Annotated in this window: 48 protein-coding genes and 1 tRNA gene (1 of these 49 cut by a window edge); 27 read left to right on the forward strand and 22 right to left on the reverse strand. The window is 65.0% G+C overall.

Annotated features, from left to right (window positions below; all coding sequences use genetic code 11):
* A protein-coding gene (hemN, locus tag ACFQXB_RS16600; RefSeq protein ID WP_377406076.1) for an oxygen-independent coproporphyrinogen III oxidase crosses the window boundary here: on the reverse strand, positions 1–499 show its 5' portion. It extends 857 nt beyond the left edge of the window; 499 of the gene's 1,356 nt are visible here — the first part of the coding sequence; its start codon is at positions 497–499; its stop codon lies off the left edge, out of view.
* A gap of 76 nt (positions 500–575) precedes the next feature.
* Here hemN and fnrL point away from each other — a divergent pair, with 76 nt between their 5' ends.
* Positions 576–1,307 (forward strand): transcriptional regulator FnrL, encoded by a 732-nt coding sequence (gene fnrL, locus ACFQXB_RS16605; protein ID WP_377406163.1) that lies wholly within the window; start codon positions 576–578, stop codon positions 1,305–1,307.
* Between the two features lie 102 nt (positions 1,308–1,409).
* On the opposite strand, the gene ACFQXB_RS16610 is transcribed toward fnrL, so the two are convergent.
* The gene (locus ACFQXB_RS16610) at positions 1,410–2,249 is read right to left on the reverse strand and encodes a universal stress protein (RefSeq protein ID WP_377406078.1); all 840 of its coding nucleotides are present in this window, start codon (positions 2,247–2,249) and stop codon (positions 1,410–1,412) included.
* A gap of 200 nt (positions 2,250–2,449) precedes the next feature.
* Here ACFQXB_RS16610 and ccoN point away from each other — a divergent pair, with 200 nt between their 5' ends.
* From ccoN to ccoS, 8 genes are all read left to right on the forward strand, one after another.
* Positions 2,450–4,051: a cytochrome-c oxidase, cbb3-type subunit I gene (gene ccoN, locus ACFQXB_RS16615; RefSeq protein ID WP_377406080.1), complete on the forward strand. Its 1,602-nt coding sequence runs from the start codon at positions 2,450–2,452 to the stop codon at positions 4,049–4,051.
* Positions 4,052–4,062: 11 nt separating this feature from the next.
* Positions 4,063–4,788 carry a cytochrome-c oxidase, cbb3-type subunit II gene (gene ccoO, locus ACFQXB_RS16620; protein WP_377406082.1) on the forward strand — a complete coding sequence of 242 codons (726 nt, stop codon included), beginning with the start codon at positions 4,063–4,065 and terminating at the stop codon, positions 4,786–4,788.
* Between the two features lie 7 nt (positions 4,789–4,795).
* Positions 4,796–5,020, forward strand: coding sequence for a cbb3-type cytochrome c oxidase subunit 3 (locus tag ACFQXB_RS16625; protein WP_377406084.1), 225 nt, complete (start codon positions 4,796–4,798; stop codon positions 5,018–5,020).
* Positions 5,020–5,958: a cytochrome-c oxidase, cbb3-type subunit III gene (gene ccoP, locus ACFQXB_RS16630; protein ID WP_377406085.1), complete on the forward strand. Its 939-nt coding sequence runs from the start codon at positions 5,020–5,022 to the stop codon at positions 5,956–5,958. The genes ACFQXB_RS16625 and ccoP overlap by 1 nt, the downstream gene beginning before the upstream one ends.
* A 185-nt stretch (positions 5,959–6,143) precedes the next feature.
* Positions 6,144–7,577, forward strand: coding sequence for a cytochrome c oxidase accessory protein CcoG (gene ccoG, locus ACFQXB_RS16635; protein ID WP_377406087.1), 1,434 nt, complete (start codon positions 6,144–6,146; stop codon positions 7,575–7,577).
* A complete protein-coding gene (locus tag ACFQXB_RS16640) occupies positions 7,574–8,047 on the forward strand; it encodes a FixH family protein (RefSeq protein WP_377406088.1) in 474 nt (157 codons plus the stop codon). The genes ccoG and ACFQXB_RS16640 overlap by 4 nt, the downstream gene beginning before the upstream one ends.
* A gap of 4 nt (positions 8,048–8,051) precedes the next feature.
* Positions 8,052–10,238 carry a heavy metal translocating P-type ATPase gene (locus ACFQXB_RS16645; RefSeq protein WP_377406090.1) on the forward strand — a complete coding sequence of 729 codons (2,187 nt, stop codon included), beginning with the start codon at positions 8,052–8,054 and terminating at the stop codon, positions 10,236–10,238.
* Between the two features lie 18 nt (positions 10,239–10,256).
* Entirely contained in the window at positions 10,257–10,415 is a 159-nt protein-coding gene (gene ccoS / locus ACFQXB_RS16650) for a cbb3-type cytochrome oxidase assembly protein CcoS (protein ID WP_377406092.1), read from the forward strand.
* A gap of 68 nt (positions 10,416–10,483) precedes the next feature.
* Here the strand turns inward: ccoS and ACFQXB_RS16655 are convergent, their stop codons facing one another.
* Both ACFQXB_RS16655 and ACFQXB_RS16660 read right to left on the reverse strand, forming a co-directional pair.
* Positions 10,484–11,998: a D-alanyl-D-alanine carboxypeptidase family protein gene (locus ACFQXB_RS16655; RefSeq protein ID WP_377406165.1), complete on the reverse strand. Its 1,515-nt coding sequence runs from the start codon at positions 11,996–11,998 to the stop codon at positions 10,484–10,486.
* A gap of 232 nt (positions 11,999–12,230) precedes the next feature.
* Complete coding sequence (locus ACFQXB_RS16660) at positions 12,231–12,929, reverse strand: HAD family hydrolase (RefSeq protein WP_377406094.1); 699 nt, start codon at positions 12,927–12,929, stop codon at positions 12,231–12,233.
* Between the two features lie 144 nt (positions 12,930–13,073).
* Between ACFQXB_RS16660 and clpS the strand changes: the two genes are divergently transcribed.
* Genes clpS through ACFQXB_RS16675 form a run of 3 tightly spaced genes read left to right on the forward strand, consistent with a single transcriptional unit; the run spans position 13,074 to position 15,251 of the window.
* Complete coding sequence (gene clpS, locus ACFQXB_RS16665; protein WP_377406167.1) at positions 13,074–13,394, forward strand: ATP-dependent Clp protease adapter ClpS; 321 nt, start codon at positions 13,074–13,076, stop codon at positions 13,392–13,394.
* 15 nt (positions 13,395–13,409) lie between these two features.
* Positions 13,410–14,420 (forward strand): class I SAM-dependent methyltransferase, encoded by a 1,011-nt coding sequence (locus ACFQXB_RS16670; RefSeq protein WP_377406096.1) that lies wholly within the window; start codon positions 13,410–13,412, stop codon positions 14,418–14,420.
* A gap of 24 nt (positions 14,421–14,444) precedes the next feature.
* Positions 14,445–15,251, forward strand: coding sequence for an SDR family NAD(P)-dependent oxidoreductase (locus ACFQXB_RS16675; protein ID WP_377406098.1), 807 nt, complete (start codon positions 14,445–14,447; stop codon positions 15,249–15,251).
* A gap of 126 nt (positions 15,252–15,377) precedes the next feature.
* On the opposite strand, the gene ACFQXB_RS16680 is transcribed toward ACFQXB_RS16675, so the two are convergent.
* Together ACFQXB_RS16680 and ACFQXB_RS16685 are read right to left on the reverse strand one after the other, a co-directional pair.
* Entirely contained in the window at positions 15,378–16,787 is a 1,410-nt protein-coding gene (locus tag ACFQXB_RS16680; RefSeq protein WP_377406100.1) for an FAD-binding oxidoreductase, read from the reverse strand.
* Positions 16,788–16,845: 58 nt separating this feature from the next.
* The gene (locus tag ACFQXB_RS16685) at positions 16,846–17,568 is read right to left on the reverse strand and encodes an arylesterase (RefSeq protein ID WP_377406102.1); all 723 of its coding nucleotides are present in this window, start codon (positions 17,566–17,568) and stop codon (positions 16,846–16,848) included.
* Between ACFQXB_RS16685 and ACFQXB_RS16690 the strand changes: the two genes are divergently transcribed.
* Positions 17,567–18,268, forward strand: a complete 702-nt coding sequence (locus ACFQXB_RS16690) for an ABC transporter ATP-binding protein (RefSeq protein WP_377406104.1) — start codon at positions 17,567–17,569, stop codon at positions 18,266–18,268. The genes ACFQXB_RS16685 and ACFQXB_RS16690 overlap by 2 nt on opposite strands.
* Complete coding sequence (locus tag ACFQXB_RS16695; protein WP_377406106.1) at positions 18,265–20,796, forward strand: ABC transporter permease; 2,532 nt, start codon at positions 18,265–18,267, stop codon at positions 20,794–20,796. The genes ACFQXB_RS16690 and ACFQXB_RS16695 overlap by 4 nt, the downstream gene beginning before the upstream one ends.
* Positions 20,797–20,801: 5 nt before the next feature.
* On the opposite strand, the gene ACFQXB_RS16700 is transcribed toward ACFQXB_RS16695, so the two are convergent.
* Entirely contained in the window at positions 20,802–21,911 is a 1,110-nt protein-coding gene (locus ACFQXB_RS16700) for an FAD-dependent oxidoreductase (protein WP_377406108.1), read from the reverse strand.
* A gap of 106 nt (positions 21,912–22,017) precedes the next feature.
* On the opposite strand from ACFQXB_RS16700, the gene ACFQXB_RS16705 reads away from it, so the two are divergent.
* Positions 22,018–22,094: transfer RNA gene (locus ACFQXB_RS16705), tRNA-Met, on the forward strand.
* Positions 22,095–22,892: 798 nt separating this feature from the next.
* Here the strand turns inward: ACFQXB_RS16705 and hemC are convergent.
* A complete protein-coding gene (gene hemC / locus ACFQXB_RS16710; protein WP_377406110.1) occupies positions 22,893–23,840 on the reverse strand; it encodes a hydroxymethylbilane synthase in 948 nt (315 codons plus the stop codon).
* A 96-nt stretch (positions 23,841–23,936) separates the two neighbouring features.
* Here hemC and hemE point away from each other — a divergent pair, with 96 nt between their 5' ends.
* Entirely contained in the window at positions 23,937–24,983 is a 1,047-nt protein-coding gene (hemE, locus tag ACFQXB_RS16715; RefSeq protein WP_377406112.1) for a uroporphyrinogen decarboxylase, read from the forward strand.
* Between the two features lie 56 nt (positions 24,984–25,039).
* On the opposite strand, the gene hemF is transcribed toward hemE, so the two are convergent.
* Positions 25,040–25,921, reverse strand: coding sequence for an oxygen-dependent coproporphyrinogen oxidase (gene hemF / locus ACFQXB_RS16720; protein ID WP_377406114.1), 882 nt, complete (start codon positions 25,919–25,921; stop codon positions 25,040–25,042).
* 101 nt (positions 25,922–26,022) lie between these two features.
* On the opposite strand from hemF, the gene ACFQXB_RS16725 reads away from it, so the two are divergent.
* Positions 26,023–26,406: a hypothetical protein gene (locus ACFQXB_RS16725; RefSeq protein WP_377406116.1), complete on the forward strand. Its 384-nt coding sequence runs from the start codon at positions 26,023–26,025 to the stop codon at positions 26,404–26,406.
* Between the two features lie 292 nt (positions 26,407–26,698).
* A complete protein-coding gene (locus tag ACFQXB_RS16730) occupies positions 26,699–27,784 on the forward strand; it encodes a YihY/virulence factor BrkB family protein (protein WP_377406118.1) in 1,086 nt (361 codons plus the stop codon).
* Here ACFQXB_RS16730 and ACFQXB_RS16735 read toward each other — a convergent pair.
* The 6 genes from ACFQXB_RS16735 to ACFQXB_RS16760 all read right to left on the reverse strand — a co-directional run bounded on the left by ACFQXB_RS16735 (position 27,691) and on the right by ACFQXB_RS16760 (position 34,189).
* Complete coding sequence (locus ACFQXB_RS16735; protein ID WP_377406120.1) at positions 27,691–28,401, reverse strand: OB-fold nucleic acid binding domain-containing protein; 711 nt, start codon at positions 28,399–28,401, stop codon at positions 27,691–27,693. The genes ACFQXB_RS16730 and ACFQXB_RS16735 overlap by 94 nt on opposite strands.
* Positions 28,311–28,781: an ImuA family protein gene (locus ACFQXB_RS16740; RefSeq protein ID WP_377406122.1), complete on the reverse strand. Its 471-nt coding sequence runs from the start codon at positions 28,779–28,781 to the stop codon at positions 28,311–28,313. The genes ACFQXB_RS16735 and ACFQXB_RS16740 overlap by 91 nt, the downstream gene beginning before the upstream one ends.
* A 176-nt stretch (positions 28,782–28,957) precedes the next feature.
* Positions 28,958–29,374, reverse strand: coding sequence for a hypothetical protein (locus tag ACFQXB_RS16745; protein ID WP_377406124.1), 417 nt, complete (start codon positions 29,372–29,374; stop codon positions 28,958–28,960).
* A 70-nt stretch (positions 29,375–29,444) separates the two neighbouring features.
* Positions 29,445–30,818 carry a TolC family outer membrane protein gene (locus tag ACFQXB_RS16750; protein ID WP_377406126.1) on the reverse strand — a complete coding sequence of 458 codons (1,374 nt, stop codon included), beginning with the start codon at positions 30,816–30,818 and terminating at the stop codon, positions 29,445–29,447.
* A gap of 59 nt (positions 30,819–30,877) precedes the next feature.
* Entirely contained in the window at positions 30,878–31,531 is a 654-nt protein-coding gene (locus ACFQXB_RS16755; RefSeq protein WP_377406128.1) for a protein-L-isoaspartate O-methyltransferase family protein, read from the reverse strand.
* Positions 31,532–31,639: 108 nt separating this feature from the next.
* A complete protein-coding gene (locus ACFQXB_RS16760; RefSeq protein WP_377406130.1) occupies positions 31,640–34,189 on the reverse strand; it encodes a calcium-binding protein in 2,550 nt (849 codons plus the stop codon).
* Positions 34,190–34,589: 400 nt separating this feature from the next.
* On the opposite strand from ACFQXB_RS16760, the gene ACFQXB_RS16765 reads away from it, so the two are divergent.
* The 3 genes from ACFQXB_RS16765 to ACFQXB_RS16775 all read left to right on the forward strand — a co-directional run bounded on the left by ACFQXB_RS16765 (position 34,590) and on the right by ACFQXB_RS16775 (position 37,003).
* A complete protein-coding gene (locus ACFQXB_RS16765) occupies positions 34,590–35,321 on the forward strand; it encodes a competence/damage-inducible protein A (protein WP_377406132.1) in 732 nt (243 codons plus the stop codon).
* Complete coding sequence (locus ACFQXB_RS16770; RefSeq protein ID WP_377406134.1) at positions 35,318–36,034, forward strand: GNAT family N-acetyltransferase; 717 nt, start codon at positions 35,318–35,320, stop codon at positions 36,032–36,034. The genes ACFQXB_RS16765 and ACFQXB_RS16770 overlap by 4 nt, the downstream gene beginning before the upstream one ends.
* A 69-nt stretch (positions 36,035–36,103) precedes the next feature.
* Positions 36,104–37,003 carry an OmpA family protein gene (locus ACFQXB_RS16775; protein WP_377406135.1) on the forward strand — a complete coding sequence of 300 codons (900 nt, stop codon included), beginning with the start codon at positions 36,104–36,106 and terminating at the stop codon, positions 37,001–37,003.
* On the opposite strand, the gene ACFQXB_RS16780 is transcribed toward ACFQXB_RS16775, so the two are convergent.
* From ACFQXB_RS16780 to ilvD, 4 genes are all read right to left on the reverse strand, one after another.
* Entirely contained in the window at positions 37,000–39,027 is a 2,028-nt protein-coding gene (locus tag ACFQXB_RS16780) for an FAD-dependent oxidoreductase (RefSeq protein ID WP_377406137.1), read from the reverse strand. The two genes, ACFQXB_RS16775 and ACFQXB_RS16780, sit on opposite strands and share 4 nt — an antisense overlap.
* A gap of 387 nt (positions 39,028–39,414) precedes the next feature.
* The gene (locus ACFQXB_RS16785) at positions 39,415–40,179 is read right to left on the reverse strand and encodes a DUF6478 family protein (protein WP_377406139.1); all 765 of its coding nucleotides are present in this window, start codon (positions 40,177–40,179) and stop codon (positions 39,415–39,417) included.
* Between the two features lie 460 nt (positions 40,180–40,639).
* Positions 40,640–41,305: a hypothetical protein gene (locus ACFQXB_RS16790; RefSeq protein ID WP_377406141.1), complete on the reverse strand. Its 666-nt coding sequence runs from the start codon at positions 41,303–41,305 to the stop codon at positions 40,640–40,642.
* A 10-nt stretch (positions 41,306–41,315) separates the two neighbouring features.
* The gene (gene ilvD, locus ACFQXB_RS16795; RefSeq protein ID WP_377406142.1) at positions 41,316–43,049 is read right to left on the reverse strand and encodes a dihydroxy-acid dehydratase; all 1,734 of its coding nucleotides are present in this window, start codon (positions 43,047–43,049) and stop codon (positions 41,316–41,318) included.
* A 125-nt stretch (positions 43,050–43,174) separates the two neighbouring features.
* Here ilvD and ACFQXB_RS16800 point away from each other — a divergent pair, with 125 nt between their 5' ends.
* The 3 genes from ACFQXB_RS16800 to ACFQXB_RS16810 all read left to right on the forward strand — a co-directional run bounded on the left by ACFQXB_RS16800 (position 43,175) and on the right by ACFQXB_RS16810 (position 46,369).
* Entirely contained in the window at positions 43,175–44,065 is an 891-nt protein-coding gene (locus ACFQXB_RS16800) for a CPBP family intramembrane glutamic endopeptidase (protein WP_377406144.1), read from the forward strand.
* Between the two features lie 61 nt (positions 44,066–44,126).
* The gene (gene accD, locus ACFQXB_RS16805) at positions 44,127–45,098 is read left to right on the forward strand and encodes an acetyl-CoA carboxylase, carboxyltransferase subunit beta (protein WP_377406146.1); all 972 of its coding nucleotides are present in this window, start codon (positions 44,127–44,129) and stop codon (positions 45,096–45,098) included.
* Complete coding sequence (locus ACFQXB_RS16810) at positions 45,095–46,369, forward strand: bifunctional folylpolyglutamate synthase/dihydrofolate synthase (protein WP_377406148.1); 1,275 nt, start codon at positions 45,095–45,097, stop codon at positions 46,367–46,369. The genes accD and ACFQXB_RS16810 overlap by 4 nt, the downstream gene beginning before the upstream one ends.
* Here ACFQXB_RS16810 and zapE read toward each other — a convergent pair.
* Positions 46,366–47,445 (reverse strand): cell division protein ZapE, encoded by a 1,080-nt coding sequence (gene zapE / locus ACFQXB_RS16815; protein ID WP_377406150.1) that lies wholly within the window; start codon positions 47,443–47,445, stop codon positions 46,366–46,368. The two genes, ACFQXB_RS16810 and zapE, sit on opposite strands and share 4 nt — an antisense overlap.
* 147 nt (positions 47,446–47,592) lie before the next feature.
* Here zapE and ACFQXB_RS16820 point away from each other — a divergent pair, with 147 nt between their 5' ends.
* From ACFQXB_RS16820 to ACFQXB_RS16830, 3 genes are read left to right on the forward strand one after another with little or no spacing between them, the layout of a single operon-like run.
* Positions 47,593–48,858, forward strand: coding sequence for an MFS transporter (locus tag ACFQXB_RS16820; RefSeq protein ID WP_377406152.1), 1,266 nt, complete (start codon positions 47,593–47,595; stop codon positions 48,856–48,858).
* Between the two features lie 30 nt (positions 48,859–48,888).
* Positions 48,889–50,274, forward strand: coding sequence for a leucyl aminopeptidase family protein (locus tag ACFQXB_RS16825; RefSeq protein WP_377406154.1), 1,386 nt, complete (start codon positions 48,889–48,891; stop codon positions 50,272–50,274).
* The gene (locus ACFQXB_RS16830) at positions 50,271–51,152 is read left to right on the forward strand and encodes a C40 family peptidase (RefSeq protein WP_377406156.1); all 882 of its coding nucleotides are present in this window, start codon (positions 50,271–50,273) and stop codon (positions 51,150–51,152) included. Before ACFQXB_RS16825 ends, ACFQXB_RS16830 begins: the two co-directional genes overlap by 4 nt.
* 38 nt (positions 51,153–51,190) lie before the next feature.
* On the opposite strand, the gene ACFQXB_RS16835 is transcribed toward ACFQXB_RS16830, so the two are convergent.
* Positions 51,191–51,535, reverse strand: coding sequence for a DUF2794 domain-containing protein (locus tag ACFQXB_RS16835; protein WP_377406158.1), 345 nt, complete (start codon positions 51,533–51,535; stop codon positions 51,191–51,193).
* A 45-nt stretch (positions 51,536–51,580) separates the two neighbouring features.
* Positions 51,581–51,862: an I78 family peptidase inhibitor gene (locus ACFQXB_RS16840; protein WP_377406160.1), complete on the reverse strand. Its 282-nt coding sequence runs from the start codon at positions 51,860–51,862 to the stop codon at positions 51,581–51,583.
* Positions 51,863–52,074 lie beyond the last annotated feature (212 nt).

Consider the following 52,074-nt stretch of genomic DNA (forward strand, 5'->3'; position numbering starts at 1 on the left):
AGGCGCGGGTCATGCCCGCCTCGGCAAGGGCATCGAGCCGTGCGGCATCGATCTCGTTCGGGTCGATCTCGACCGAGAACTCGGCGTTCTCGGCAAGTGGCGCCGTGTTGCGAATCGCCTGCGCCAGATCGCGCATCAGATCGGGTGTCATGAGCGTCGGCGTGCCGCCGCCCCAGTGCAGCCGGGCCAGCCTGACGCCTTCGGGAAGATGCTCGCGCAGGAGTGACAGCTCCGCCTTCAGCGTCTCCACATAGCTGATGACGGGATCAAGGGTGCTTGTCCCCTGCGTCCGGCAGGCGCAGAACCAGCACAGTCTGCGGCAGAAAGGCACATGCAGATAAAGGGAAATCCCCGTGCCCTCCGGAATGGCGCGCACCCAGCGCGTGAAGTCCTGCGGGCCGACGGCATTGCCGAAATGCGGAGCGGTCGGATAGCTCGTGTACCGCGGTACGCGCGCGTCAAATAACCCCAGGCGTGAAAGTTGCGATTCCGTGTTCATTCGTCTACCTTGCCCATTAACCGCATCGCAGCATTGACGCAGATCAAAATTGTCCAAACTCGCCCTCAAAGATGCCCTGCCATCCGCTCCGCAGGAATGTGGCGACTGCCCCATACGGCACAAGGCCGTCTGCGCCCGCTGTGATGGCGACGAACTCGCCCTGCTCGAAGAGATCAAGTATTACCGTAGCTTCGAGGCAGGCCAGACGGTGGTGTGGTCCGGCGACCGGATGGACTTCGTGGCGTCGGTGGTAACGGGCATTGCGACACTTACGCAGACAATGGAGGACGGACGCCGCCAGATGGTGGGGCTCTTGCTGCCGTCCGATTTCGTTGGACGGCCGGGGCGGGAGTTCGCAGCCTACGACGTGACGGCGACGACCGATCTGGTCATGTGCTGCTTCCGGAAAAAACCGTTTGAAGAGATGATGGGCCGCACGCCCCATATCGGTCAGCGGCTGCTCGAGATGACGCTCGACGAACTTGATGCCGCACGGGAATGGATGCTTCTGCTCGGCCGCAAGACGGCGCGCGAGAAGATCGCAAGCCTCATCGCGATCATTGCCCGCCGAGACGTGTCGCTTGGCCTGCGCAGCAAGAGCCAGCGCCTGAGCCTGGACATTCCCCTCACCCGCGAGGCAATGGCCGATTACCTCGGCCTGACCCTCGAAACCGTGAGCCGGCAGATGTCGGCGCTCAGGAAGGACGGGGTGATCGTGCTGGAGGGCAAACGCCATGTTGTCATCCCCGACTTCGACCGTCTGATCGAAGAAGCCGGCGACGACAGTGATGGCGGCTTCCTCGTCTGAGCCGCAGGTCCAGCGTCTAATCTGGCGAGCGGTCCCCGCAACGGGCGGCAGCGCCGCACGGGCGGGCTCAATGCCCGGCCGCGCGGCTCCTCTCCCCCTCTGTCAATGCGCCATGAAGACGGGCACGTCTGCCAGTTCAAGCATGTGGCGTGTCGTTCCGCCAAGGATCGCCTCGCGGAACCGCGAGTGGCCGTAAGCGCCCATCACCGCCATATCGGCATTCTGGTCGCGGATGTGGCGGCAGATGACATCGGAAATCCGCGGCATCGTGCGCGCCAGCACCGAAACCTCGGTGCGCACCCCGTGGCGGGCCAGCATCTGGCACAGCGCGCCGCCAGGATCCGAGCGTTCGGGCCCGTGCTGCGGCGGATCGATGATGGCGATATTCACCAGATCGGCCGCTTTCAGCAGCGGGAGCGCCCGCCGGATGGCGACAAGCGACTCGTTGCTCTGGTTCCAAGCGGCCACGATCCTGCGTCCGAAGTTCGGGTCGATTCCCTTTTCCGGAACCACAAGCACCGGCGCCTGTCCCGCAAAGAGTGCCGCTTCGATCGCGGCTTCGGCATCAAGTCCCTTGTCCTTGCCATAGGGCTTCGGCAGCACCACCAGGTCGGCGAATCGTGCCCGCAGGCCCACCAGCGGGGTCAGGCTGCCGATCTGCGCGACGGCTGGCTCGACGCTCCAGCGCAGGTTCTGCTTGTTCAGCCAGCTTCGTGCTGCCGTCTGCAGTGCCTCTGCATCCTCTTGCGCCTGCGCCAGCGTTTCCTGATAGATCATGGCCGAGGCGCCGGCATAGTAGTATCCGATCTGGGTCCGATCGAGCCCGAGGCAGAACACGTCAAGATGGGCGTCCATCTTCTGCGCGACAGTCGCCGCCGCGGCGAGCGTGGTTTCCACCTCGCGCGGCTGGGTCAGCACGCTCAGCAGGGTCTTGTAGGCCATGGTCAACTCCTGTCCGGTTACTCTTACATCCTAAGTCAAGTCGATCCGGTGCCGCTTTGACAAGGATCAATCTTCCGGTGCCCGAGGTTTGATGCAGATCAAGGTTTTCTTAGGGCCCGCCGTGCGAAAGCGTCTCTGACAGAAAGTCCCTGGAAGCCCGAGTCGTGCGGTTTCCGGGGCAGGGGACGAGGAAACGCCAAATGTGGGATTACCTGAAACTGATCGCGCTGGGGGTGATTGCGGTGCTTGCCGCCATCGCCGCCAATCACGCGCGCGATCTAGCCTATCTGGTTCACGCTATTCTGATCATGCTCGTTGCCGGAGGCTTGTTTCTCTGGCAGGTCCGCCAGGTGGACGAGCCGAAGCCAGTGCCAACCAACGAGTACATGGACGGCGTGGTGCGCGCCGGGGTCATCGCCACGGCCTTCTGGGGCGTTGTGGGCTTTCTGGGCGGGACGTTCATCGCCTGGCAGCTTGCCTTCCCCGAGCTGAACTTCGCCTGGGCCGAAGGCTATGCGAACTTCGGGCGGTTGCGGCCGCTGCACACCTCGGCCGTGATCTTTGCCTTCGGGGGCAACGCGCTGATCGCAACCTCGTTCTATGTGGTGCAGCGGACCAGCGCGGCCCGGCTTTGGGGCGGGAATGCCGGCTGGTTCGTGTTCTGGGGCTACAACCTGTTCATCGTGCTTGCGGCCACCGGATACCTGCTGGGGGCAACCCAGTCCAAGGAGTATGCCGAGCCCGAGTGGTATGTGGACTGGTGGCTGACGATCGTCTGGCTGGTCTATCTGGCGGTGTTCCTGGGCACGATCATCAAGCGCCGTGAAAAGCATATCTACGTCGCGAACTGGTTCTACCTCTCGTTCATCGTGACCGTGGCGATGCTGCATGTCTTCAACAACCTCAGCCTCCCCGTCTCGATCTTCGGTTCCAAGTCGGTCCAGGTCTTTTCGGGCGTGCAGGATGCGATGGTGCAGTGGTGGTATGGCCATAACGCCGTGGGCTTCTTCCTGACCGCAGGCTTTCTGGGGATGATGTATTACTTCATTCCGAAGCAGGCTGAACGCCCGGTCTACAGCTACAAGTTGTCGATCATCCATTTCTGGGCGTTGATCTTCCTCTACATCTGGGCTGGTCCGCACCATCTGCACTACACGGCGCTGCCCGACTGGGCGCAGACACTGGGCATGACCTTCTCGATCATGCTGTGGATGCCGTCCTGGGGCGGGATGATCAACGGCCTGATGACGCTGTCGGGTGCCTGGGACAAGCTGCGCACCGACCCTGTGATCCGGATGATGGTGGTGGCCGTGGGTTTCTATGGCATGTCGACCTTCGAAGGGCCGATGATGTCGATCAAGACGGTCAACTCGCTGTCGCATTACACCGACTGGACCATCGGCCACGTGCATTCCGGCGCGCTGGGCTGGAACGGCATGATCACCTTCGGCGCGCTCTACTTCCTGGTGCCGCGGCTTTGGCAGCGCGAACGGCTCTACAGCCTCAGCCTTGTCAGCTGGCACTTCTGGCTCGCGACCATCGGCATCGTGCTCTACGCCTCGTCGATGTGGGTGACCGGGATCATGGAGGGCCTGATGTGGCGCGAAGTCGATGCGCAGGGCTTCCTCGTGAACTCGTTCGCTGACACGGTTTCGGCCAAGTTCCCGATGTATGTGGTCCGCTCGCTGGGTGGCGTGCTCTACCTGCTGGGCTCGATCATCATGTGCTACAACCTCTGGAAAACCGTGACGTCGGTGGGTGCAAGACAGTCCACCACCAACACGGCCGTTCCGGCTGAATAAGGGGGTTTGTCATGGGAATTCTCGACAAACACAAGAAGATCGAAACGCATGCAACCCTGCTGCTGGTCCTCAGCTTCCTGGTGGTGACCATCGGCGGCATCGTGCAGATCGTGCCACTGTTTTACCTTGAGAACACGATCGAGAAGGTGGAGGGGATGCGTCCCTATTCGCCGCTCGAACTGGCCGGGCGGGAAATCTACGTGCGCGAAGGCTGCTATGTGTGCCACAGCCAGATGATCCGGCCCATGCGGGACGAGGTGGAGCGCTATGGCCACTACAGCCTTGCCGCCGAGTCGATGTATGACCACCCGTTCCAGTGGGGATCCAAGCGCACCGGCCCGGATCTGGCGCGGGTCGGCGGCCGCTACTCGGATGACTGGCATGTCCAGCACCTCGTGGATCCGCAATCTGTCGTGCCGGAATCGATCATGCCGAAATACGGCTTCCTGCTGAACCGGATGCTGGATGGTCAGTATGTCGATGATCTGATGCGGACGCATCGTCGGGTGGGCGTGCCCTATACGGACGAGATGATCGTCAACGCGCGCGCCGATTTCCTTGCCCAGGCCGATGCAGACAGCGATTTCGATGCCCTCGTCGAGCGCTATCCCGGGGCGCAGGTGCGCAACTTCGATGGCCGCCCGGGTGTGTCCGAAATGGACGCGTTGATTGCCTACATGCAGATGCTGGGCACGCTGGTCGATTTCTCGACCTTCACGCCCGATCCCAGCCGGTAGGCGCGCCATGGAAACTTACACATGGCTGCGCGCCTTTGCCGACAGCTGGATGCTGTTGCTCATGACGCTGTTCTTTGTCGGGGTGGTCATCTTCGCCTTCCGCCCCGGCAGCCGCAAGGTACACGAAGACACCTCCCGGATGATCTTTCGCAATGATGACAAGCCCGCCCCGGGGGGCGGGGAGTCCCCGAACCCCGAGGGTGCCGAGCGCCCGAAGAAGGAGACACGCTGATGGTCGACAAAGAAGACCGGGTGCCCGAAAACAAGGTGCAGCCCGCTGAACGTCAGTATCCCGATCCCAAGCGCGTCCTGAAGCGCAAGAAGGTGGGCGAGGTGCAGACCACCGGCCACACCTGGGACGGGATCGAGGAATATGACAACCCGATGCCGCGCTGGTGGCTCTGGACGTTCTACGCCACGATCATCTGGGCGATCGCCTACATGATCGCCTTCCCTGCCTGGCCGCTCATCCGGCAGGCGACGCCGGGGCTCCTGGGGTATTCGACACGCGCCAATGTCCAGTCGGAACTGGAAAGCTTCGAGGCGCGCAACGCCGAGTGGTTCGAGCGCCTCGTATCCACCGACCTGACCGAGATCCACCTGGACGAGGATCTTAACCGCTTTGCGGTGTCGGCCGGGGCAGCGGTGTTCCGTACCCATTGCTCGCAATGCCATGGCTCGGGTGCAGCCGGGGTCCAGGCTTCGGGCTATCCGAACCTTCTCGATGACGACTGGCTCTGGGGCGGCGATATCGAGGAGATTCACACCACCGTCGCGCATGGTATCCGCAACGAAACCGATCCCGATGCCCGTTGGTCGCAAATGCCGGCCTTCGGCGACATGCTGCCGCGCGAAGAGATCGACGCCGTTGTGCACCACGTGCTTGCCCTGTCGGGGCAGGATCACGACCGCACCCTCGCCCGGGCCGGCGCCGAAGTCTTCTATGACAACTGCGCTTCATGCCATGGTGAAGGCGGCGAAGGCGACCGCTTCCAGGGGGCGCCGCGCCTGAACGATGCGATCTGGCTTTATGGTGGCAGCGAAGACGCGATTCGCCACACCGTCTCCTACAGCCGTTTTGGTGTGATGCCGGCCTTTTCGGAGCGGATCCGCGAGTCCGAAATCCGTGCTGTGGCGCTTTACGTCCACCAGCTTGGCGGTGGCGAATAGAATGCCCTGGCCCCGATGGGGCCATGGTCTGCACCGGCACCCCTCCTGTTCGCGCGTTTCCTCGGGTGCCGGTGCTTTTTTGTCGTCGGAAAGGTGAATCACAGATTCGACTTTTTGACTCAGGTCAATGCACAGGCCGTCCGCGACGCCTAGCCAAGGTGCAGAGAACAGACCGAGGTGGTCCCGTGACCTTCCAGAACGAACAGCCCGCCAGCCTTTATGCCGCCCGCGAGCCCGTCTTTCCCCGTCGTGTGAGCGGACGCTTCCGCGCGCTCAAATGGTGGATCATGGCGGTCACGCTGGGCATCTATTACATCACGCCCTGGATCCGCTGGGACCGGGGCCCGAACCTGCCCGACCAGGCGGTGCTTGTCGATCTGGCCAGCCGCCGTTTCTTCTTCTTCTGGATCGAGATCTGGCCGCACGAATTCTACTTTGTTGCGGGCCTTCTGATCATGGCAGGGCTTGGGTTGTTCCTGTTCACCTCGGCCCTGGGCCGGGTCTGGTGCGGCTATGCCTGCCCGCAGACGGTCTGGACCGATCTCTTCATTCTGGTCGAACGCTGGATCGAAGGTGACCGCAACGCGCGGCTCCGGCTCTGGAACCAGAAGTGGGATCTGCGCAAGCTGCGCCTGCGGCTGACCAAATGGACTGTCTGGCTGGGCATCGCGGTGGCGACCGGTGGCGCCTGGGTGTTCTACTTCACTGACGCACCGACATTGCTGCGTAACCTTCTGCATTTCGAAGCTCACCCCGCCGCCTATATCACAATCGCCATCCTGACCCTGACCACGTTCTTCTTTGGCGGGTTCTTCCGCGAGCAGATCTGCATCTATGCCTGCCCCTGGCCGCGTATTCAGGCCGCGATGATGGACGAGGATACCATCACGGTCGCCTATCGAGACTGGCGCGGCGAACCGCGCGGCAAGCTGAAGAAGGCCCCCGCCGACGCGGTGGGCCAAGGCGATTGCATCGATTGCCTGGCCTGTGTCAACGTCTGCCCGATGGGAATCGACATTCGCGAGGGGCAGCAATTGGCCTGCATCACCTGTGCGCTGTGTATCGATGCCTGCGACGAGACGATGGACAAGATCGGAAAGCCGCGCGGGCTCATCAGCTACCTGGCGCTTTCTGACGAAGTGGCGGAAAAGGCCGGCGCCCAGCCGAAATCCGTCTGGAGCCACGTGTTCCGGCCGCGGACAATGCTTTACACGTTCCTCTGGGCAAGTGTCGGACTTGGTCTGCTGGTCGCCCTGTTCATCCGGTCTGACATCGATGTCTCGGTCTCGCCAATTCGCAACCCGATCTTCGTGACCCTGTCGGATGGCGCGATCCGGAACACCTATGACGTGCGGATCCGCAACATGCATGGCGAAGAACGTGCCTTCGCGCTCTCCTTCACGGCAGACGCCGATTTCGTCATGACGCTCGAGGGGGAAGAGGGGCTGCTGACCACGGTTGCCCCAGATGCGCAGAAACTTCAGCGCGTTTATGTCACTGCGCCCGCCGGCAGCCCTGCCACGCGCGCCCCGCGGACCGATCTGCGCATCTGGGTCGAGGACCTGGAAAGCGGCGATCGCGTCCATGCCGACACGCTTTTCAACGGACGAGGACAATGAATCACAGCTCCGTATCTGCACGCCCACTGACCGGGCGCAAGGTCTTTGCGATCACCGCCACCTTCTTCGGTGTCATCATCGCCGTGAACCTGTTCATGGCACGGCAGGCCATCAGCACCTTTTCGGGTCTCGAGGTGAAGAACAGCTATATCGCGAGTCAGCACTTCAATGCCGATCGCGATGCGCAGGTTGCGCTTGGCTGGCAGGTGAATGCGGATGTGCAGGGCGACATGCTTGTGATCGCCTTTACCGATTCTGCGGGTGCCCCGGTCGAGGTTGCGGATCTGCGTGCCACGCTGGGACGCGCCACCCATGTGCGGGAAGATCAGACCCCGGATTTCGCCTATTACAACGGTATCTTCACCGCCCCTGTCGCCGTTGCTCCGGGGAACTGGAATGTGCGGCTCGTGGCGACGGCACCGGATGGCACCACCTTCCGCCAGCGTGTCGTTCTTTACGTGAAAGGCTAGGCTGATGACCACACACCTGCGCCCGCCGCCTTCGGCTTGCCCTGCCTGCGCTGTCGTGCCCTCGGCCGAAGCGCTGGCCGAAACCGCGGCGGCGCAGGGTCGTATCCTGCTTTCACTGCCCACAATTCACTGCGCGACCTGTATTTCCGCGGTCGAAGGCACGCTGAGCCGGATGCCGGGGGTGCGGTCGGCCCGGGTCAACCTGACGCTGAAACGGGTGAGTGTCGAAGCCGATCCCGACGTGACGGCGGATGCGCTCGTCGCTCGGCTGGAGCGGCTGGGCTACGAGGCGCATGAACTTGACCCCGGGTCGCTTTCGATGACCGAGACTGACCGGCAGGGGCGCGATCTGCTCATGCGGCTTGGCGTGGCCGGCTTTTCGATGATGAACGTGATGTTGCTGTCAGTGGCGGTCTGGTCGGGCGCCGAGGATGCAACGCGCGACCTGTTTCACTGGATTTCAGGCGCAATCGCCCTGCCGACCGTGGTCTTTTCGGGGCAACCCTTCTTCAAATCAGCTTGGGCCGCCCTGAAGGCGGGGCGTCTCGGCATGGATGTCCCGATCTCCCTCGCGCTGATCCTTGCTTCGGCGATATCGGTTTTCGAGACCTTCCACAGCGGCCGCCATGCCTATTTCGATGCGGCCGTGATGCTGACCTTCTTCCTGCTCGCGGGGCGGTATCTTGATTATCGCACAAGGGCCGTGGCGCGTTCCGCCGCGCAAGAGCTTGCGGCGCTCGAAGTTCCCCGCGCGGCGCGCCTGAGGGACGGAATCGAGGAAAGCGTATTGATTGCCGATCTGGTTCCGGGCGATCTTGTGCGGGTGCGGCCCGGTGGGCGCGTGCCCGTGGACGGCGTCGTCGTCGATGGCACAAGCGAGATCGACCGTTCGCTTTTGACTGGCGAGAGCCTTCCCGTTTATGCCGGCCGCGACGTTGTTGTCAGCACCGGCGAGGTGAACCTGACCGGACCGCTGGTGGTGCGGGTTACGGCGGCAGGCAAGGACAGTTCACTGCACCGCATGGCCGACTTGGTGGCCGTGGCGGAGAGCGCGCGCACCAAATACACCTCGCTTGCCGATCAGGCGGCGCGGGCCTATTCGCCGATGGTGCATCTTCTGGCGCTGATGTCGTTCATCGGCTGGATGTATGTCTCGGGCGGGGATGTGCGGCTGGCAATCAACATTGCGGCGGCCGTGCTGATCATTACCTGCCCCTGCGCGCTGGGCCTTGCAGTGCCCGCTGTGGTCACGGCGGCCAGCGGCAAGTTGTTCCGCGCGGGCTTGCTGATCAAGGATGGCACAGCGCTGGAACGGCTGGCCGAGGTAGATACCGTCGTCTTTGACAAGACCGGAACGCTGACGCTGGGCGCGCCCGAACCGACCAACCTTGCCGCCCATCCCGAACGGGATCTGCAGGTGGCCCTGGCGTTGGCTTCGGCATCGTCGCATCCGCTTGCTGCGGCGCTGGTTCATGCAGGGCAGGGCGCGGGGCTTCGGGCGGCGCAGGTTGACGATCTGCGTGAAGTGCCGGGCTTTGGCATCGAGGGGCTGTGGCAGGGGCTTCCCGTGCGGCTGGGGCGGGCTGCCTGGGTCGGCGCCGATCCGCTTGACGTGACTGCAACCTATCTGCGCATCGGCCAGGAAGCCCCGCGCGCCTTTACCTTCGCCGATCGGCTGCGCCCGGGTGCCGAGGCGGCTGTGTCCGCCCTTCTGGCGCAAGGGGCCGAGGTGCATCTGATTTCGGGCGATGTGGCCGGCGCGGTGCGCGAACTTGCCCAGCGGCTCGGCATCCCGAACTGGGAGGCCGGGGCCCTTCCGGCCGAAAAGGCCACCCGCGTCATGGCGCTGACGGCCTCGGGCCGCAAGGTTCTCATGGTGGGCGACGGGTTGAACGATACCGCAGCGCTGACGGCGGCGCATGTATCGATTTCGCCAGCCTCGGCGCTGGATGCGGCGCGGGTTGCCTCGGACATCGTGCTTCTGGGCAAGGATATCGCCCCGATTGCCGAGGCACGCCGCGTGGCCATCAAGGCGACAAAGCGTATCCGCGAGAACTTTGGCATTTCGGCGCTTTACAACGTGGTTGCAGTGCCCATCGCATTGCTGGGCTTTGCCACGCCACTTGCCGCGGCACTGGCGATGTCGCTCTCGTCGATCACCGTATCGCTGAACGCGCTGCGTCTGAAGTAATCGCCCCGGAGAGACATCATGGACATTCTCGCTTTTCTCATCCCCATTTCCCTGTTTCTGGGGGGGGTGGGGCTTGTCGCATTCTTCTGGTCGCTCAAGAACCGCCAGTATGACGATCCCGAAGGGGATTCGCGTCGGATCCTGAATACCGACTACGATGACCATCCCAAGGCATGACCAGGAACCTGCCATGAAGAAGGGCCGGTGCATTGCACCGGCCCTTCTTGCATTCGGTTTGGCGGCTGTCACTGGCCGATGGTGAAGCACAACTGGTTGCGGGCCTGAAGCCTCCTGCAGGCAAGATCGGCCTGCTCCTGGCTGAGGCCCATGAAGGTTGCGTCAAAGCCGCTGTTGGACTGGTTGACCCGGCGCAACGATCCTTCCAGCGCATTCGGTTCGGCCAGTGCGGTCGTAAGAAGCACCCGCTCGGCCTCATGGCGCGAATTGTAGCGTCCGATGTTGATACCCCAGTGCCTGCCGCCGGAAGTGGAAACGCGGGTGACCACCTCGGCCGACGCGGCTGGCGCATCGGGCGCAACGGCAGCCAGCACCTCCCTTGGGCGCTCGACAACTTCCGGCGCGGGCGTTGCCATGACTGTGGTCGCAGTGGGCCGCGGGCGCGGCGCCGTATAGGGGATGGTGGCCGCCGCCGCCGGCGGTGCCGCGGCAAGCACGAGTTCTTCAGCCTCGACCGGAAGATCGGTGACCTCGGCCTCGGCCAGAACGGGCGTCTCCGGTGCCAGGCTGTCGGGCCGTGCCGGCGGGGGCGGGGGTGGCTCGGACGCGGCCCCCTCTTCGACAACTTCGGCAAGGATCGAGCTGATGTCGTCACGCATGGCGACCAGAAGCTCGGCCGGTGGTGGCGCGACGGGACGGGCGGCAGGGCGCGGGCTGCGCTGCACAGCGGCCACGATCGGCGCCGCCGCCGTGCTGGCCGGGGCACTGTAGGCCGGCGGAGCGGGACGATTCACGGCCACCTGTGCCGGGGCACTGCGGAAGCCCAGGTCCAGCAGTTCTGCGACCTTCTGATTGCGCTGGGCGGTCGACGTGCCGCCAAAAACGGTGGCGATGATCCGGGTCTGGCCCCGTTCTGCCGAGGCAACAAGATTGAAGCCAGCCGCGCGGGTGAAGCCGGTCTTGATGCCGTCGGCGCCCTTGTAGGCATCCAGGAAGCGCGCGTTGGTGCTTTGTACCGTGGCGATGCCGGCATCGGCCGAGCGGCGCGAGAAGATGTTGTAGTACTGCGGGTAGTCGTAGAACAGGCGCCGGCCCATGATCGTCATGTCGCGGGCGGTCGAAAGATGGCCGGATGCGGTAAGGCCATGGGCGTTCTTGAAGGTGGTGTTGTTCATGCCAAGCGCGCGGGCGGTCCGCGTCATCCGCTCGGAAAAGGCGGCTTCGGAACCCGAAATCGCCTCGCCAATAGCGGTTGCGGCGTCGTTGGCCGACCGGATGGCTGCGGCGCGAATGAGATAGCGCAACGCGATCGTCTGGCCGGGCTTCAGCCCGAGCTTTGACGGAGGCTCGTTCGCGGCCTTCTGTGAAATGCGCACCTGCGTATCCAGGGTGATCTCGCCGTTGCGGATCGCCTCGAACGCCACATAAAGCGTCATCATCTTGGTCAGCGATGCGGGGTGCAGCCGGGTGTCGGCATTCTGCGCATGCAGAACCTCACCCGAGCGGGCATCCATCACCATCGCTGCATAGGGTGCGGCGAACGCCGCCCCCGGAAGCGCCGCGAGGATGCAGACCAACGACATCGCAACGAAAATACGGACATGCTGCCCCAGAGACGGTTTCACGTCACCTGTCCTTTTCCTGCCTGTGCCCGGTTCTTTGCGGGCTTTTTCTGCCTGTCGAGAAAGGCTAACACAGCACAACCTCCGCGAAAAGCCCGGATTCCCGGGGCTTTTTAACCAAGAAGGACAGGCGCAACATCTTGCGCAGGCATCCTCATCCACCGCAAGTTCATCCGTCACCAACCCTTCGTCGTCACCCGTCCAGCGTGGCGACCAGATCGGGCAATGCGCCAAGATCGGGCAGCTCGCGGAATCGCGCGTGATCTGTCGGCGCGACGGCGTGTTCCAGTTCCCAGGTCAGCGGGTGAGGCACGAAAACGCCCCAGCCACCTGCCTCGAGAGCCGGAATCACGTCCGAGCGCAGAGAGTTTCCGACCATCATCGCACGCGCGGGCCCATCCCCGTGACGAGCAAAAACCGTGCCATACGTGGCTGGCGACTTGTGTGAAACGATCTCGACCGCGTCGAACAGATCCCCCAGCCCCGACTGGGCAAGCTTCCGCTCCTGATCCAGCAGATCGCCCTTTGTGATCAGAACGATCCGATGATGCGGGGCCAGGGCCTCGATTGCGTCGCGCGCATGGGGCAAAAGCTCGATCGGGTGGCGGAGCATCTCGCGACCCGTCGCGATAAGCTCGGCAATCACGCTGGCGGGTACCCGCTCCTCGGTCACCTCGATCGCAGTCTCGATCATCGAGAGGACAAATCCCTTGATGCCGAACCCATAGTGCCCGAGGTTGCGCCGCTCCGCCTCGAGCAGGCGGGCCTGAAGCGCACCGGGCTCGGTATGGTCGGACAGCAGTTCTGCGAAGCGGTCTTGCGTCATGCGGAAGAAACGTTCGTTCTGCCACAATGTGTCGTCGGCGTCGAAGCCGATGGTGCTCAGGGTCATGGGCGCCTCCATTGCCCGCCTTTCTGAGCCGCCTCCGGACCCGGGGCAAGAGCCCTTTTCTTGCGGGGCAGATGGGTTATATTGCGCTTGACGAAACTCAGCCGAACCCCGCCGGAGATACCCGTGACCCCTCTGCACCGCATGATGTCCGATGACAAGGATCAGCGCGACGGCGATGCCTGGATCGTCACCAAGACGCGGCCCAAGACGCAGCGCCCGCCTCTGTACAAGGTCTTGTTGTTGAACGACGATTATACGCCCATGGAATTCGTCGTGCATGTGCTTGAACGCTTCTTTGGCCTGAGCCACGCCCAGGCGTTCGAGATCATGCTGACCGTGCACAAGAAGGGACTTGCGGTGGTCGGGGTCTTTTCCTTCGAGGTGGCCGAAACCAAGGTGGCGCAGGTCATGGATTTCGCGCGTCGTCATCAGCATCCGCTGCAGTGCACGATGGAAAAGGAATAGGCCGGGAGGCCCGCCATGTTATCGTTGCGTCTTCCTCTTGCGCTTGAGGGCGGGGCCTTTGTGCTTCCTGCTGATGGCCGCATCGCCGTTCTTGGCCCTGCTGCCGGCACGGATCTTGGCTGCTTGCCGCAGGAGCGCGTGCATGTGATTCAGGGCTTTCGCCCGGACCGTGATTTCTTTGCGGACCGGGGCTTGGAAACAGGTGTTGCGCCTGAAGGCGACTATTGCGCCGCGATCATCTGTTTGCCCCGGTCCCGATCGGCGGCGCTGGCGATGCTGGCGCTTGCCACGGCACATCTTCCTCTCGGCGCACCAATCGTGGTGGATGGGCAGAAGACCGACGGAGTGGATTCGATGCTGCGTCTGTTGCGCACCCGCACCGACACCGGGCCGGCGCTTTCGAAGGCGCATGGCAAGCTGTTCGTGTTCGCGTCGCCGGGGGCTGATGTGCTGGCGGACTGGGCCGCTGCGCCCATCCATCTGGCTTCGGGGTTCCAGACCTGGCCCGGGGTCTTTTCTGCGGATGGCGTCGATCCGGCCTCGGCGCTTCTTGCCGCGGCACTGCCCGACCGATTGCCGGCGACTGTTGTCGATCTGGGTGCCGGCTGGGGATATCTTTCTGCGGCAATCCTTGCGCGTCAGCGTGTCGAACAACTGCATCTCGTCGAGGCCGATCACGCCGCCCTGTCCTGCGCGAAGGTTAATATCACCGATCCACGCGCGCAGTTCCACTGGGCGGATGCGACGACCTTCACGCTGCCCGTTCCTGTGGAAGCAGTGGTGATGAACCCGCCCTTTCACAGCGGCCGTGCCGCCGATCCGGCGCTGGGCCAGGCCTTCATCGCCGCCGCGGCGCGGCTTCTTCGTCCGCAGGGTGTCCTGTGGCTGGTCGCCAACCGCCATCTGCCGTATGAAGATGTCCTGCGGCAGCGATTCCGCGAAGTCGAGGCCGTGGGCGGAACGCCCGCCTTCAAGCTCTTGCGGGCGTCGAAACCCGCTGCCCCACTGTCTGGTCGCCGCGGCTAGGCCGCGCCACAAGGGTTCTGTTCCATGTCCTTCTCCATCTCGGGCAAGACTGCCATCGTTACGGGTGCCGCCAACGGAATCGGGCTGGCCATCGCCCGGCACCTGATCGACGAGGGCGCGAACGTGATGTTCGCCGACATCGACGAAGAGCGACTTGAGGCCGAAGTGGGCGAAGAGGCCGAGAAAGAGGGCGCGGTTCGTTTCTTTGCCGGAGACCTGCGGCAGAAGTTGACGATCGCCAACCTTGTGTCCGCAACTTTGGACGCCTTTGACCGGATCGACATCCTTGTGAACGCGAGCCGGCAGATGCTGCATTCCGATCCGCTGAGCGTGGATGACGACGGGATGGAAACCCTGTTGCAGCAGAATCTCCTGACTAGCCTGCGGCTGAGCCAGGCTGTCGCCAAGCGCATGATCACTCAGGGCAAGGGTGCGCCCGAAGGTGCGCCGCTTGGGTCGATCATCAACCTGTCCTCGATCGCGGCACACCGCACCCGGCCCGAACTTCTGGCCTATTCGGTCAGCGCGGCGGCACTGGATCAGATGACGCGGTCCCTGGCGGTCGCACTTGCTCCGCACCGGATCCGGGTCAATGCCGTCGGCTTTGGCAGCGTCATGAGCGCGAGCCTGAAAGAAGCCCTGCGCGAGAACGAGAGTTACCGCGCAGCCATTGCCCAGGGGACGCCGATGGGCCGCATCGCCGCCCCGCACGAGGTGGCGGAGGCGGTTCAGTTCCTTGCCTCGGATGGTGCCGGGTTCGTGACAGGTCAGATCCTGACCGTGGACGGGGGGCGCACGCTGCTTGATCCGGTCGGCTGTGCCGCGCATTAGCCGGTTGCATGAGCATGACAGCCGAGGCCTGCATGCCTCTCCGACTCGAAAACCAGGACGCGAGGTGGTTTGACCACGCCCCATATGAGGTTCCGTGGAACTCCTGAACGCCGGTCGCTGGTTGATTCAGTCCGGCAGCACCTTGCCCGGGTTCAGGATCCCCTCGGGATCCAGGGCCTTGCGCAGCGATCGCATGACCTCCAGCACGACCGGATCCTTGCGGCGCGCCATGGTCGGCTTCTTGCTTGTGCCGATGCCGTGCTCGGCCGAGAAGCTGCCGCCAAGCAGTGCCACGACATCTTCCACCGTTTCCCGAAGGCGGTCCTTGAACACCGGGTCACCATCGGTCGGGAAGATGGTGAAATGCAGATTGCCATCGCCCAGATGCGCGATGCTCAGCGTTTCAGCCTGTGGGTCGAGCGCAGCAATGCGAACCCGGACCTCGGTCTCGAACCTCGCCACGAGGTCAAGCGGAACGGCGACGTCCGTATCGACGATCGGTGACTGCCCCAGGGTGATCTCGGCCGCGGCCTCGCGCCGGGCCCACATTTCCGATCGCTGCGCATCGGAGCGCGCGACCACGGCATCCAGCACGGCGCCGCTTTCGGCAAGGTCGAACAATGTCTCCTCGAGCAGCGTGACAAGCGGGATGCTGCCATCTTCGCGGGGATGCGCGTCGCGTGGGCTGGTGGAGGCGATCTCGACCAGGATGTTGACATCGTGTTCCTGCGCAAAGGGCGCACGCATCTCGGGCTTGCGGGCAAGCAGGCGGCGCATATAGGCGCGAGGCATGTATTCGAAGGCCTCGACCAGCCCGGCCGTGGCCTCCTGCAGGCGGTTGAGAAGATCAAGCGCCACCCCCAGATCGGCGGTGGCAACCATCGCGGTTGCATAGGCACGGGGGGCGGGCACAAGTTTCAGGACCGCACCGGTGATGATGCCCAGCGTGCCCTCGGCGCCGATGAACAGATCGCGCAGATCATAGCCGGAATTGTCCTTGTGCAGCGCGCTTTGCAGATCAAGGATCCGTCCGTCGGCAAGAACCACCTCAAGCCCAAGGCACAAGGCACGGGTATTGCCGTAGCGCAGCACGTTTGATCCGCCGGCGTTTGTGGAGAGAGCACCGCCAATCATTGCCGATCCGCGCGCGCCGAACATCAAGGGAAAGCTCAGTCCCAGTTTTCCCACTTCCTCGTGCAGAGTGGCGAGGACCACTCCGGCCTCGACCACGGCAGTCCGCGCCGAGCGGCGGATCTCGCGGATGCGGTTCATGCGTTCGAGCGAGAGCATGAGCGCGCCTTCCGCCACCGTTCCCCCCGTCAGCCCCGTATGGCCCGAAACCGGCACGACAGGCACACGCGCCGCATGGGCAAGGCGCATGACCGCGGAAACTTCAGCGGTCGAGCCGGGCCGCAGGACAGCGAGCGGCGTCCATTCATACTGTCCGGTCCAATCGCGCCCGTAGCGCGCCGCATCCGCCCCGCACAACACCTGGGTCGCCCCCAGAAGGCGGCGCAATTCCTCGATCAGTTCCATGCCTTTTCCCCGCAGCCTCGGCCCCGAACTAGCCACGACCTGCGACGATTGACCAGTGCTATTCAGCCGGTGCGGTGCCCTCGGCGCGATCAAGCAGTTCCAAGACGCGTGGCCCGAGGGCCTCCACGATCAGCTCCACGCCCCGGGCATTGGGATGGATATGGTCGCCCTGCATCAGGTCGGCAAAGCTCTCGCCGGCATCGGCCTTGTCCATCATCGGCTGAAAGATGTTGGGCGCGTGCAAGGCGCCGAATTCCGCCGCAAGCTCTGGATACATTGCATCGAAGGCCCGACGGAACTCGGGGCCGTAATTGCCGGGCGCCGGAAGACCGACCAGAAGCACCGGCACCGCACGGTCGGCGGCGGCCTGCAGGATGGCCTCCAGATTGGCGCGGCTTGTGGCCGGATCGATGCCGCGCAAAAGGTCGTTGCCCCCAAGCGCCACGATCATGGCATCGGGCGCATCGGCGAGGGCCCAGGCAACGCGTGCCCGGCCGCCAGCGGTTGTATCCCCGGATACGCCTGCGTTGATGACGGTCACATCCCGTCCCTGATCCTGCAGCCACCGTTCAAGCTGGGGCACAAGGCCATCCTCGGGGGGCAGCCCATAGCCTTGCGTCAAACTGTCGCCCAGGGCCAGAAGTGTTGTTGCAGTGGCGAAACCGGGGGCAAGGGCGAGTATAGCGGCGACTGATGCCGCGATGCAGCGGTTGCGCAATTGCGCCGCTGCACCATATGGCTTGGCAAAGGCTTTGATCAGCGTGGCGCGGAGGTACTTCATGACGGACCCTGTTCTGAGGCTTCTGGATGTGCGGCTGACGCTGCAGGGCAACGCCGGCCCGGTCGATATCCTCAAGGGAATCACGCTTGAGGTCGGGCGCGGGGAAACGCTGGGGCTGGTCGGGCCATCGGGTTCGGGCAAATCGTCACTCCTCATGCTCATGGGCGGGCTGGAACGCGCCACCGGCGGAACGGTGCAGGCCCTGGGCCATGACCTGACGGCCATGAACGAAGACGCGCTGGCCCGCTTTCGCAGAGGCAATATGGGGGTGGTGTTTCAATCCTTCCACCTTATCCCGACAATGACCGCCCTTGAAAACGTAGCGACACCGCTGGAACTGGCCGGTCACAGCGATGCCTTCGACCGCGCCGCCGCCGAGCTTCGCGCCGTGGGTCTTGGTGACCGGATGGATCACTATCCTGCGCAGATGTCGGGCGGCGAACAGCAGCGTGTGGCCCTGGCGCGTGCCGCGGCGCCCCGGCCGGCGCTGCTGCTTGCGGATGAGCCGACGGGGAACCTTGATGGCGCGACGGGCACGGCGATCATGGACCTGCTGTTCGATCTGCGCGACCGCCACGGTGCGACGCTTGTTCTTGTCACCCATGCGCCCGAGCTTGCCGATCGCTGTGACCGGATCGTGCGGTTGCGCGACGGCCTCGTCGTTGGCGAGGATCGCCAGCAGAAGCGCGCGGCGGAATGAGCGCCGCCGTCGCCTTTCGCCTGGCGCGCCGCGAATTGCGCGGTGGCCTGGCCGGCTTCCGGATCTTTCTGGCCTGCCTTGTGCTGGGTGTCGCCGCGATCGCCGCCGTGGGCACGATCCGCGCCAGCCTTGAGGCTGGCCTGCGCGAACAGGGCGCTGTTCTTCTGGGTGGCGATGCGGCACTCAGCTTTACCTATCGTTTTGCCACCGATGCGGAGCGGGCCTGGATGCAGGATCAGGCTGAACGCGTGTCCGAGATCGTGGATTTCCGCTCGATGGCCACCGTGGGCGAGGGGCTGGGTGCGGACCGGGCCCTGACCCAGGTCAAGGCCGTGGACGATGCATACCCCCTTGTGGGCGAGGTGCGCCTTGATCCCCCTATGCCCATGGCGGCGGCGCTTGATGGTGGCGATCTGCCGGGTGGCGTGATGGACCGGCTGCTGGCCGACCGGCTTGCGATTGCGCCCGGCGATGTGTTCCGTCTGGGTGTGCAGGAGTTCCGGCTGACCGCGATCCTTGTGGGCGAGCCTGACAGCAGCGCCGGGGGCTTTACCTTCGGCCCCCGCACCATTGTCGCGACCGAGGCGCTGGCCGGGTCCGAACTTCTGGGCCCCGGCACACTGTTCGATACCCGCTACCGGCTTGATCTGCCCGAAGGCGCCAACCTTGGCGCGCTGCGTGCCGAGGCCTTGCGCGCCTTCCGCGACAGCGGCCTGCGCTGGCAGGACCGTCGCAACGGCGCGCCCGGGGTTGATCGCTTCGTGGACCGGGTGGGGGCCTTCCTTGTGCTGATGGGCCTGGCCGGGCTGGCGGTGGGCGGGGTCGGCGTATCCTCGGCCGTGCGCGCCTATCTGGAGCGCAAGGTGCCGGTTATCGGCACGCTCAAGACACTTGGCGCGACCGGGGGCATGATCTTCTTCATCTATGCGCTGCAGATCGGTGCGCTGACGCTGTTGGGGGTAGCGCTTGGCCTTGTTCTGGGCGCGGGGGTGCCGCTTGCGCTCGCGCCGGTGATCGAGGCGCGGCTTCCGATTCCGGCGACCTTTGCCCTTTATCCTGCCCCCTTGGCCGAGGCTGCGCTTTACGGTGTCCTGACGGCGGCGGTCTTCACGCTCTGGCCCCTTGCGGCAACCCGCGAACTGCGTGCAGCGGCGTTGTTTCGCGGAACGGACCAAGGTGCGCGCCGCTGGCCGGGGCCGATCTGGATTGCCGCAACCGCCCTTCTGCTGAGTGCGCTGGTGGGCTCGGCCGTGTGGTTTTCCGGCGTGGCACGGCTTGCGCTGGGCGCGGCGGGTGGCGTTCTGGCGGCACTTGGGGTGCTGGCGCTCGCGGCGCTTGCGCTGCGCCTTGGTATGCGGCGGCTGGCGCGATCATCGGTGTTGCGTGGCCATACCGCGCTGCGGCTGGCCGTCGGCGCCATCGGTGGCCCACGGTCCGAGGCGGGATCGGTGATCCTGTCGCTGGGCCTGGGTCTCGCGGTGCTGGCCGCGGTCGGACAGATCGAAAGCAACCTGCGCGGCGCCATCGAAGGCGATCTGCCCGAACGCGCGCCTTCCTACTTCTTCGTCGATATTCAAGGCGATCAGCTCCCCGGCTTTCTTGCGCGTCTGGAGGATGATCCGGGGGTGTCGCAGGTGGAAACGGCGCCGATGCTGCGCGGGATCGTGACGCGGATCAATGGCCGCCCCGCGCGCGAGGTCGGTGGTGACCACTGGGTGCTGCGCGGCGACCGGGGCGTGACCTATTCCGCCGCCCGCCCCGACGATGTCGAACTGACCGAAGGCGAATGGTGGCCCGAAGACTACGACGGCCCTCCCGTGATGAGCTTTGCCGCCGAAGCCGGCGCCGAGATGGGGCTGCGTCTGGGGGATGAGGTCACTGTCAACATCCTTGGCCGCGACATCACCGCAGCGATCACCAGTTTCCGCAATGTCGATTTCTCGACCGGCGGGATCGGCTTCGTGCTGTCGATGAACCCCTCGGCGCTTGCCGGCGCGCCCCACACCCATATTGCCACCGTCTATGCCGAGGAAATGGCCGAAGCGGCGATCCTGCGCGACCTGGCCACGGCCTATCCCAACATCACCGCGATCCGGGTTCGGGACGTGATCGGCCAGGTTTCCGAGGCGCTCTCGGCGATTGCCACGGCCACGGCCTATGCGGCAGGCGCCACGCTTCTGACCGGGTTCATCGTGCTGATCGGTGCGGCGGCGGCGGGCGAACGGGGCCGTCTGTTCGAGGCGGCGGTGCTCAGGACGGTCGGGGCCAGCCGGGCGACAATCCTGGCAAGTTTTGCCCTGCGGGCCGCACTGATGGGCGCGGCTGCGGGCGCTGTTGCAATCGCTGCGGGGGCGGCGGCGGCCTGGGCGGTCATGCGCTTCGTGATGGAGGTTCCGTTCCGGTTCGAGCCGATGACAGCCCTTGCCATCGTGGCCGGTGGGGTGGTGGCGACGCTTTTCGCAAGCCTGCTGTTCGCGCTGCGACCCCTGGCAGCGCGCCCGGCCCAGGTGTTGCGCCAGCAGGAATAGCGATCTCAGCGACGAAAGCTGTCCACAAAGCTCCGATCGATCCGGTCCTTGAGCCACCACGGCCATCGCCCCCGAAGTGAGAGGCCGTGATAGATCGCAATCGCCCGCCTGTCACCGCAGGAGACAAGGCGCAGGTAATCGCCTTGCGGATCATGGCGGCGCAAGCTGTCGCCCGTCGTTGCGGCGATCAGGTTATGGGCCAGGATCGGCGCCTGGCGCACGGCAAAGACCCCGGCCTTCGGGCGCGGCGCATGGGCCAGATGGGCGCAATCCCCTGTGGCAAAGATCGTTGGATCGCCGGGGATGTGCAACTGGGGCGTCACCGAAACAAAACCCTCGACAAGCGGCAGGCCGGACCCGATCAGCGCCTGAGGTGCCCGTGCCCCGGCTGCCGTGATGACCATGCCGGCCGGGTGGCTGACGCCATCCGCCAGTGTCACGCTGTTGCTGCCCAGGCCTGCGACGACCGTTTCTTCAAGAAGAATGACACCGGCACGATGGATGGCCTTGCGCAGCATCCTTTCTGCGCGCCTCCCGAGGCCGGCGAAGGCCTTGCTCCGGTCGACAAGCAGAACCTCGGGCCGCGCCGGGTCTGATCGAAGGCGCCAGGCTGCGGCGAGGGCAAGCTCGAACCCGGCAAGCCCCGCGCCGATCACACAGAGGTTCGGCGGACAGACCCCGGCCGCGCGATCGGCGAGAAACCTGTCCCAGCGGTCGATCAGCGGCGTCAGAGGCTTGGCTGGCGTCGCATGCCGGGCGCCCGGCAGATCCAGCCGGAGGTCAGCGCCGATGTCCAGCGACAGGAGATCAAACGGGATCTCGTCGCCCGAACTCAGCCGCAGCGATCTGCGGTCCATGTCCAGGGCCAGCATCCGCGCCTGAAGCAGCGTCGCACCTGCGCGTTCAGCCAGCTGCGCAAGGTCAATCTGGGCCAGTTCGCGCGGATAGTGCCCCGCCAGCACCCCCGGCACCATGCCGCTGTAGCTTGCTTGACGTGCGGGATCGATCAGTGTGAGCTGCGCGCGCGGGCGGTTCTTGCCGGCATAATCCCGAAGCACCAGCGCGTGGCTGTGGCCACCCCCCACCATCACAAGGTGCGGTTCCTTCCGGGGCAAGACGCGCGTTCGCGGGGCAGACTGTGGCACGATCGTTCCTATCGGTGCGGGGGTGAATTTCCTCTTGACGCCCGGACGCCGCTCCCCTACCTAGCGCGCACCCAGTGGCGGAGTAGCTCAGTTGGTTAGAGCAGCGGAATCATAATCCGCGTGTCGGGGGTTCAAGTCCCTCCTCCGCTACCATCACACCACATGAAAACCAGGCGTGAGGCAATTGCGCCCGACGGTCTTGTCGAGAGGGTGCAACCGCGTCCTGCCGGGGCTGATGTCGGAGACCGGGCATCCTCCCGGATGCCTGGTCTTGCTGATCTCGATGCCATTTCCCGCCGTGAAATGCGGTATGAGCCCGTGGCGCAGGTGCAAACGCTGCGGGGTGGTCGGGCTTCAGATAACCCCGCTGTCAAGCCCACCCGCGCAACTGGATCTGCTTCGGCTGCCCGACGGGTGTTGTTGCTGGCGACCCCTGCGTCACCTTCGGTGCCATGGAGAAGCTCACCCTTGCAGGGGTCAAGGGGGGGGCGGACGATGTTCGGATCCTGCGCGCGCCTGCACCCTCATCATCGGGATCATCTCGTCAAAGCCCGGAACGATGGTGCTTTGCATCGGTGTGTGGGAACGCAACACTCCGTCGGTTCGCATGACAGGCCGGAACTCGGCGATCCTTGGCCAGGTCCGCTAGCGGCGACCAGACGGAAGCCGTCCGGATCATCGCCCCGACGCAGCGTCGCAGCCGGTCCGAACAGCGCGAGCGTTTGTCCTGCAGGATCAGGAGATCAGGATCAGGCCGGCACGTCATGCGATCAGGGCAATCACGTCCGTTGGCCGGGCAGGGCGGCAGGACTTGCGACAGCCCCCCGAGTGCGGGGAATAGCCGCCGCCGGAAGAGAGACTGGTCGCCATCCGGTTCCGTAAGGACGCCGGCTTCGTCATGTGGCGCAAGCAGATGAGCGGGGGGGGGGGCGGTGCCTCCGGGCCCGAGGATCATTGGCGCCAGCTGAAAAAGTTCCGCGGCGCCCGTGCCAACAGCCGTTCGGCGATCTCACGGCCCAGGGCGGCGCCGTCGGCGATCGGCGCGCGGCCTTCCTCGAACAGCGCTTCCGAGCCATCGGGGCGCAGGATCTCGCCGCGCAGCCACAGCGTGTCACCCTGCAGTTCCGCCAAGCCCGCGATCGGCGTTTCGCAGGATCCGTCCAGGGCGGCAAGCAAGGCCCGTTCTGCCGCAAGCCGTTGCCCGGTAGGCACATCGTGGATCTGCGCCAGGAGCGCGGCGATATGGCTGTCGGCCTCGCGCCACTCGATCCCGATCGCCCCCTGCGCGATGGCCGGCAGCATATCGGACGTTTCGATCGGCGCGCGCGGCAAGTCGGTCAGCCCCAGCCGATTGAGGCCTGCCATGGCAAGAAAGGTCGCCACTGCCACACCATCTTCCAGCTTGCGGCGCCGGGTCTGGACGTTGCCGCGGAACTCGACCACCTGCAGATCGGGGCGACGGACAAGAAGCTGCGCACGCCGGCGCAGGCTCGAGGTTCCGACAACCGCGCCCTGTGGCAGATCCGCAATGCCGCCATGATGCAGCGATACAAAGGCATCGCGGGGATCTTCGCGCGGCAGGAAGCAGCGCAGCGTCAGCCCGTCCGGCTGCAGAACCGGCATGTCCTTCATCGAATGAACCGCGATATCGATGCCGCCGCTCAGCATGGCGTCCTCGATTTCCTTGGTGAACAGGCCCTTGCCGCCGATCTCTTTCAGCGGCCGGTCGATCACCCGGTCCCCGGTTGTCTTGATGACGATGATCTCGAAGGCCTCTTGCGGCAGGCCATGGGCCGCCATCAGGCGGTCGCGTGTCTCGTGGGCCTGGGCCAGCGCCAGCGGTGAGCCGCGTGTGCCGATCTTCAGGGGGCGGTCGGGGGTGGGCAAATCCTGTGTCATGCGCCCAGCCATAGCCGCGACACTTGCGCCTGACAACTGCCCGCCGCCTTGACATCACGCCGCCAAACCGGGACGACACAGCAAAGAGGAGCCGAGATGACCAGCACATCCCCCCGTGACAAGACGATCCTGCGCGCGCTGCAAGGCGAGGTTCTTCCGACGCCGCCGATCTGGATGATGCGCCAGGCAGGACGCTATCTGCCCGAATACCGGGCCACCCGGGCAAAGGCGGGCGACTTTCTGTCGCTGTGCTACACGCCCGAACTGGCGGCCGAGGTGACGTTGCAGCCGATCCGTCGCTATGGCTTCGACGCAGCGATTCTCTTTGCCGATATCCTGCTTCTGCCGCAGGCGCTGGGGGCGGATCTGTGGTTTGTCACCGGCGAAGGGCCGCGCCTTTCCACCGTCACGGGCGCGGCGGATCTGGCACGGTTGAAACCGGTAGCCGAGATCGACGCCGTGTTGAACCCGGTCTATGAAACGGTGCGGATCCTGTCCCGGGAATTGCCGGCCGAAACGACGTTGATCGGCTTTGCCGGCGCGCCCTGGACGGTCGCGACCTACATGATCGCGGGGCGCGGCACCCCGGATCAGGCCCCGGCCCACCGCCTCAAGGATGAGGATCGCCCTACCTTCGAGGCGCTGATCGATCTGATCACGCGGGGTACGATCGAATACCTTTCCGCGCAGATCCAGGCAGGCGCCGAAGTCGTGAAGCTGTTCGACAGCTGGGCCGGCTCGCTTCGCGGCGCCGATTTTCAACGCTATGCCCTGGAACCGGCGCGCCAGATCATCACAGAGCTCAAGCAACGCCATCCGGGCGTGCCGGTGATCGCCTTCCCGCGTGAGGCCGGCCAAGGCTATGTCGGCTTTGCGCGCGCGACGGGCGCCGATTGCGTCGCGCTCGACAATTCGGTGACGCCGGAATGGGCGGCCGAACATGTTCAGGTCGATGGCTGTGTCCAGGGCAACCTTGCCTCGCGCCACATGGTGACGGGGGGCGAGGCGCTGGATGAGGAGACGCGGCGCATTGTCCGCGCCTTCTCGAAGGGGCCGCATATCTTCAACCTGGGCCACGGCATCACCCCGGACGCCGATCCGGGCAATGTCCAGCGCATGATCGACGTGGTGCGCGGCGGCTGAGCGCACCATCGGCCCGGCGGAGCTGCCTTCTGCCCCGCCGGATCAGCCTGTGGGCGTCAGACCCACTTGGCGAGCGGGGGCAGGCTCATCAATACCGCATTCGCATCATGGCCGGTGGCAAGCCCGAACTTGGTCCCCCGATCGTAGACAAGGTTGTATTCGGCATAGAGCCCGCGGTGGACAAGCTGCGCGTCACGGTCCGCCGCCGTCCAGTCCTGATGGCGGCGGCGTTCGACCACGCCGAGGAAGGCCGGCAGGAAGGCGCGCCCCACCGACTGGGTAAAGGCGAAATCGGCCTCCCAGTCACCGGTGTTCAGATCGTCATAGAAAATCCCGCCGACGCCCCGCGCGCGGCCTCGGTGCGGGATGAAGAAATACTCATCCGCCCAGGCCTTGAAGCGCGGGTAGTAGTCGGGGCTGTGGGGCATGCAGGCCTGGCGCAGCGTGTCGTGGAAATGGGCGGTATCTTCTTCATATTCGATGCAGGGGTTGAGATCGGCGCCGCCGCCGAACCACCAGGCATGAGGCGTCCAGAACATCCGCGTGTTCATGTGCACCGCCGGCACATGCGGATTGCGCATATGCGCGACAAGTGAGATGCCTGAGGCCCAGAACCGCGGATCGCTGTCCATTCCGGGCACGCCGCGCGCGGCCATGGCGCGTTGCGCCGCCTCGCCCAGCTGGCCATAGACGGCCGAGACGTTCACGCCGACCTTTTCGAAAACCCGGCCCCCACGCATCACGCTCATCAGGCCGCCGCCTGCGTCGCTGTCGCCGTCGGATTTGCGCCGCGTCTCGCTCAGTTCGAACCGGCCCGGGGGCAGTGCCTCGTCCTCATGCCGATCCTCGAGGGTTTCGAAGGCGGTGCAGATTTCATCGCGAAGGCTGCGGAACCAGCTGGCGGCGCGGGATTTCTCGGCTTCGAACGGTGCGGACATGGTTCCCCCTTCGGTTGTGGCCTGCCGCTCTGCAAGCCGTGAATTGGCACTTCCCAGCTTTGCCCTTATGTTGAGCGGAACCGCAAGCCCCCGGAGATGATATGCGCCTGCCCCTGACACTCTGCCTCGTCGCGCCTCTTGCGCTTGCCGCCTGCTCGAATCCGCGCGAACGCTGCATCAATGCGGCTACGGAAGAGCTGCGGGTGGTCAATGCCCTGGTGGCCGAGACCGAAACCAACCTTGACCGGGGCTATACGCTGATCCGCGAACCGGGTGTGCGCACGGGGCTGCATTTCTGCCTGTCACCCACCAACCCGTTCACCTTCTGCAGCACCGCCCAGCCGACGGTCACCGACCGCCCCACCGCCATCGATATTCGCGCCGAGGAACGCAAGCTGGCACAACTGCGTGCCAAGCAGAACGAGTTGACGATCCGGGCCGCCAGCAGCATCGCGGCCTGCGAACAGCAGCATCCCCGCCGGTAAGCGCCCCCGCTCTTGCCTGGGTTCGATGCCCTTCCCACAGGCAGTGGCCGGAACCATTCCCTGTGACCAGCGGTTCGCCTGACAGGATGTACCCCGCAAGGGCTGCATCTGCACAGGATGGTGAAGTCGAAACGGGAGGCAATGTGTTCAGCATGAAGATGGCGTTCGGGGCGGTCCGGCTCCAGGCATCGGCGGCCCGCTGCGGCAGGGGCCTGCCGCACGCCGCTGCACCCCAGGGCAGTTCCGGGGCGCGGGCAGGCGTGGCGGTGCCACGAGGCCGCGGGCTGGTGCCATGAGACGTGGTGTCATCGGTCCGGCGATGGTCGCGGCACTTGCCGCGCTGCTGGTTCTCCTGACGGTGCGCGGCCCTGAACGGGCGCACCGGGCGCCGCCCGGGACGCGCCTGCGGGCGGGGCGTGCCCCCATGGCAGAGGGCGGGCGGGGCCGGACGGCGGCGGGGCCACTTCAGATCCCGCTGGCGGGATGGAAGGATATCCTCTGGCGCAGCTACGGACAGTTGGGGCAGGATCGGGTGATGCTGGTTGCTGCGGGGGTGACGTTCTATGGCTTGCTCGCGCTGTTTCCGGCCCTTACGGCGCTGATCTCGGTCTATGGCCTGTTCGCGGATGCGGGAACCGTGGTGCGGCATGTCGGGATGATGGAAGGGCTGTTGCCCGATAGCGCAATCGAGATCCTGTCCGGCCAGATGGAGCGGATCGCCGCACAGCCTACGGGTCAGCTTGGGTTCGGCTTCGTCATGGGCCTTGGCATCACGCTCTGGAGCGCGAACAACGGCATGAAGGCGATCTTCGACGCGATGAATGTGGCCTATAACGAGGTCGAAGGACGTTCCTTCCTGCGCCTGACGGCGGTTTCCCTGTTCTTCACGCTTTGCGCCATGGCACTGGTCGTGGTCATCATCGGGGTTGTGGTGCTGTTGCCGGTCGCGCTGCGGTTCGTGGGCCTTGACGGGCTGGGCGAACTGGCGCTGCGGGTGGGCCGCTGGCCGGTGTTGCTGCTGGCGCTGATCGGAGCGATTTGCGTGATTTACCGCTTCGCCCCGGACAGGGAACGCCCGGATTGGCGTTGGGTCTGGCCGGGGGCGCTGGTTGCAGCGGTGGTCTGGGTCGCCGCCTCGATCGGGTTTTCCTGGTATGTCACCAGTTTCGACAGCTACAATGAAACCTATGGATCGCTGGGGGCGGTGATCGCCTTCATGGTATGGATGTGGGTTTCCGCAACGATCGTGATCATGGGCGCCGAACTCAACGCCGAGATGGAGCGTCAGACGCGCCGGGATTCCACAACAGGCGCACCGCTGCCCATGGGGCAGCGCGGGGCGCAGGCTGCAGATACCCTGGGCCAAAGCCGGTCATAAGGGCGGCGCTGCGGGATCGGGCGGCGCAGCCCTTTTGCCTGAGTGGCCTGGATCTGTCGGGCAGCCGCGCGTCTTTCCGCGATTGCTGGCGGTGCCGGTGATGCGGGTGCAGCAGATCTGGCCCTGCATGCGTGCCGCTTCCGATCAAGGTTAGTGAAAACCCTGCTGGGAAAGAGGAGCTTTGCCTGTTCGCCGGGGTGCTGGGCGCTGCCTTGCATGGGGCGGACGGCCCCGTCGGCGCGTCCGCGGGTCGATGGGGTCTGCCTGCGCCTCGCCAGGCGCGAGAGCTGTGGCGAAAGGTCCTCGATCCGCGTGGCGATGATGTGGATGACCGGGCTGTCGCGCTCGATCCGGCCGGTGACGCGCAGCAGGCGGCCGGCGGAGACGGCGCTGCGGAACATCTCGTAGGTGCGTTTCCAGACGACGATGTTGGAGACGCCGGTTTCATCCTCCAGCGTCAGGAATTCACGCCAGGCAGTGCAGATGCTCGCTGTTCCCGGTCCGGAGGCTGAGCGCGAAAGGCCCGTCAACCGGACGTTTCCGCAGCGCCCGGTCGCTGGCCAGTCGCGGAAACCATGTCGAAAGCAGGCGACGAGCCATCCCAGCGCAGATCCCACTCCCCTGATGTTCCGCTTTTGTTCTTGATGAGCGTCCAGCGATGCAGAGTCGAGTCCTCCGGCCCGAGGCCGGCCAGAGGTGTGCAGTGCCAGCGGGTCTCGACTGCGGCACTTCCCCCCGCCGACCCGGTCAGCAGGATCCCCAGCGTCCCCCCCGCCTCGGCGGCCAGCTGCAACCGCCGCCCCGCCTTCAGCGACAGCGGCTTCTGCGGCTCGGCAATCATCGCGGCGACGGCGGGTTCGCGCAGGATCTCCTCCGCCGCGCGCAGAAGCTCGGTCTCGGACGGTGCCCGCACAATATGCAGCTGCGCCGCCAGCCCTTCGGGCATCGCCTGCGGCATCAGCTGTTCCGCCACATGATCCGGCTGAACCCAGAACACCGGCCCCTCGCACCGCGCGACCTGCAACAGCCCAAAAAGCCGCCGGCCAGGCCCGGACGCCTCATGCACACGGTGAGGCAGGAGGGGAAGTGGGGCGGAAGTGCTGTCAGATCTCATCGGCGGGATTGTGTGGTGACGCTGAACGCCGGTCCCGGCCCCCAAGGGTCAGAGCCCGGTCACTGCAGGCCACGCGCTGCCAGCGTGCGTGCCACTTCGGCATGAACCAGCTTGCGGACCGTATGGGTGATGCGTTCGCCCAGCGGGCCTCGGAGCTCTTCCCGCAGCAATTCCGCGACAAGAGGGCGCAGATCCGCAACCGGTATCGCGGCCGGTTCCGGTGAGGGCGCGCGGCCAAGGGGAGGCGGTGGCTCAAAGGCGGGAGGTGTATCAGGCTCCCAATCCCCCCCGGAAAGGGCCGCCTCAAGCTCGGCAATCGTATCGGCAAGGCTGAGAACCGGCGCAGCGGGCACGGGTTGCGGGCCGGCATCCGGGACGATCCGAAGATCAGGCGTCAGGACCAAGGGGCCAAGCGGGCCGTCATCCCGCAGGCTGGCCGCAGGGTTGGTGTCTTTTTCCCGGTGTGCGTCGGACATGGTCATCCCCCCGTTGCGCCGGAAAGTCTAGCCGCAGTCGCCCCTTGAAACAACCATCCTGTTGGAACCCTCAGTTCCGACCGATCCGGCCCAGCACCCGGTCCAGCGCCTCGCCCTGAGGGCTGCGCGCCGGCGCATTGCGCACGGCGTTGTAATAGGCCGAGGGATCATAGGTCGGGATGCCGAGATTGAGATGCTCGACCGTCAGAAGACCCATCGACGCCAGAACGCGATAGACCATCACATGCCGGTTTGCCTCGGCATTCACGCGGCTGGCCTGGGCATCAAGAAGTTCTTGTTCGGCGTTGAGCACGTCCAATGTGGTCCGCGCGCCCAGGGCCGCCTCTTCGCGGGCACCGTTCAGGGCGATCTCGGCCGCCTGGATCTGCAGGTCCGAGGCTTCCAGCTGTGCCCGCGCCACGTTGAGCTGCGCCCAGGCCGTTCCCACTTCCTGCACGATTTCCAGCGCGGTCTGATGCAGCGATGACCGTGCCTGATCACGCCGGGCAACCGCCTGACGATAGAGCGACGAATTCGCCCCGCCGGTATAAAGCGGCTGGTTGTAGCTGAGGCTGAGCCGCGAGGTGTCGTTGCCATCCTGATCGACAGCAAGGTTCGCGCCGGCGCTGATCCGCCCCGAACGGGCAGGCTCGGCGCGGGCCACGCTCATCTCGGCCGCCGTCACCTGATGCTGCGCCTGACGGATCGAGGGGTGGGTGCGCTGGGCGATGCCCTTGGCATCGTCAAGGCTGCCCGCCGTTGCGGGCGGGGCCGGTGGGCGCTGCACGGCGCTGGTCGGGAAGGCACCCGTGGCGGCATTATATGCCTCGAGCGCAATGGCGCGTTCCCCCTCGGCTGCCGAGAGCGACGACCGGGCGGCGGCAAGGCGGGCCTCGGCGATCGCGACATCGGTTCGTGTCACCTCGCCCACTTCGAACCGGTCCCGGGCCGCACGCAGTTCTTCCGAGATCACGTTGACGCTGTTCTGGCGCAGGCGGACGTTCTCGGTTGCGCTCCAGACGTTCATATAGGCCGAAACGGCATTCAGAAGGACATTCTGTTCCACATTGACCAGCGCCCAGCGGGTGGCCAGCACGCTTTCCTGCGCAATGTCGATGGCCAGCCGGTTGCGGCCGAAGTCGAACAGCGTCAGTTCCGCCGAAAGCCCTGCCTGCCCGGACAGGTCCTCCAGCAGGAAACCCTGCGCACGGTGAGTATAGGTGGTGCTGGCCGCAAAGCTGATGACGGGACGAAGCGCCGCGACACTTTGCGCCACATCTTCGTCCGAAGCCCGCAGAACCGCACGGTTCTGTTCCAGAAGGTTGGAGTTTCGATAGGCCGCCACCAGCGCATCGGCGAGCGTGTCGGCCTTTGCGGCAGGCGCCACCAGCGCGAACGAGGTCAGAATCGCGGCGGCGAAAAGGGGAAGGCTGCGAAGGGACATTACACGATCCTGCTCGTTATCATTCACATCCCGGTGGCGTGCATGGCGCCGGCCCGGTTTCAGAAGGTGAAGCTGCGGTGTTTCTCGAACCCGGGCAATACCGGAGCCGAGGCATTGAAGGCGTCGCGCCAGGTGATCTTGCCGTCGAACTTGAAGCCGACGCGGCAGACGCCCAGAACATCCTCCATGAACAGACAGACGGCGCGACCACCTTCCTTGAGCTGCGCGGCCAGCGCATCCGGGAAGACCTCGATCGCGCCCTCCACGATGATCGCGTCATAAGGGCCATGCTGCGGGGCACCTTCGGTCAGCGGGGCGGTAACCACGGCGGCGCTATAGACGCCCTGATCGGAAAGAATCGCCTGCGCCTCGGCGGCGAGGGGCTCGTCTTCCTCGATGGCCACCACGGCTTCGGCCAGGCGTGCGATCACGGCGGTGGAATAACCAAGCCCGCAACCAATATCGAGCACCAGATCGCTTGGCTGAAGATCGATTACCTCAAGCATCTTGGCAAAGGTTCGCGGCTCGAGCAGGTAGCGGCCGAGCCCATAGACCAGGTTTTCGCCCATATAGGCCATTTCGCGCTTGCTGTCGGGCACAAAGAGTTCGCGTGGAACGGTCAGCATCGCGTCGATGATCGGAAACTTGGTGACGTCCGAGGGTCGGATCTGGTGATCGACCATCTTGCTACGGCGGGCAGCGTAATCCGGCATGGACTGAACTCTTCGGTCTAGTTGTGTCAGAACGTTCTTGCCACAGTTATTGTCCTGGGGCAACCGAAGCCATGGGCCGGGCCGCAATGCGGCCACGTCGCAGGGGCGCTACAGAATCAGGTCGCCGCGCGACAGATCGGCGATCCCGTCCACGAGCAGGATGAAGTCCGCCTGGCCGTTGCCGTTCACATCTCCAAGCAGCAGGCCGGTGCCGCCTGCCTGCACGAAGCGCAGTTCCCCGGCGCTGCCGCTGAAGGCATTGCTGCCGATGAAGCTGCGCATCGCCAGCGCCGTCAGGTCGATCCGGTCCTCGCCCCGAGCAAAGTCGATGATCCGGTCGCTGGTCGTGCCGATGCCGATTTCCTGGGCCGAACGGAAGACGAAGATGTCGGCACCTGCACCGCCGCCCAGAACGTCGGCACCATGCCCGCCGAACACCAGGTCGTTTCCGGCCCCGCCAAAGATCGTGTCGTTGCCGTCGGCGCCGTAAAGGCTGTCGTTGCCGTCGCCGCCATGGATCAGGTCGTCCCCCGCGCCGCCGCCAATCAGATCATTTCCTGCGCCGCCAGCAATGGTGTCGTTGCCGGCATCACCAAACAGCCGGTCATCGCCCTCTCCTCCGAAAACAAGATCGTTTCCGGCCCCGCCAAGGATCGTGTCGTTGCCGTCGGCGCCATATAGGCTGTCGTCGCCGTATCCACCATGGATCAGGTCTGCCCCCGCGCCCCCGCCGATCAGGTCATGCCCTGGGCCGCCCCACAGGGTGTCATTGCCGTTTCCGCCCAAGAGCTGGTTGTTGCCGTTCCCGCCGAACAGGAGGTCATCGCCATCATCGCCGTGCAGGACATCGTTGCCGTCGGCGCCGTAAAGCGTGTCGTTGCCCGTCCCGCCGAACAGGATATCATCTCCGCCGCCGCCTCCCAGCAGATCGTTGCCCGCCCCGCCATGCAGCACATCGCGGCCGGTGCCGCCAAGCACGGTATCGTCACCATCGCCGCCCCACAGGCTGTCATTGCCCGCCCCGCCGCGCAGAAGGTCATTGCCCAGCCCGCCGAAAAGCTGGTCGTTCCCGTCATCCCCCTCCAGCACGTCATGCCCCGGCCCGCCATGCAGCGTGTCATTTCCGCTGCCACCGAAAAGCGTATCGTTGCCCGTATCGCCCTGCAGCCAGTCATCGCCGTTACCGCCATGCAGCTGATCGTTGCCTGCACCTCCCATCAGCGTGTCGTTGCCATTGAACCCGAACAACTGGTCGGAAAAGTCACTGCCGATCAGAAGGTCGTCGTAGGACACGCCCGGCACCTCGGTCGCGACCTGGTGACCGCGCAGCACGATCCCGTTCCTGCCGTATGTCACCGTGATCTGTGCGATTTCGTAGGCATCAAGGGTCAGGTTGATGCGGCCCCCCGCCAGCGAGAGACCGGAAATCACCTCGAGCGTGGGGATCGTATTGCGCAGCACGGGATCGCCGGCAGCACCCAGGATGACCGCGCTTACATTCGTGACGCCCGGGCCGAAGGCCGACAGGTCAATCGAGAAGTCGCGCGTCTGGTCGAGGCGGGAGGACAGATAGATGACATCCGTGTGGCCCACCCGGTACACTTGGCTGCCGAAGGTTGGATCTCGGTAATCCTGCCGCAAAAGTCGCCCGCCCGCGATATTCTGGGCCATGAGCTGGAAGATCATCCCGCCGGCCCGCAGCAGATCGCTGCCCTCGGGGCCGGCCAGATTGTTGATCGTGGATTGCTGGATCGGCCAGGCCCAGGCCGCATTGATCCCTCGCGATACCATCATCGCGAATTTCGCGAGCATGGTCGAGGCCTGCACGAGCCCCAGTTCGTTGCGGTTCGTATAGCACGTGTTCCATTCGGTCGCGAAGAACTGCACATGCTCCAGTCCGGGGCTGTTGCGCCAGCTGTCCAGCCGATTGAAATACCAGTCGGTGGCGGTCACCTGGTCATAGGAGTCCTTGAGGTAGTAATGGCTGACCACGGCGTCGACGGCCTTGCGCGCCGCCGCATCGAACTGCGCCATGATCTGCTGGTTCTGCACCCAGCCCGAGCCGGGAGAGTATTCCCCGGCCTGGCCGTATTGGACGGCGATAAGCGGCTCGGTCCAATGCGCCCCGCCGAATGTGGAGCGATGCGCATCGATTTCCTGCTGGATCGCCACCGCCATGGCCGCAGCCACCCGCCCGTATTCGAGCGCGGTCATGCGGCCTGAACCCCAGTATTCGTTGCCGATTTCGAAGGCGAAGATATCGACCTGTCCATGCGCCCCGGCCAGAACCTCGCGCACGAAGACACGCATGTCAGCGATATAGGCGGGGTCAAGCGCGCGTGTGCCATGATCGCCGGGAAGCAGCGCGTGCCGCGTGGGTATCACCAGCGTCGGTGCAATGCCTGCGTTCGCGGCATAGGCCAGGAAACTGTCAAGCGGCAGCAGATCCACTGTCAGGCCGGTGACCGGATCGACGGCGCTTGTGGCGTTCGGCCTGCGGATGTCGAAATAGTCTTCGGTGATCGACCCGCCCGGATACCTCAGTCCGGTCAGCCGAAGCTGGTCGACCGCCTCGTCGAACGTGCCCTGGTCGCCAACCCTGTCCTTGTGAAACAGGATGTTGCCTCCGAACAGAAGCGGGCTCACGTAACCGCTCACGGCGGTCCCTTGGGAAAAATCGACGATCGGCATGAACAGGCTCAAAAGGAATGCCTGATGTTTCTAGGTCTGCCGCGGCAGCGTCGCTTTTGCTCAAAAGGCGATCGGGCATCCGCAAACGGCTGGAACGTATCCGGTCGCAGGTTCCGGTTTTTCAATAAGGATCAGCCAGATGTCCCTGGCGCGCCCTCATCCCGCCTTTTGAAGCGTGCCGGCCCATCGCGCCGTCCCGATGGTCCAGGTGCCGACACCTCTTGCCGCAGGTGTCGGCGCGGGCCGCGCCCGCCGCGCCCGACACGGCAGAGCTTGACCAGGTACAGGATCAAAGGGGTTTGAAAGCGTTACCTGCAGGCCTATACCAGACCCGACCGGATCACGTCCCGGAACGAGGAGCCATCCCATGCCAAACCCGACCGCAGCCATGATCGTCATCGGCGACGAGATCCTGTCCGGCCGAACCCGCGATTCAAACATGCACTTCCTTGCCGGCGAATTGTCGAACCGCGGCATCGACCTGCGCGAGGTGCGGGTAGTGCCCGATGTGCACGATGCCATCGTTGCGGCCGTGAATGGCCTGCGGGGCCGGTTCGACCACGTCTTCACCTCGGGCGGTATCGGTCCCACCCATGATGACATCACCGCCGATGCAGTGGCGGCGGCGTTCGGTCTGGGTCTTGATGTCCGCGATGATGCGCGGGCGATTCTGGCGGCCCATTATGCCAAGACGGGTTCGGAACTGAATGCCGCGCGATTGCGGATGGCGCGGATCCCCGCCGGCGCGACGCTGATCGAAAATCCGATCTCCTCGGCGCCGGGGTTCAGCCTCGAAAACGTGCATGTCATGGCGGGGGTGCCGAATGTGTTTCAGGCGATGGTGGCATCGCTTCTGCCAAGGATCAGCGGCGGAGCACCGCTTCTGACCCAGTCGCTGCGCATCCCGCGCGGCGAGGGCGAGATTGCCGGGCCGCTTGCGGAGCTTGCTTCGGCATTTCCGACCCTCTCGATCGGATCCTATCCTTTCATCTCGAACGGGGCTCACGGCGCAACGATCGTCATTCGCGGAACCGAAGCCGCCGATGTCGATGCCGCGATGGTCCGGCTCGCCGCCCTGTTCCCCGAGGCGCTTGCGTGACAGCGCCCGGCCTCGCAGATCTCTGTCGCGTGCTGGAGGCGACCTGGCCCCCTGCGGCAAGGGTGCAACTTGGCCCCTGGACGATCCGCGAAGGCAGGGGCGGCGGCAAGCGCGTTTCTGCGGCAAGCGCCGAAGGGCCCGTCACCGCCGCCGACATTCGGGCCGCAGAAGCTGCTATGGCCAACCTCGGCCAGGACCGGCTGTTCATGATCAGGGGCGATCAGGATGATCTTGATCGGCAGCTTGCGGCGGAAGGCTATGCCGTCGTGGACCCGGTGGCGGTTTACCTTGCGCCCCTCGAGGGGCTTTGCCGCGACGTGCCGCCGGTTTCCTTTTTTTCATGCTGGCCGCCGCTGGGCATTCAGACCAGCCTGTGGACCGAGGCGGGGATCGGCGCAGAGCGCCAGGCGGTGATGCAGCGGGTGCAGGGCTCCAAGGCTGCGCTTCTGGGCCGTGTCAACGACCGTGCCGCAGGCACCGCCTTCATTGCCTGCGATCACGATGTTGCGATGCTGCACGCGCTCGAGGTCGTGCCCTCGCAGCGTCGGCAAGGCGTCGCACGCAACATCTTGCGCGGTGCCGTCGGCTGGGCACAGGACAATGGCGCCAACTGGCTGTCGCTTGTGGTGACCCGGGCAAATGTGCGGGCAAGAAAGCTCTATGCTTCCTTTGGACTGCAACTTGTGGGACACTATCATTATCGCATGAAATGAGCCGCAAGAGGCCGAGCAGTGCCTGTCTTACGTGAACTTCAAGCCGGTTCCGTCCGGGCAAGGACGCTGATGCTTGCCGTCGCGGGTGTCCTGCTGGGCGCCCCGGCTCTCTGTATGCCCCTGAGCCTTCCACCCGATGTCCATGTCGCCGCCGAGCGTCAGGAGACCTTCGCGTCGCATCGGGTGCCGACGGGCAGCTGGCGGGACGGGACCCTTCCCGCGCTGCAGGCCGAGGGCGCGCTGCGCCAGATCGCCTGGCGCACGTCGCGTCCCGCCAGCACGCTGGCCCTGATGACGCCCCTGCGGGATGAGCTGGCGGCGGCAGGCTTCGAGATCCTGTTTGAATGTGCGACCGAGCATTGCGGCGGCTTTGACTTCCGATATGCGATCGAGCTCTTTCCCGAGCCCGACATGCACGTGGACCTTGGCGACTACCGCTTTCTTTCCGCCCGGCGCGCGTCCGATGCAGGCCACGAGTTCATCAGCCTGATCGTCAGCCGCAGCAGTGGTCGCGGCTATGCCCAGCTGACCCATGTCGCGCCGAGCGGCGAACCGGCCGAGGTGACTTCGGGCCTGTCAACCAAGGCCCGTGATCCTGATGCCGCCGACTATGAATACGGTGCGGTCGTAGCGCTTGATGATCTGAGGTTTGAAACCGGCCGAACCCGGCTGTCGGCGGGAAGCGCAGGCTCGCTTGCCGAACTGGCGGCCTTTCTGCGGGCCAACCCAGGGGCGCGGGCCATTCTGGTCGGTCATTCCGATGCGCAAGGCAGCCTCGCAGGAAATATCACCCTGTCCCGGCAGCGCGCGGATGCAGTGCGGGACGTGCTTGTGGCGGAACACGGCGTGGCGGCCGGGCAGATCTCCACACAAGGAGTCGGGCACCTCGCTCCGAGGGCGAGCAACCTGACCCCGGGGGGCCGCCAGCAGAATCGCCGGGTCGAGGCGCTGATCGAGGCTGCGCCCTAAAGCGTCGCAGCAAGCCGTGAACCCTGGTCAATCGCTCGCTTGGCATCAAGTTCCGCCGCGACATCCGCGCCGCCGATGACATGCACCCGCCGTCCCGCGGCAACAAGCGCATCAGCAAGGTCGCGTTCCGGTTCCTGCCCGGCGCACAGCACGATCGTGTCTACGGGCAGCAGTTCGGCTCGGGCGGCGTCTGCGCCGATGCGCAGGTGCAGCCCCTCGGCATCAATCCGTTCATAGGTGACACCAGGCAGCATCCGGACGCCTTTCATCTGCAGAGTCGCGCGGTGGATCCAGCCGGTGGTCTTGCCAAGGCCACGGCCCGGCTTGCCGGGCTTTCGCTGAAGCAGCGTCACCTCGCGCGCAGGCGGTGCGGGGTGCGGGCCTTCCGGATCAAGGCCACCGCGCACCTGTTCCGGATCGGCAACCCCCCATTCGCGCAACCATTCGGGCAGGTTCATGGTCGGGCTCTCGCCCGCGTGAACCAGGTATTCCACCACGTCAAAACCGATACCTCCGGCGCCAACAACCGCGACGCGGCGGCCTGCCGTGGCCCGACCTGTCAGCAGGTCCACATAGTTCAGCACATGCGCTGCATCCTGTCCGGGAATCCGGGGATCGCGCGGCCGCACGCCCGTGGCGATGACCACCTCGTCAAAACCGTCAAGATCCTCGGGCGTCACCCTCGCCCCGAGCCGCAGTTCAAGCTGTGCCTTCGCCACCATGGTCTCGAACCAGGCGACGAGGCCGTGGAATTCCTCCTTGCCGGGGATCACCCGCGCAAGGTTCAACTGCCCGCCGATCCGGTCGCCGGCCTCGAACAGGGTGACGAAATGACCACGTTCGGCGGCCACCAGCGCCGCCGAAAGCCCCGCAGGCCCGGCGCCGATCACCGCGATCCGCCGCGGCGTCGCCGCCGGTTCATACCGCAGTTCGGTCTCGTGGCAGGCACGGGGGTTGACGAGGCAGCTTGAGATCTTGCCGCTGAACGTATGGTCAAGGCAGGCCTGATTGCAGGCGATGCAGGGCGCGATTTCGTCCGCCCGTCCTTCGGCGGCCTTCCGCATGAAATGGGCATCCGCAAGGAAAGGCCGCGCCATCGACACCAGATCCGCGAGGCCTTCGGCAAGGATATCTTCGGCCACCTCGGGGCGATTGATGCGGTTCGATGTCACCACCGGGATTCCGACCTTGCCCATCAGCTTGCCGGTGACCCATGAAAAGGCCCGGCGCGGCACGCTGGTCGCAATGGTGGGCACCCGCGCCTCATGCCAGCCGATCCCCGTGTTCAGCATCGTGGCGCCGGCCGCTTCGATGCGCTGTGCAAGGGTGATGACCTCGTCGAAGGTGGAACCGCCGGGAACAAGATCGATCAGCGAGATGCGGTAGATCAGAATGAACCTATCGCCCACCGCCTCCCGCACCCGGCGCACAACCTCGAGCGGCAGGCGCATGCGGTTTTCAACGCTGCCGCCCCAGCGGTCGGTCCGGCGGTTGGTGTGTTCCACAAGAAACTGGTTCAGGAAATAGCCTTCCGAACCCATGATCTCGACCCCGTCATATCCGGCTTCCTGTGCGCGCCGGGCGGCCGTCACGATGTCGGCGATCTGCTGTTCGATGCCAGCCTCGTCAAGCTCCGTGGGGGGAAAGGGCGAAATGGGCGACTTGATCGCCGAAGGGGCAACGCAATCCGGGCCATAGGCATAGCGCCCTGCGTGAAGGATCTGCATGGCGATCAACCCGCCCGCATCATGGATGCGCGCTGTCACGATCCGATGGTTTGCCACATCCCGAGCGGTGTAGAGCCCTGCCGCCCCGGGAAAGACAGCACCGGCGGGGTTGGGTGCGATCCCGCCCGTGACCATCAGCGCGGCACCGCCCCGGGCCCGCTCGGCATAGAACTCGGCGACGCGGTTCCAGTCGCCGGTTTCTTCAAGCCCGGTGTGCATGGAACCCATGATGGCGCGGTTCTTCAGCGTCACAAAACCCAGGTCGAGCGGGGCCATAAGATTGGGATAATCGGTCATTGCGCCTCCTTGGCGGCAGGATGCGCAGCGGCCCGGCCAATGTCACGCACAACGCGGCGTCACGAAGATGGTTTCGGTGGCCGATCGCTGCGCCCACTCGGCCAAGGGGCGTCGCGGCCTCCGAGGGATGAAGGGAACAGGGGCGCCTGATGTGGTGACGGTTCTGATGGGCGGCCTTCGTTATGCTGACCACAAGGGGCTTGCGAAGCTCGGACGCTGGACCGCATGTGCCGGCAGGCTTTCCTTCGGGTTTCCAGGTGACGGCCCTGTGGAAAACCCCATCGACCTTATGGCGATGGGTCGCGCTGCCCTCGCCAGCCAGTCGAGCATCCTGCGGTTCGCGCCGGCACGTGCCTTCGCCCGCCGGGCCCCGGCCGTGTCAGCGCCTCAGAACTCGGCCCGCGGGCGGCGGGTAAGCGTCAGATCGCGGACGAGCATCCGGTTCACGCCGGGCTTTTCGAAGATCAGATCGACCCAGACCTTTTCAAGCCGCTTTTCGTTGATCTGTGAATAGGCAAGGTCGAACTCGGCCACGCCACGCCCGTCATTGAAGACAAGCTCCTGAACCACCTGTTCGACGTTCGGGCCGAACTTGATGTTGATCCGCGAGAATACCCTGACAGGCTCGTCTGACTCGAGGCTGACATCCAGCCGAAGGACATGACGATGCCGAAGGCTTCGGACGCCCTCGTCAGGCATGTCGAGCACGACGGAGAGAAAGCTACCGTCAAAGCGGCTGACCTCGAACTGCAGCGCGAAGTCGGCCGAACCCGGGGCATCACTTCGCAACTGGCGCAGCGTGATTTCGCTGTCCGAGCAATCGTGGAAGAGATTGGCCCCCTCGCCAGCGTTGGTTTGGTTTGCAACGGTCCTGGCCTCTGCGCCTAGTGCCTCGACCCACGGCAGCGGCCGCCAGCCCCAGTCATAGCCCGGCGCAAGCGCCACGGCGCGTCCAGCGCTGTCTTCATGGGTCCGATGTGGCAGTCGGTCGCCGCGACGACCGAGTTGAAGCGCCATCGAGCCGAGACGACCAAGGCGTGACATCCCTGTTCCCCTTACCCAGTCAGCAGCACCAGCCTTCTGGAACATGGCTGCTGAGCTCCATACACGCGCACCCGCAGTCGAGCCGGGCATGGCAATCCTCCGAATCATTTGGTTCTGAAACGCGGTCACAGACGAATGGTTTCATTTTACATACTTTGGAGCGCCGTAAAAGCCATGCGTATGGATGAAATGGGCTTTGGCGCAATCCGAGGGATCGCCAGGCTGCGTTGCGGCCATGGGGCGCAGCGGATCACGGCATCATCAGGACCATCGGATTGTCACGGCTGCTGCCGAGGGGCGGGTCAATCTGGCCCACCCGCCCGCGCCCCTTGCGCGGGAAGTGGTCCCAAGTCCGGGTGGACCTGCATTGTGATGCAGGTTCGAGGTGGACCGCCCGGGCCGAGCGGGCCGGATCAATAGGCTCGCTCCGAAAACTCAGCATTGGAATGTCGCAAGCGACGTTCATGCAAGGATGCGTCAGCAGCCGCTTTGCACGAAGCCGCAACCTGCCGTCATTCTGTTGCCGCGCCCGCGCGCGCAGGCAAGGGCAGATGGGGAGGACGTCAGCTCAGCCAGTATCGACGCCGACGTCGGCGCGCAGGGTGTTGCCAGCCATGATACCCCGGTTCTCTGACAGGATGCGCTGCAAGAACCCGCTCAACGTTTCCAACCCGTCGTCTCGACTAATGGGTCGCCCCTTTGGCGCGAGCACCGAAAGCGTGATGATGCGGTCGCCGATGTCGATGAGTGCCCGCCAGTAGTCAGGCTCGAAGGCCGGGCCAGGTGCTGCACCGACGTCGCGCAGGCGCAGATAATAGGCGCCACCGCGGCTGAAATCCTCAAGTATGGTCACATCCGCCGCGCGGCCGGAACGTGCCAGCGCAGCCCGGCCGCCGTCCGAGCGGAAGTATTGCCCCAAGGCTGCTGCAGATTCCCGCACCTTCATCCCGCGGCCCGGAGCGGAGACGGCGGCTGTCAGCACTGCCGCCATATCGGGCTGCGGCAGGGCCGGATCCTGGGCAATGGCCGCGCAACTTCCCAAGACGACAAGCGCGCCCTCGGCCGTGTCGCGCGATGCCCCCAAATCCACGCAGTAGCCCCGGGGGCCGGCCACGATGATCAGACCCTCGGCGACGGCGACGCGCGCCGGCACATCGACGGAGGCGGCCTGCGGCACGCCCTCCATGCAGCCCGAAAGACCTACTGCCGCGGCGAGCACCAGAGCGCGGGACACCGCCCGCTTCTCAGAGATCCATATAGACGTGAACTTCTGCATCGGCTCCGGGATGAGTAACGGCCCCCTTGCGGGTCGAGCCCACAAGCTGGGCATATTTCCATAGCGCACCCGAGGCATAGATGGTGGGCCGCGGCCCCTGCCATTGCGCCTTGCGTGCGGTCAGCTCGTCATCGGTCAGGGCGACCGAGATTTCGCCGGTGATCGCGTTGATCGTGATCATGTCTCCGTTCTGCAGGAGGGCGATCGGCCCGCCATGCGCTGCCTCGGGCCCCACGTGGCCGACACAGAATCCGCGTGTTGCACCGGAAAAGCGGCCATCGGTGATAAGCGCGACCTTCTTGCCCATTCCTTGCCCGGAAATGGCAGCGGTGGTTGCGAGCATTTCGCGCATGCCCGGGCCGCCAGCGGGCCCTTCGTTGCGGATGACCAGCACGTCGCCCGCCGCGTAGTCGCGGTTCTGAACGGCGGCGAAAGCGTCCTCTTCGCATTCGAACACCCGCGCCGGGCCGGTAAAGACCTGTTCCTGTTCGGACATGCCCGCGACCTTGACGATCGCGCCTTCGGGGGCAAGGTTGCCGCGCAGACCCACCACGCCACCGGTTCGGGTGATCGGCGTCGCGGCCGGATAGATCACGCGGCCATCCGCCTCGCGCGCGACAAGATCAAGATCCTCGCCGATCGTGCGGCCGGTTGCGGTGATGCAATCTTCGTGGATCAGCCCGGCTTTGCGCAGTTCCTTCATGACAACCGGAACGCCGCCGGCCTCGTAAAGATCCTTGGCAACGTATTTCCCGCCGGGTTTGAGATCCACGAAATAGGGGGTGTAGCGGAAAATGTCGCAGACGTCGAACAGATCGAAATCGATCCCCGCTTCGTGTGCGATTGCGGGCAGGTGTAGGCCTGCATTGGTCGAACCGCCGGTGCAGGCCACCACGCGGGCCGCGTTTTCCAGTGATTTCCGCGTGACGATGTCGCGGGCGCGGATGTTCCGTTCGATCAGGTTCATAACCGCCACGCCCGACGCCTCGCCATACTGATCGCGGCTTTCGTAGGGGGCGGGCGCGCCCGAGGAATTGGGCAGCGCAAGGCCGATCGCCTCGGACACGCAGGCCATGGTATTGGCGGTGAACTGACCCCCGCAGGCGCCGGCGCTGGGGCAGGCGACGCGCTCGAGGATCGCAAGCTCGGCATCGCTGTAATTGCCTGCCTGATGCTTGCCCACAGCTTCGAACACGTCCTGAACCGTCACATCCTGGCCGTTCAGCCGCCCCGGCAGGATCGAGCCGCCATAGATGAACACCGACGGCACATTCAGCCGGACCATCGCCATCATCATGCCCGGCAGCGACTTGTCGCAACCTGCAAGACCCACAAGCGCATCATAGCAATGGCCGCGGATCGTCAGTTCCACCGTATCGGCAATCGCCTCGCGCGAGGCGAGCGAGGAGCGCATGCCCTCGTGCCCCATGGCGATGCCGTCGGTGACGGTGATCGTGGTAAACTCGCGCGGAGTGCCGCCGCCTTTCTTTACGCCCATCTTCACCGCCTGCGCCTGTCGGTTCAGCGCGATATTGCAGGGCGCGGCCTCGTTCCAGCAGGTCGCGACGCCAACCCAGGGCTGGTGGATCTCCTCCTCGGTGATGCCCATCGCATAGAAATAGGACCGGTGCGGCGCGCGCGCCGGGCCTTCGGTGACATGGCGACTGGGCAGGCGGGATTTGTCAAAGCGCGACTGCGACATGGCTGGCTCCGGAATGGCTGTCCTTGGCCTCTGGATAGGCGACCGGGCCCGGGTTAACAAGCCGGATCGGCCCGTCGCATTGCCCGACGCCTCCGGCGCGCCTAGATGTGACGAAAGGAAAACGCATGACCGCTTCAATGCCCGCCCGTCTGACGTCCCCCGCCTTTTCGGCCTATGTCGCGCCCGCGCGGGGGCGGGCGCAGCTGTGGCGCACGCTGCTGGGTGTCATTCTCATTCTGGGAATCTATGCCGGACTCCTGGCGCTGTTCCTTCTGGCGATCGACCGATGGTACGGCCCGGGCGCCGAGCGGCTGCTGCAGGCCCGCAGCCCGGTCGGCACGGTTCTGGTGCTGGCCACCTTCCTGGGCATGGCGCTTGGGCCGGTTCTCGCGGTTGTCATCCTGCACCGACGCCGCCCGCTGACGCTGATCGGCCCACTCCGGCCCGCGCTGCGCGATTTCTGCATTACTGCGGGCGTCGTGCTGGCGCTGTCGCTTGTGTGGATGCTGCTTCCGGGCGGCCCGCCCCTTGAGCGGAAGCTGGATCTGGGCCTCTGGTTTCAGTTCCTTCCGCTGGCGCTGCTGGGCATCCTGGTGCAGACCGGCGCCGAGGAGCTTGTGTTTCGCGGATATCTGCAGCAGCAACTTGCGGCACGTTTTGCGACGCCATTGGCCTGGATGGTGCTGCCGTCGGTTCTGTTCGGGCTGCTGCATTACGATCCGCAGACGATGGGGGGCAATGCATGGCTGATCGTGGCAGCGACCGCGCTGTTCGGCCTGATTGCCGCGGATCTGACCGCGCGCACCGGCACGTTGGGCGCGGCCTGGGGGCTGCATCTTGCGAACAATGCGGTGGCGCTTCTGTTCATCTCGGCCGAAGGTCCCTTGGACGGACTTTCTCTGTGGACCTATCCGTTTTCGCAGCATGATGTGGCCGCCATGCGGCCCTTGCTTCTGCTCGACATGGCCGGGTTGGTGCTGATCTGGGCGCTTGCGCGCCGTGCCCTGCGCCGCTGATTGCATTCCCGGCCCTTGCGCCTTATCTGAGGGACCAAACAGGATCAAAGGTCGCCGCCGCATGAACTGGATCACGAATTACGTCCGCCCCAAGATCAACTCGTTGTTCTCGCGTCGCGAGGTGCCCGAGAATCTGTGGACGAAATGCCCTGAGTGCGGAACGATGCTGTTCCACCGCGAACTGGCCGACAATCTGAATGTCTGCAGCAACTGCGACCATCACATGGGCATCACGCCCCGGGCGCGTTTCGTCGCGCTGTTCGACGGCGGGATCTTCAACGAGGTGAAAGTCCCCGAGCCGGTGACTGACCCGCTGCAGTTCCGGGATCAGAAGAAGTATCCCGACCGCATGAAGGCGGCGCAGAAATCCACCGGCGAGAAAGAGGCGATGCTGGTCGCCGAAGGCGAGATCGGGCGCACGCCGATTGTCGCAGCGGCGCAGGATTTCAGCTTCATGGGCGGCTCGATGGGCATGTATGTCGGAAATGCGATCATCGCCGCCGCCGAACGCGCCGTATTGCTGAAACGCCCGCTCGTACTGTTTTCCGCAGCCGGTGGGGCACGGATGCAGGAAGGTATCCTGTCGCTGATGCAGATGCCGCGGACCACGGTAGCCGTGCAGATGCTGAAAGAGGCCGGTCTGCCCTATATCGTGGTGCTGACCCATCCGACGACCGGCGGCGTCACGGCATCCTATGCGATGCTGGGCGATGTCCAGATTGCCGAACCCAATGCGTTGATCTGCTTTGCCGGGCCTCGGGTGATCGAGCAGACCATCCGCGAGAAACTGCCCGAGGGCTTCCAGCGGGCCGAATATCTGCTGGATCACGGAATGCTCGATCGCGTCACCCATCGCAAGGCCCTCCGGGATGAGCTTGTGACCATTCTGCGGATGCTGACGAACCAGCCGCCTGTCGTGGTGGCCGATCTTCCGGCGCCTGCGTCCGACGCCGCGCCCGAGCTTGCCGCACCGGCCGAGCCCGCACCGCAACCGGCCGCGGACGAGATTGCGGCCAACGACGCCAAGCCATGAGCGCGCCCTCATCCGACATCATCCTGCAACGGATGATGTCGCTTCACCCAAAGATCATCGACCTGACGCTGGAACGCGTCTGGCGCCTGCTGGCCAGCCTTGGCCATCCCGAAAAGGCGCTGCCGCCGGTGATCCATATCGCCGGCACCAACGGCAAGGGATCGACCCAGGCGATGATACGCGCCGGGCTCGAGGCGGCGGGCAAGCGCGTCCATGCCTATACCTCGCCGCATCTTGTGCGGTTCCACGAACGGATCCGGCTGGCCGGAGAGCTTGTGTCCGAACCCGCGCTGTCGGCGCTGTTGGATGAATGCGAGACCGCGAATGGCGGCGAGGGCATCACCTATTTCGAGATCACGACCTGCGCTGCCCTGCTGGCCTTTGCGCGTTGCCCCGCGGATTACACGCTGCTCGAGGTCGGGCTTGGCGGGCGTCTGGATGCCACCAATGTGGTGGAGCGTCCGGCCCTGACGGTAATTACCCCGGTGTCGCTGGATCATCAGCAGTATCTGGGTGAAACGCTGCCGGAAATCGCCGCTGAAAAGGCGGGAATCATCAAGCGCGACGTTCCCTGTGTCGTCGGTCCGCAGGATGATGCCGCCCTTGCGGTGATCGAACGGACTGCCGCGCGCCTTGGCGCGCCGCTGCTGGCATATGGCCAGAACTGGCATGTCTGGGAAGAACGCGACCGGCTTGTCTTTCAGGATGAAAACGGCCTTCTGGACTTGCCGTTGCCGAACCTGCCGGGTGCGCATCAGGTGCAGAACGCCGGCGCAGCGGTTGCCGCGCTTCGGCACCTCGGCCTGGACGAGGTCGCATGCGCGGCGGCCGTATCGCAGGCAGAATGGCCGGCCCGGATGCAGCGGCTGCGGCGCGGACCGCTTGCCGAGAGCGCACCGCAGGCCGAGTTGTGGCTTGACGGGGGGCACAACCCATCGGCGGGCGAGGCTTTGGCCGCCACTCTGGCGCGGATGCCTGCCCGGAACACCCGGCTGATCTGCGGGATGCTGAACACCAAGGATATTGCCGGCTACCTTCGTCCGCTCGCAGCTCATGCCGACCGGCTTTACGCCGTGTCGATCCCGGGTGAAACCGCAACGCTGAGCGCGGATGACACGCGTGTCGCGGCCAAGGCTGCGGGGATCACCGCAGAGACCGCCCGCTCGGTGTCCGAGGCGCTGGCGCGGATCGTTGCAGATGATCCGGCCGCGCGGGTTCTGATCTGTGGCTCGCTTTACCTGGCCGGATCGGTTCTGCGCGACAACGGCTAGGAGGCCCAGTCCGCCGCCTGCATTTCGCGCAGGCGGCTGGCGGTGCGCTCGAACTCGAAGCTGCCAGTGCCTTCGTTGTAAAGCCGTTCGGGACTGTCGGCGGCGCTGGCGACAAGACGGACCTTCGCCTCGTAAAGCGCGTCGATCAGGGTGACGAAGCGCTTCGCTTCGTTGAAATTGCTGGCCGAAAGGCGCGGGATATCCTCGATCACCAGAAGCCGCACTGCCTCGGCGATGGCCAGGTAATCGGCCGGGCCCAGGGGCTGACCACAGAGGTCCCAGAACGAGGCCCGCGCGATGCCGTTGTGAAAGGCGGGCAGGCGCACTTTCCTTCCCTTGACCGTCAGGTCAAGCGGTCCGGCCGGTTCCGGCACCAGATCGGCCCAGATCGCATCGATTGCCTTGCGGGCAGCCGCGCCCGCAGGCGTGAAATAGACCTGCGCCCCACTGAGCCTGTCCTGCCGATAGTCCGTGTCGCTGTCGAGCGCGTGCACATGCATCCGCTCTTTCAGAAGGCCGATGAAAGGCAGGAAGATCGCGCGGTTCAACCCGTCCTTGTAAAGATCATTTGGGGGCCGGTTGGAGGTGGTCACCACCACCACGCCCGCATCGAAGAGCATCTGGAACAGGCGCCCCACGATCATCGCATCGGTGATGTCGGTGATCTGCATTTCGTCAAAGCACAGCAGCCGCAGGTCCGACGCAACCTGTTGTGCTACCGGGGCAAGCGCATCATCCACCCCCTGCTGGCGGGCGGCGTGCATTCCGGCGTGGATTTCCTGCATGAATGCGTGGAAATGCACCCGGCGCTTGCCGGGGATGTCCACGGCTTCGGTGAACAGATCCATGAGCATGGACTTGCCGCGTCCGACACCTCCCCAGAGGTAAAGCCCTTTCGGCGGCGGGGACTTGCGCGACAGAAGCCCTGTCAGGAAGCCTCGACGCTGCGCCGCGCGGTCCTGAAGGCCCTGACGGAGTGTTTCCATAAGGGGCAGGACGGCACGTTGGGCGGGGTCGGGGCGCAGCGCGCCTTGGGCCACCCGGGCATCATAGATCTCGATCAGGCTCTGGCTCATGCCGGCTGCATAGCGCCGCGCGTCGGGGTTTGGAAGCCGCCCATCACGACTCGCGATGAGAAGCTGCAGAAATTCGCGGTTGACCTTGCCCTGCGATCGGCGAAACCTGCCGGGCGCGCGGAAATGCCGCGTGCAGGAGTTCTTGCAATGCCGCAAAGCCACCGCGCCCCGCTGTTCACCCCCGTCCTGATCGGCGGTTGCATCATCATCATGCTGAGTTTCGCGGTGCGGGCCAGCTTTGGCGTGTTCCAGATCCCGATTGCGGAGGAATACGGCTGGGCGCGGGCCGAGTTCAGCCTGGCAATCGCGATCCAGAACCTTGCCTGGGGCTTTGGCCAGCCGATTTTCGGCGCGCTTGCCGAAAAGTTCGGTGACCGGCGTGCAATCGTCGCGGGGGCGCTGACCTATGCGGCGGGGCTGGTGCTTTCGGCTTATGCAGTGACGCCAGGTCAGCATCAGATGCTCGAAATTCTTGTCGGATTCGGCATCGCAGGCACTGGTTTCGGTGTTGTGCTTGCAGTGGTGGGCCGCGCAGCCTCGGATGAAAACCGCTCTGTTGCGCTGGGCATTGCAACGGCGGCGGGTTCGGCCGGGCAGGTTTTCGGCGCACCGGTTGCCGAGGCCCTGCTGGGACTGTTCAGCTGGCAAGCCGTGTTTCTGATCTTTGCCGGCGTCATTCTGGCCTCGCTTCTTGCGCTGCCGATGATGCGAAGCCCCGCACCGGCAAGCCGCGCCACGCTGGAAGAAAGCATGGGCAGCGTCCTTGTGCGCGCCTGCCGCGATCCTTCCTTCACGCTGATTTTCCTTGGCTTCTTTTCCTGTGGCTATCAGCTTGCCTTCATCACGGCGCATTTTCCGGCCTTTGTCACCGAGATGTGCGCGGGCATCGATCCCGCCGGCATGCTCGCCTCGCTGGGCGTGTCCTCGACACAGACGCTGGGTGCCGTGGCGATATCGCTGATCGGCCTTGCCAATATCGGCGGCACGATCTTCGCGGGCTGGCTTGGAAAACGCTACAGCCGCAAATACCTGCTGGCCGGGATCTATGCGGCGCGAACGGTGGTGGCAGGGGTGTTCATCCTGATGCCGATCACGCCCGGATCGGTCATCCTTTTCTCGGTGGCGATGGGCAGTCTCTGGCTGGCGACGGTGCCCCTGACCTCGGGACTGGTCGCGCATATCTACGGGCTGCGCTACATGGGCACGCTTTATGGCCTTGTGTTCTTCAGTCACCAGCTGGGCTCGTTCCTCGGGGTGTGGCTGGGTGGCCGCATGTATGACATCACGGGCGATTACACGCTGGTCTGGTGGATCGGGGTCGGCGTGGGGGCCTTTTCGGCGCTGGTGCATCTTCCTGTGCGCGAACGCCCGATGGAGGCGCTTGCCCTTTCCCCCGCCGTGCCGGCCCGTTAGGCTGACCGCAAAACCTGCAAGGAATATCCGATGACGTTTATCTTCGCGCCCGCTGATGCCGCATCATTGCCGCTACATGTGGTTGCCGCCGATCAGTTTGAAGACTGGGTCGCCAGGCGCAGCACCGCCGAGCGCAACTGGCTGACAGGCTGCGGATTTTCTGCCGGCGCCGGGGAGTTGTGCCTGCTGCCGGGTGCCGAGGGGGCGATCGCAGGCGCGGTGGCGGGGCTTGGCACTGCGCGCGATCAGGCCCGCGGCCGCTTTGTCCTGGCGCGGGCCGCGGCGCGCCTGCCGGAAGGAAACTGGCATCTTGTTCACGATCTTCCGTCCGTGGCGCTGCAGGAAGCGGCGCTGGGCTGGCTTCTGCAGGGCTATCGGTTTGACCGTTATGCCAAGGCGGCGCCGTTGCGCGCGCGACTGGTCGCCCCGGATGGCGTCGATGCAGCGCGGATCGAGGCCTTGGCCGCCGGCGAGGTATTGACACGCGACCTGATCAACACGCCCGCCAGCGACATGGGCCCGCAAGAGCTTGAGGAGGCCTTCCTTGGCCTTGCCCGGCAGTTCGACGCGCGGACGAATGTCATTCGCGGCGATGATCTGCTTGCGCAGAATTTCCCGATGATCCACGCCGTCGGGCGTGCATCGGTGCGCGCGCCGCGCCTTCTGGACATGCGTTGGGGGTCGGCGGGGCCGCTGGTCACGCTTGTGGGCAAGGGGGTCTGTTTTGATACCGGGGGGCTTGATCTGAAGCCCTCGGCCTCGATGGGGTTGATGAAGAAGGACATGGGCGGCGCCGCGACTGTTCTTGGCCTCGCGCAGATGATCATGGCCCTGCGGCTGCCGCTGCGGCTGCGCGTGCTGGTTCCTGCCGTTGAAAACGCGGTTGCCGGCAATGCGATGCGCCCGCAGGACATTCTCACCTCGCGCAAGGGTCTGACCGTCGAGATCAACAATACCGATGCCGAGGGTCGGCTGGTTCTGGCTGACGCGCTTGCCCTGGCAGATGAGGAAAAACCCGATCTGCTGGTTTCCATGGCCACGCTGACCGGGGCGGCGCGTGTGGCTGTCGGTCCCGATCTCGCGCCCTATTACACCGATGATGCGCAGCTTGCCGCGGCGCTGGAGGCCGAGGCTCCGGCAGCTTGCGATCCGGTCTGGAGGCTGCCGTTCTGGTCCCCTTACGAAACGATGATCGAGCCCGGAATCGCCGATCTCGACAATGCGCCGAAGGGTGGCTTTGCCGGGTCGATCACCGCCGCCCTGTTCCTGCGCCGCTTTGTCGAGGCGAGCCCGCGCTACGTTCATTTCGACATCTATGGCTGGCAACCCAGCGATGCCCCGGCCCGCCCCAAGGGCGGTGTGGGGCAGGGGGCGCGGGCACTGCTTGCAGCACTGCCACGGGTTCTTGACCTGTGAGGACCCCTATCCATGACCGGCGCCTGATCCCGTTCAACGGGAAGGTCGCCGCCGCCAGCCTGTGGGGCCAGGTCGATGCCGAACAGTTCGTCGAGGGCGAATGGCACCGCGTCATCCTTCCGGTTGCCGACCTGCTTGCCGCGCCGGACGGGCCGCGAGATCGTCAGGTTCTTCTGGGCGAACGGGTTCTGGTGCTGGAGCGGCGTCAGGACATGGCCTATGGGCAGATCGCCCGCGACGGCTATTGCGGCTGGATACGCGCCGAGGCGCTCGGACCCGACAGGGTGGCGACGCATTGGATCGCCGCGCCGGGAAGCCACGGATATCCCGGGCCGGATATCAAGTTGATTGAACGCTGCGCCCTGTCTTTCGGGGCAGGTGTCACCGCAGTGGCCGAGCATCCGGATTTCGTGGAAACCGATCTTGGCCTGTTCATTCCGCGCCAGCACCTGCGCAGGATCGGCGACTGGTTCGACGATGCCGTGGCCGTGGCCGAGCTTTTCCTCGGAACGCCGTATCTCTGGGGCGGCAACAGCCGCACCGGCATCGACTGTTCGGGGTTGGTGCAGGCTGCCTATCTGGCCTGCGGCATCTCCTGTCCGGGCGATAGCGATCTTCAGCAGGCCTGTTTCGGCACGCCCCTGCCCGAGGATGCGCTTTTGCAGCGCGGCGACCTTCTGTTCTGGAAGGGACATGTGGCGCTGGTGGCGGATGAGAACCGGATTCTGCACGCCAATGGCCACGCGATGTCCACCTGCCACGAAGCGACCGAGGCCGCGATCACCCGGATTGCGAAACAAGGCGGCGGCCCGGTGACAGCCCGCAGACGCCCGCCGCAGGACAGGGCCGAAAGCCCGAGGGTGTCGGCGCCGGCCTGACGGCCGGAAACGCCTCGGCGCAAGGTCGGGAGGGCCGCTTACTCGACCGGTCGGATCAGCTTGCGTTCCAGCACCCGCAGCACCGTCGGCAAGTCATGCCCCCGCTTCAGGATCTGGCCGTCCATGGCCACCACGGCGTACATGCCCTGACGGTTGCGCAGTCGGGGCCGCTTTTCGATCCGATAGAGCGGATGCTCAGCCGTCCGGCGGAAGATCGAAAACACCGCCATGTCCCGCAGGCAGGAAATGCCGTAGTCGCGCCACTCGCCTGCAGCAACCATGCGACCATAGAGGGTGAGGATTGCGCCCAGTTCGTGACGATCGAAACTTGTCTGTTCCGGTGTCGCCTGGGGGTTCAATGGGCTCGGTGTCTGGACCGTCATGAGACGAGTGTACGACGGTCCAGTGACAATTCAAGCGGCTTCCGTTCAGCCGCAGCGGATGTTCTGGATCCGTCCGGAGGAATCCACGTCAAAGTTTATCCGATGGGGAAGATAGTCCATCGTGACCATGTCATCGGGGCCGATCACGCGTACAGGGCCGGTGAAGGCCATCGTGGCAAGGACGTTGCGATTCTGGCCCAGAAGGTTCTGGAAGCCCTCGGCGCCGCAACTTGTCGTTTCAGGCGTGTCCTCGGTCGGTGGAAGCGGTGCGCAGGCGCCAAGCGCCATCGCAAGGCCAAGTACAGCTAGGCATGATGCGCGGGTCATCTTTCTCTCCTCTGTCATCTGCTCCGACTGTTGTGTTTTGGTATCCAAACAACAAGGCCCGCCGTGGCTAGCGGTTGCATCTGCGCGAGGTTTCGCCCAATCTGCGCTGAACTACAGGAGACAGCGATGCGGACGAGAGCTGCGGTGGCCGTTGAGGCCGGGAAGCCGCTTGAGATCATGGAGGTCAACCTCGAGGGGCCGAAGGCTGGCGA

Origin of the sequence: Halodurantibacterium daqingense (genome assembly GCF_042666235.1) — a bacterium.
Taxonomy (GTDB): domain Bacteria; phylum Pseudomonadota; class Alphaproteobacteria; order Rhodobacterales; family Rhodobacteraceae; genus Halodurantibacterium; species Halodurantibacterium daqingensis.

Excerpts from the sequence above, each read along its gene's own strand:
- ACFQXB_RS16785 (WP_377406139.1), bottom strand. The coding sequence starts at position 40,179 with ATGATTCGGAGGATTGCCATGCCCGGCTCGACTGCGGGTGCGCGTGTA.
- ACFQXB_RS16675 (WP_377406098.1), top strand. The coding sequence starts at position 14,445 with ATGTCCTTCTCCATCTCGGGCAAGACTGCCATCGTTACGGGTGCCGCC.
- ACFQXB_RS16840 (WP_377406160.1), bottom strand. The coding sequence starts at position 51,862 with ATGACCCGCGCATCATGCCTAGCTGTACTTGGCCTTGCGATGGCGCTT.
- ACFQXB_RS16765 (WP_377406132.1), top strand. The coding sequence starts at position 34,590 with ATGCCAAACCCGACCGCAGCCATGATCGTCATCGGCGACGAGATCCTG.
- ACFQXB_RS16730 (WP_377406118.1), top strand. The coding sequence starts at position 26,699 with ATGAGACGTGGTGTCATCGGTCCGGCGATGGTCGCGGCACTTGCCGCG.
- ccoN (WP_377406080.1), top strand. The coding sequence starts at position 2,450 with ATGTGGGATTACCTGAAACTGATCGCGCTGGGGGTGATTGCGGTGCTT.
- ilvD (WP_377406142.1), bottom strand. The coding sequence starts at position 43,049 with ATGTCGCAGTCGCGCTTTGACAAATCCCGCCTGCCCAGTCGCCATGTC.
- ACFQXB_RS16745 (WP_377406124.1), bottom strand. The coding sequence starts at position 29,374 with ATGTCCGACGCACACCGGGAAAAAGACACCAACCCTGCGGCCAGCCTG.
- ACFQXB_RS16680 (WP_377406100.1), bottom strand. The coding sequence starts at position 16,787 with ATGGAACTGATCGAGGAATTGCGCCGCCTTCTGGGGGCGACCCAGGTG.
- ACFQXB_RS16750 (WP_377406126.1), bottom strand. The coding sequence starts at position 30,818 with ATGTCCCTTCGCAGCCTTCCCCTTTTCGCCGCCGCGATTCTGACCTCG.
- clpS (WP_377406167.1), top strand. The coding sequence starts at position 13,074 with ATGTCCGATGACAAGGATCAGCGCGACGGCGATGCCTGGATCGTCACC.
- hemE (WP_377406112.1), top strand. The coding sequence starts at position 23,937 with ATGACCAGCACATCCCCCCGTGACAAGACGATCCTGCGCGCGCTGCAA.
- ccoO (WP_377406082.1), top strand. The coding sequence starts at position 4,063 with ATGGGAATTCTCGACAAACACAAGAAGATCGAAACGCATGCAACCCTG.
- ACFQXB_RS16755 (WP_377406128.1), bottom strand. The coding sequence starts at position 31,531 with ATGCCGGATTACGCTGCCCGCCGTAGCAAGATGGTCGATCACCAGATC.
- ACFQXB_RS16655 (WP_377406165.1), bottom strand. The coding sequence starts at position 11,998 with ATGTCGTTGGTCTGCATCCTCGCGGCGCTTCCGGGGGCGGCGTTCGCC.
- ACFQXB_RS16780 (WP_377406137.1), bottom strand. The coding sequence starts at position 39,027 with ATGACCGATTATCCCAATCTTATGGCCCCGCTCGACCTGGGTTTTGTG.
- ACFQXB_RS16625 (WP_377406084.1), top strand. The coding sequence starts at position 4,796 with ATGGAAACTTACACATGGCTGCGCGCCTTTGCCGACAGCTGGATGCTG.
- ACFQXB_RS16660 (WP_377406094.1), bottom strand. The coding sequence starts at position 12,929 with ATGACCCTGAGCACCATCGGCTTCGACGCCGACGACACATTGTGGCAG.
- ACFQXB_RS16835 (WP_377406158.1), bottom strand. The coding sequence starts at position 51,535 with ATGACGGTCCAGACACCGAGCCCATTGAACCCCCAGGCGACACCGGAA.
- ACFQXB_RS16775 (WP_377406135.1), top strand. The coding sequence starts at position 36,104 with ATGCTTGCCGTCGCGGGTGTCCTGCTGGGCGCCCCGGCTCTCTGTATG.
- ACFQXB_RS16725 (WP_377406116.1), top strand. The coding sequence starts at position 26,023 with ATGCGCCTGCCCCTGACACTCTGCCTCGTCGCGCCTCTTGCGCTTGCC.
- ACFQXB_RS16695 (WP_377406106.1), top strand. The coding sequence starts at position 18,265 with ATGAGCGCCGCCGTCGCCTTTCGCCTGGCGCGCCGCGAATTGCGCGGT.
- ACFQXB_RS16645 (WP_377406090.1), top strand. The coding sequence starts at position 8,052 with ATGACCACACACCTGCGCCCGCCGCCTTCGGCTTGCCCTGCCTGCGCT.
- zapE (WP_377406150.1), bottom strand. The coding sequence starts at position 47,445 with ATGAGCCAGAGCCTGATCGAGATCTATGATGCCCGGGTGGCCCAAGGC.
- ACFQXB_RS16610 (WP_377406078.1), bottom strand. The coding sequence starts at position 2,249 with ATGGCCTACAAGACCCTGCTGAGCGTGCTGACCCAGCCGCGCGAGGTG.
- hemF (WP_377406114.1), bottom strand. The coding sequence starts at position 25,921 with ATGTCCGCACCGTTCGAAGCCGAGAAATCCCGCGCCGCCAGCTGGTTC.
- ACFQXB_RS16810 (WP_377406148.1), top strand. The coding sequence starts at position 45,095 with ATGAGCGCGCCCTCATCCGACATCATCCTGCAACGGATGATGTCGCTT.
- ccoP (WP_377406085.1), top strand. The coding sequence starts at position 5,020 with ATGGTCGACAAAGAAGACCGGGTGCCCGAAAACAAGGTGCAGCCCGCT.
- ACFQXB_RS16640 (WP_377406088.1), top strand. The coding sequence starts at position 7,574 with ATGAATCACAGCTCCGTATCTGCACGCCCACTGACCGGGCGCAAGGTC.
- ACFQXB_RS16670 (WP_377406096.1), top strand. The coding sequence starts at position 13,410 with ATGTTATCGTTGCGTCTTCCTCTTGCGCTTGAGGGCGGGGCCTTTGTG.
- ACFQXB_RS16825 (WP_377406154.1), top strand. The coding sequence starts at position 48,889 with ATGACGTTTATCTTCGCGCCCGCTGATGCCGCATCATTGCCGCTACAT.
- ACFQXB_RS16820 (WP_377406152.1), top strand. The coding sequence starts at position 47,593 with ATGCCGCAAAGCCACCGCGCCCCGCTGTTCACCCCCGTCCTGATCGGC.
- ACFQXB_RS16685 (WP_377406102.1), bottom strand. The coding sequence starts at position 17,568 with ATGAAGTACCTCCGCGCCACGCTGATCAAAGCCTTTGCCAAGCCATAT.
- hemC (WP_377406110.1), bottom strand. The coding sequence starts at position 23,840 with ATGACACAGGATTTGCCCACCCCCGACCGCCCCCTGAAGATCGGCACA.
- ACFQXB_RS16800 (WP_377406144.1), top strand. The coding sequence starts at position 43,175 with ATGACCGCTTCAATGCCCGCCCGTCTGACGTCCCCCGCCTTTTCGGCC.
- ccoS (WP_377406092.1), top strand. The coding sequence starts at position 10,257 with ATGGACATTCTCGCTTTTCTCATCCCCATTTCCCTGTTTCTGGGGGGG.
- ACFQXB_RS16690 (WP_377406104.1), top strand. The coding sequence starts at position 17,567 with ATGACGGACCCTGTTCTGAGGCTTCTGGATGTGCGGCTGACGCTGCAG.
- accD (WP_377406146.1), top strand. The coding sequence starts at position 44,127 with ATGAACTGGATCACGAATTACGTCCGCCCCAAGATCAACTCGTTGTTC.